Here is a 55,399-nt window from a genome sequence, read left to right on the forward strand (position 1 = left end):
CCCCGCCGCGCGGGCGCCTCCTCGTCCCCTCTCTCCCCCCGGCCCCCAACCCCCGGGCCCCCCCCGCGGGGCCCCCCCCCGCCCGCCCCGGGGGGGGGGCGCCCCTGCGTGCGTGGTGCGTCGTATACGAAAAGCGGGTCAGCGCATCTTTCCGCCGCGCGGCATCCGCATGCCCTTGGGCATCGGACCCTTCGGCAGGGGCATGTTGCTCATGAGATCGCCCATGGCCCGCAGCTTGTCGTTGACCTGCGTGATCTGCGGACCGGCCAGTACGCGCGGCAGCTTGAGAAGCGTCGTACGGAGCTTCTTCAACGGGATCTCGCCCTCGCCGGTGCCCACGATGAAGTCGTGGACCGGGATGTCCGGCATGATCCGGGCCAGCTTCTTCTTCTCGGCGGCGAGCATCGGCTTCAGCCGGTTCGCGTTGCCCTCGGCGATCAGCACGACGCCGGCCTTGCCCACGGCCCGGTGGACGATGTCCTGGCTCCGGTTCATCGCGACGGCCGGGGTGGTCGTCCAGCCCCGTCCCACGTTGTCCAGTACGGCCGCGGCCGCGCCCGGCTGTCCCTCCATCTGCCCGAAGGCAGCCCGCTCGGCCCGTCGTCCGAAGACGATCGCCATCGCGAGGAACGCCACCAGAATGCCCAGGATGCCCAGGTAGACCGGGTGGTCGATCAGGAAGCCGATCGCAAGAAAGACACCGAAGGTGACGATTCCCACGCCCGCGACGATCAGACCGACCTTCGGGTCGGCCTTGCGCGTCATCTTGTACGTCAGGGCGATCTGCTTCAGTCGCCCGGGGTTCGCAGCAGTCTCTGCGTTTGACTTCCTCGCCATAGAGCGAAGTTTACGTGGCCTGCGGGGTCCGGGTGGCCGCGGCCTCGAGTACGTGCTCGGTTTCGACCCGGTCCTTGGCTCTGCGGCGGTCTTCGAGGACCGCGCTCCATGCGTTGCGGCGGGCGCCGCTCATGAGCAGCGACTCGAAGCCCCGGAAGGCGTCGGTGAACGACGGAATGGCAATGGCGCGTACGGGCGCGGCCTGCATGATGTCGATCCCTCTCACGGTGCTGGGCGGTTCGGGGACGGTCTGGGGCGCACGGTGGCGCGTGGCGGTGGTGTGCGCCGGTGTGCGCGGTGCGTGGAGCCATCGTCACTGACTGGTGTTACCAGGGCATGACCGGTCGGTCAAACGGTGATGAAACATTTACGCGGCCCGCCGGACTCTCGTTACAGAGAGCCTAGGGGCCGCGTCGATGCGGTGTTACCCGTTGGTAAGACTTTGTGCGTGAGTTCACATAGTCCGTGCGGTAGCGCGCGTCACACCGCGGCGCGCTTCTCCATCGCCTGCGTGTAGAGGCGGCCCGCACGGTACGAGGAGCGGACCAGCGGGCCCGACATCACACCGGAGAAGCCGATCTCCTCGGCCTCCTTCGCCAGCTCCACGAACTCGGCCGGCTTCACCCAGCGCTCGACGGGGTGGTGCCGCGGCGAGGGGCGCAGGTACTGGGTGATGGTGATGAGCTCGCAGCCGGCCTCGTGCAGCTCCTTCAGAGCCTGCGAGACCTCCTCGCGCTCCTCGCCCATGCCCAGGATCAGGTTCGACTTGGTGACCAGGCCGTAGGCGCGGGCCTGCCGGATCACGTCGAGCGAGCGCTCGTAGCGGAAGCCGGGCCGGATCCGCTTGAAGATCCGGGGCACCGTCTCCACGTTGTGCGCGAAGACCTCGGGGCGGGAGGCGAAGACCTCCTCCAGCAGCTCCGGGACCGCGTTGAAGTCGGGGGCGAGCAGCTCGACCTTGGTGTGGCCGGCCTCGCGGGCCGCCGTCTGCTCGTGGATCTGGCGCACGGTCTCCGCGTACAGCCAGGCACCGCCGTCGGCCAGGTCGTCGCGCGCGACGCCGGTGATGGTGGCGTAGTTCAGGTCCATCGTGACGACCGACTCGCCGACGCGGCGCGGCTCGTCCCGGTCCAGGGCCTCGGGCTTGCCCGTGTCGATCTGGCAGAAGTCGCAGCGCCGGGTGCACTGGTCGCCGCCGATGAGGAAGGTGGCCTCGCGGTCCTCCCAGCATTCGTAGATGTTGGGGCAACCGGCCTCCTGGCACACGGTGTGCAGTCCTTCGCCCTTCACCAGGGCCTGCATCTTCGTGTACTCGGGACCCATCTTCGCCCGGGTCTTGATCCACTCGGGCTTGCGCTCGATGGGCGTCTGGGCGTTACGGACCTCGAGGCGCAGCATCTTGCGTCCGTCGGGTGCGACTGCGGACACGACCGGCTCCCTGTGACTTCGATTCTTCGGCGCCCACCAGGGTACGCCCGTAATTTCATACGCTCTTACGTCGGCCAACCTGGCGGTGACCGGCCGCATTCCCCCGGCCGTCAGCCCGCGGCGGGCTCGATCTCCCGCGGCCGCGGTTCCGCCTGCTCCAGTACGTCCTTCAGGTGGCGTTCCGCGACCGGCAGCACGTCGGCGATGGTGATCTCGCGGCCCAGTTCGTACGAGAGCGAGGTCACACCGGCGTCCCGGATTCCGCACGGGATGATCCGGTCGAACCAGGTGCTGTCCGGGTTCACGTTGATCGCGAAGCCGTGCATCGTGACGCCCTTGGCCACGCGGATGCCGATCGCGGCCAGCTTGCGGTCCTCGCGGCGCTGTCCGGCGTTGGAGGGGGCGTACTCGGGGCCGTTCAGGCGCGCGTCGAACTCCTCGTCCGTCAGCCGCGGGTCGAGGTCGAGGGAGAGCCCGCCTATCTTCGGCCGGTTCTCGACGGGGTCCCCGAGGACCCAGACCCCCGAGCGGCCTTCGACGCGGGTGGTCTCCAGGCCGAACTCGGCGGCGGTGCGGATCAGCGCCTCCTCCAGCCGGCGGACGTGCGCGACGACGTCGACCGGGCGGGGCAGCTTCATGATCGGGTAGCCGACCAGCTGGCCCGGGCCGTGCCAGGTGATCTTGCCGCCGCGGTCCACGTCCACGACGGGGGTGCCGTCCAGCGGGCGCTCGCTCTCGGCGGTGCGCCGGCCGGCCGTGTACACGGGCCGGTGCTCCAGCAGGAGGCAGGTGTCGCCGATCTCGTCCGCGAAGCGCGCGGCGTGGACCCGCCGCTGCTCCTCCCAGGCCTGGGTGTACTCGACGTAGTCGGGTCCGAAGCCCAGACGGACAAACCCAAGCTCAGCCACCGCAGCGCCTCCTCGTTGAACCTGCCGTGTGCACGTATCGCACTCGCCAAGGGTACGGCGGCCGGATTCCGCCCCCTCAGTGGCCCGTCCACGAGGGGTCGCCGGGGCCGGTCGAGGGGCCGGCCGGGCTGGGCGGCCCGTCCTCCGGTCCCGGCGGCAGCGGCCTCGGCCGCCGGGAACGGCCCCGGGCCGCCGGCCGGTCCGGGTCCTCGTCGGCCGTCGGCAGCCGCCGGTGGCCCTCCGAGTGGTCGTTGACCCAGCCGCACACGCCGCACGCGTACCGCCCGTCCAGCCCCGCGATGTACGTGCCGCACCGCCGGCACTCGGCCTCGGTCAGCTCGGGCGCGGGCAGTCGTGCGGTGGCGTCGGCGGAGGGCTCCGCCCGGGTGGGCCTGCGGGTCATGCCGCGCAGCGTACGCGGACGGAGGGGGTCGGTCCGTAAAGCGCCCTACCGATTCTGCACACGATCGGATGAATGTGGGACAGAGGGGGCGGCATGAGCGGAGTTCGCCGCTACATTCACGCCGTTCACAGGGCCGGGACCCCGGTCCGTCACGTCAGGAAACCGTGGAGCCGATGACGGAACGACCTGCCCAGCGCGTCCCCAACCGGCAGCTCGCGGCGCTGATCGCGGAAGCCGGGTTCTCCAACGCCGGTCTGGCCCGGCGCGTCGACCAGCTCGGCCTGGAGCACGGTCTCGATCTGCGGTACGACAAGACCTCCGTGACCCGGTGGCTGCGCGGGCAGCAGCCGCGCGGGACCACCCCGGCGCTGATCGCCGAGGTGTTCACCCGCCGCCTGGGCCGCCGGCTCTCGGCGCAGGACCTGGGCCTGGACGCCTGCGCGCCCGTCTACGCCGGTCTGGAGTTCGCGGCCACCCCGGAGGAGGCCGTCGACATCGCCAGCGGGCTGTGGCGCAAGGACTCCGGCTCCCACGCCGAGCTGCGGAAGATCGCGTTCACCCCGGCCGGGCTGGTCGTGCCCAGCCGGGACTGGCTCATCGGGCGCGCCGACGAGCGCGTGGGCCGCGGTGCGGACCCGGCCGCCGCGGCCGCAGCGGCGGCGGCCCGCGTCCCGGTCCAGGGGCGCGGCTCCGTGCCCCGGCAGCGGCAGATCGACCGGGGGCCCGGCCAGCGGGTGACCGGCGGGGACATCGCGGCGCTGCGCTCGGTGAGCGAGCTGTTCCGGACCCTGGACCACACGTACGGCGGCGGCCACGCCCGGCAGGCCCTGGTGCGCTACCTGGAGCACGAGGCCGAGCCGATGCTGCGCGGCACGTACGGGGAGACCACCGGGCGCCGGCTCTTCTCGGCCGCGGCCGACCTGACCCGGCTCGCGGGCTGGACCTCGTACGACATCGCCGCGCACGGGCTCGCCCAGCGCTACTTCGTACAGGCCCTGCGCCTGGCGCAGGCCGCCGGGGACCGGCCGTACGGCTCGTACGTGCTGGTGACCATGAGCCGGCAGGCGGTCTACCTCGGCCACGGCCGGGAGGCGGTGCAGCTGGCCCGCGTCGCGCAGCAGGGCGTCGGCTCGGGGCCGCCGCCGGTGGTGCAGGCGCTGCTGCACTCGGCGGAGGCGCGCGGGCACGCGGTGCTGGGCGAGGTGCGGGCGGCGACGGCCTCGCTGGTGCGGGCCGAGCGGGCGCTGGGTGCGGCCCGGCCGGGGGACGACGTGCCGCACTGGGCGCGCTTGTTCGACGAGGGGCAGCTGGCGGACGAGTTCGGGCACTGCCACCGGGACCTGCAGCAGTACCGGGCCTCGGCGCAGCACGCGGAGCGGTCCCTGCAGCTGCGGGCGCCCGGGTTCGCGCGCTCGCGGCTGTTCTGCCGGGTGGTGCTGGCGACGGCGCGGCTGGGGCTGGGCGAGCTGGACCAGGCGTGCGCGCTGGGCGCGGAGGCGGCGCAGCAGGCGATGGAGATGCGGTCGGTGCGCGCGGTGGAGTACGTACGGGACTTCGAGCGGCGGCTGGAGCCGTACCGGGAGGCCTCGGCGGTGCGGACGTACCGGGACCGGGTGGCGGCGCTGTCGTAGGCCGTCCGGGTAAGGGCGGCGGCGGCGCTGTCGCAGGCTGTCGGGGCAAGGGCGTGGGCCCGGTTCCGCGGGGGAACCGGGCCCGGTCCGTGGTGGTTCTCAGGCCACCGCCCGGACGGCGGGCTCCGCGCTCGCCGGCAGCCGGATGCCGAAGTCGCGCAGTACGGCGGTGGCGGCGCGGCGGGCCGAGTGCAGCGCCCCTTGGACGGTGTTGGAGTCGCGGTGGTCGCCGCACACGTACAGCCCGGCCAGGACCCGGACCGGCCGGCGCAGGTCGTACGGCGGCGGCATCGCCGGTACGGCCTCCGGGGCGTGGTGGACGGCCAGCAGCTCCCAGTCGCGGGTGCCGGTCTCGTACAGCCGGGCCAGGCGCGAGGCGACCGTGCGGGCGGGCGGCGGCGGGCCGAGGACGGTCGTGGTGACCAGGCTCCGGCCGGCCGGGGCCCGCGTCGGGTCGACCGCGCTCATCACGGCGGTGTGCGCGACGGGCCAGCGCGGATCGCCGTCGAGCAGGAGCGAGCCGTCCCACGGAAGCGGGGCGGCGGTGGCGTGGTGGATGACGGTGACCTCGTGGAACGCCGGCACCCGCAGCCCGGGCAGCAGTTCGGCCGCGGCCCGCGCGCCGGTGGCCAGGACGGCGGAGCGGCAGCTGAAGTCGCCGTGCTCCTCGGTGGTGACCAGCTTGGTCGCCACCGACCGGACCCGGACCCCGGTGCGCACCGTGCCGGGCGGCAGGGTGGCGGCGAGGAGTTCGGGCAGCGTCGCGGCCCCGCCCTCGGGCACGGCGAGCCGGCCGCGGGCGAAGGTGCGCAGGGCCAGGTCGGCGACCCGGCTGGAGGTGGTGAGCTCCGGGTCGCGGAGCAGGGCGGTGAGCAGGGGGCGCAGGGTCGCGCCGAGGGCCCGGGAGCGCAGGGCGGCGAGCGCGGTGCGCTCGGGGCGGGCCAGTACGCGTTCCACCGGCAGGGCGGCGAGCCTGCCGAGGTAGGCGCTGAGCCGGGCCTGGTCGAACGATCCGCTGGCCAGCGCGCGGGCCGGGGTCAGCGCCCCGGCGCGCGACTGCCGGCCGTCGGTGTGAACGAGCACCCCCGGCGCGAAGGGTCGCAGGACCAGGCCGGCCAGGCCGGGGGTCCGGTCGAGCTCCGTGTACGAGGTGTTGAGCAGCTGTCCGATCCGGTCCAGGCGGAAGCCGTCGACGTGCTCGGTGGCCATCCGGCCGCCGGGATCGTCCGCGGCCTCCAGGACGGTGACCGTGACCCCTGCCGCGATCAGGTGGTGCGCCGCCGCGAGTCCTGAGACTCCGGCTCCTACGATGACGACGTCCGCGTGCTGTGCGGTGCGGTGCGAGCTGGTGAGCACGTGCCCCTCCCCGAGGTCGGCGCGGCTGTGTGGGAATCCTCCTTCCCCCAACGGGCTCCAGGGGAACCCTAGTTCAGTGGGCTATTACGGCCAACTCCGGTCGCACACCGGTCGCATCCGGGTCACAGGCGGTCGCACGGGGGCGGCGGGCGCCTCCGCGCACGCCGCGGACCGGGGCTATCGGGCCAGCGCGGCCCGGATCGACTCCTCGATCCCCGGGTGCCGGAAGGTGAAGCCGGACTCCAACAGCCGGGCGGGGCGCACCCTCTGACTGCCGAGCACGTCCCCGGCGAACTCCCCGAGTACGACGCGCAGGGCGGGGGCCGGTACCGCGCACAGCGTCGGCCGGTGCAGTACGCGGCCCATCGCGGCGGTGACCTCCCGGTTGGTCAGCGGCTCGGGGGCGGTCAAATTGAGGGGGCCGGACAGCCCGGGCGTGTCGATGGCGTGCCGCAGGGCGGCGATCTCGTCGTGCAGGGAGATGAACGACCAGTACTGGCGGCCGTCGCCGAGCCGGCCGCCGATCCCGGCCTTGAAGATCGGGAACAGCTTGCCCCAGGCCCCGCCCTCGGCGGCGACGACCAGTCCGGTCCGGGCGAAGACCGTCCGTACTCCGGCCCGCAGGGCGGGGGCCGCGGCCGCCTCCCACTCGACGCAGACCTCGGGCAGGAAGCCCTGCCCGGCGGGGGCGTGCTCGTCGACGGCGCGCTCGCCGGTGTCGCCGTAGTAGCCGACGGCGGTGCCGCAGACGAAGACGGCGGGCGGCGCGTCGAGCGCGGCGATCGCCCGGGCCATGGCCGCGGTCCCCTGCACCCGGCTGTCCCGGATCTCCTTCTTGTACGCGGCGGTCCACCGGTGTTCGCCGACCCCGGCCCCGGCGAGGTGGACGACGGCCCCGCAGCCGGCGAGCCCGGCGGGGTCCACGTATCCGCGCCGCGGATCCCACTGCGCCTCGTCGGGGGCGGAGGGCGTACGCCGTACGAACCGCACCACCTCGTGCCCGTCCGCCCGCAGGGACCGCACAAGGGCCTGCCCGATGAGCCCACTGGCCCCGGTGATCGCAATTCGCATGCCCTCATGATGCAGCTCCGCTCCCCGGCCCACCCGCCCCCGCCACGACGGCCCGCGGCGCGGCGCCGTCAGGAGGTCCCGAGCCAGGTTCCGACCGCGTACGTGACTCCCATCGCCAGGGCGCCGCCGATGACGTTGCGCAGGATCGCCCGGCCGGGAGGGGCGCCGCCCAGGCGGGCGCTGATCACCCCGCACAGCGTCAGCGCCGCCAGCACCGCCGCCACGGTCACCGGCACCCGCTCCGACGGCCCCGGCAGCGCGATCGCCAGCAGCGGCAGCAGCGCCCCCACCGTGAACGCGATCAGGCTCGCGAACGCCGCGTGCCAGGGGTTCACCAGCTCGTCGGGGTTGATCCCGAGCTCCACCCGCGCATGGGCCTTCAGCGCGTCCCGCTCCGTGAGCTGCACCGCCGCCTCCCGCGCGAGGTCCCGGTTCAGCCCTCTGGCCTCCAGCAGCTCCGTCAGTTCCGCCAGCTCCGCCTCCGGCTCCTCGGCCAGCTCCCGCCGCTCCGTCTCCAGCGCGGCCCGTTCGGAATCCCGCTGGGAGCTCACCGACACGTACTCCCCCGCCGCCATCGACAGCGACCCCGCCAGCAGTCCGGCCACCCCCGCGGCCAGGATCGACGCGCGCGAGGTGGTGGCCCCGGCCACGCCCACCACCAGCCCGGCGGTGGAGATGATCCCGTCGTTCGCGCCGAGCACCCCGGCCCGCAGCCAGTTCAGCCGCGAGCCGATCTCCGCGCTCTGCTCCGCCGTGCCGCCCGCTCCCGCCCCGCCGCCCGCATCCGCATCCGCATCCGTCACGGGACCACTGTCGGCGCCCGGGGCCCGCGGGGCCACCCGGCGGCCGGTCCGGCGTGCGCGCCCCCCGCCCGCGTACCAGGGTGGAGGGGTGAGACGCCGACGCGAGGAGCCCGGCTGGCTGCACGGCAAGCCGCCACCGCTCTGGGCCCGTATTGCCCCCGTGGTGGCGCTCGTGGTGCTGGTGCTCGTACAGCGCCTCACCCAGGGCGAGGCGGAGGTGGGCTTCTTCCTGGCCGGACTGCCTCCGGTGGCCGCCTTCGCCTACGGGGCCGCCGGCACCGCCGCCTTCGCCGGGATCGTGCTGGCGCTGCTCGGCATGCCGTGGGCCGGTACCGCGCACCCGCGGGGCGCCGATCTGGCCACGGTGGCCGCGATCGGGCTGCTGAGCGTGGTCATCGCCTGGGTCCGGCGGCGCCGCGACGCGCAGCTGGTGAGCGTGCGGACCGTCGCGGAGGCGGCCCAGCTGGCAGTGCTGCCGCCGGTACCGGAGCGGGTCGGTCCGGTGCGCTGCGCCGGGCTGTACCGGGCCGCCCAGCGCGGCACCCTGGTCGGCGGCGACCTGTACGACGTACGGGTCGGGCCGTACGGGGTGCGGGCGCTGGTCGGGGACGTGCAGGGGCACGGCCTGGCGGCGGTCGGCACGGTCGCCGCGCTGCTCGGGGCCTTCCGGGAGGGGGTGCTGGACGATCCGGAGCTGGTGGGGGTGGCGGCCCGGCTGGACCGCAGACTGCTGGCGGACACGGCGGACACGCCGGGCACGGTGGATACGGCGGGCGCGGCGGACACGGCGGATACGGCGGGCGCGGCGGACACGGCGTGCGCGGCCGACTCCGCGGACGGGTCGGGGGGGCAGCCGGAGCTCTTCGCGACGGCGCTGCTGCTGGAGTTCCCGCCCGGGCTGGACCTCGTACGGATCGTCTCGTGCGGGCATCCGCCGGCGCTGCTGCTCCGGGCTTCCACCGTCTCGGAGCCGACCGTGGAGCCGGGCCCTCCGCTGGGGCTCGGGCTGGCCGGACCTGACCTCGCGGTGGTGACCGACGTACCGCTGCTGCCGGGCGACCGCCTGCTGGCCTACACGGACGGGGTGACGGAGGCCCGGGACGCGGCGGGCGAGTTCTACCCCCTGGCGGCCCGGGTCCCGGCCCTGGAGCGGGACCCGGCGGGACTGGTCGAGGCGGTCTGGCAGGACCTGCTGGAATTCACCGGGGGCGGCCCCCGCGACGACGTGGCCCTCCTGGTCCTGTCCCTCCCGGACACTCCTTAGGCCGTGTCGTCACCGCGAGACGGGCGGGGCTTTGCGGACACCCTCGGCCCCCTCCCGCTCTCCCGGGCCGTCGGGCAGGGCGTTCGGGAACGCCCTGCCCGACCCGTGCGACCCCGCCGGGCGGGGCTCAGGCTCCGTTGCTGATGATGAAGGCGCGGACCATCTTGCACGTGACGTTCGACGGGCGGTGGATGCCCGTGCGGACCGCCATCGTGCGGATCTTCCGGTTGGTGGCGCGGCGGGCGTCGTACGTCCCCGAGTCGAGCAGGGATATCGCCAGCCGCATCGCCTTCAGGCGGCGGTTGTGGCTCTCGTACCACTCGCGGGGCAGGCCCGCCGGCAGCGGCTTCTTCTTGACGGGCTCGAGGGTCATGGCAGTGGCCATCTACAGCCTCCCAAACGGTAGTTGGCTTCCTGTCGTTCTCCCTCGATTTTACCGGGGACCACTGACAGAAGCCCTGGCCGGAAGGGCTGCGGCCTAGGCTGGGGGCCATGGAGATCTGGATCAATCCCGCATGCTCGAAGTGCCGCAGCGCGCTGACCCTGCTGGACGCGGAGGGCGCCGAGTACACGGTGCGCCGCTACCTGGAGGACGTGCCGTCCGAGGCCGAGATCCGCGAGGTCCTTGGCCGGCTCGGACTGGAGCCGTGGGACATCACGCGCACCTCGGACCCGCTCGCGAAGGAGACCGGCGTACGGGATCTGCCGCGCGAGGGGACGGACGAGGCGCGGGGCCGCTGGATCGCCCACCTCGCGGCGCACCCGAAGCTCATCCAGCGCCCGATCATCACGGCGGAGGACGGCACGGCGGTCGTCGGCCGCTCGGAGGAAGCGGTCCGCGAAGCCCTCTCCCGCCGCGCCTGACCGGGCCGCCCGCCCCCGTTCCTCATCTCGGCCTCACCCCCTCACCCCATATGGTGTGAAAACAGCCAAACGGGATTCACCACACCAGAAGGAACGCATCAGAGGGCCGCGATGACCGACGAGCAGACAAGGCAGAACGGGCAGGCCGGGCAGGCCGGGCAGGACCAGCGGGGCCCGCAGGACGCGCAGGACGCGCAGAACCCGCCGCAGCCCCCCGGGCCCCACCTGCCCGCGCCGCGCCGGGGTGCCGACTGGATGTTCGGCGGGGTCTACGGGACCGTGCTCGCGTCCGGCCTGCTGGCCGCGCTGGACCAGGCGGGCGGGGAGAACACGCCGTTCTACGACGCCAGCTGGGTCCTGGTCACCGCCTGCGCGGCCGCGCTCGCGCACGGGTACTCGCACAACATGTCCAGCCATCAGGCCGGCTCCGCCGCCCTCCGGTGGCGGGTGCTCTCGCGGGCGCTGTGGAACGAGTGGCCGATGATCGTGGCCACGCTGCCCACGGTCGTACTGCTGCTCATCGCCGGGCTCACCCACTGGGACTCCCACGCGGTGACCGCCGTGGGACTCGGCCTGAACACCGCGCTGCTGTTCGCGTGGGGCTCCTTCGTGGCGCTCCGCGTCGGCTACCGGCTCGGCCCGGCCCTGCTCATCGGCCTGGCGGACGCCACCATCGGCCTCGCCATCATCGTGGCCAACGCGGTCATCAAGTAGCCCCGCCGCAGCCCCGCGGCCCGCACCCCCGTGACCCGGAGCCCCAGGGCTCCCGGTCACGGGGGTCCCGCCCCGCTCACGACGGGAGCTGGGACTCCGCCTCCGCCAGGATTTCCGTCAGGCGGGCCGCGAACCGGGCGTCGCGGGGGTCCGGGACGCCGGTGCGGGCCGCGGTGATCAGGGCGTCGAGGGCGCGGCCGTACGCACCGGGCACATCGGTCCAGTTCGGCAGCGAGAAGACCCCCTCCGCCCCGCGCAGTTCCAGCCCCACCCCGGCCGCCGCCGTCGGCGCGCCCAGGCTGAGCACGGCCGTGCTGGCGGCGCCCGAGGCGTGGCGCAGGGCGAGCTGGACCACATCGGAGGGACCGCGGGTGGCACTGACGGACGTGACGTCGCCGAGGACCGGGATCAGGACGGACAGCGCGTGCGGGCCGACGTCCCACAGCCCGCCCTTGGCCTTGCGCCAGGGCGAGTCGGCGTACGCGCTGGGCGCGCCGTCGGGCGGGAACACGGCGCCGAGCCAGTGGGCGGCGGCCGTGAACCAGCCGGAGCGGCCGGCCTGCTCGGCGACCCAGCCGGCGGCCGGTTCGGCGAAGCGCAGGGTGAGGAAGACGACGGAGGCGACGCCGTGCCGGGCGGCGGCGTCCGCGACGGCGCGCGCGTCTTCGGCGGTCGTGGCGACGGGCTTGTCGAGCAGCAGTTGGCAGCCCGCGGCGGCGGCCCGCACGGCCAGCGGGGCCTGGACGTCGGGCGGCAGGGCGAAGGCCACGACGTCACAGTCGGCGAACAGCGCGTCGGGGTCTTCGTACACCTTCACGCCGAACGCGTCGGCCAGCTCGGCGGCGGCTTCGGGGCGTCGGCCCCACACTCCGGCGAACTCCGAGCCGGCGTGCGCGGCGAGGGCGGGGGCATGGGTGCGGTGGGCCCAGGGTCCGGTGCCCAGCAGGCCGACCCGGGGGCGGGCCGGCAGGCGGGGGGAGTCCGCAGGATCATCGGCCGAGGTCAAATCGTACGAAATGCTCACCCGCCCAGTCTGCCCCACTCGGACGGGTGTGCTGCCACCAACCCGCACAACCCGCTCGACCTGCGGTGTAAACCTCGGTAACACGGGGTTCACACACGGGCAACGGAAGAGAAATCGCGAGCGGGCACGCTGCGGACCACACCGCAACGCACCGCAGTACGACAAACGCGGCACGACGAACACAGCACCCGCAACGCAGCACCCGCAGAGTCTGCGCCGGAGCGACGCACCGAAGGATGGGGCCCGTGAGCTACAAGGCTGAGTACATCTGGATCGACGGCACCGAGCCGACGGCGAAGCTGCGCTCCAAGACGAAGATCCTGGCCGACGGCGAGGCGCTGTCGATCTGGGGCTTCGACGGATCGAGCACGAGCCAGGCCGAAGGCCACGCCTCCGACCGCGTGCTCCAGCCGGTGTTCTCCTGCCCGGACCCGATCCGCGGCGGCGACAACGTCCTCGTGCTCTGCGAGGTCATGAACATCGACATGACCCCGCACGAGTCGAACACCCGCGCCCTGCTGCGTCCGGTCGCCGAGCAGTTCGGTGACCAGGAGCCGATCTTCGGCATCGAGCAGGAGTACACCTTCTTCGACGGCATCCGGCCGCTCGGCTTCCCGGTGGGCGGCTTCCCGGCCGCGCAGGGCGGCTACTACTGCGGTGTCGGCGCCGACGAGATCTTCGGCCGCGAGATCGTCGAGAAGCACCTGGACCACTGTCTCGCGGCGGGTCTGGCCATCTCCGGCATCAACGCCGAGGTCATGCCCGGCCAGTGGGAGTTCCAGGTCGGCCCGGTCGGCCCGCTGGAGGTCTCGGACCAGCTGTGGATCGCGCGCTGGCTGCTGTACCGCACCGCCGAGGACTTCAACGTCTCCGCGACGCTGAACCCGAAGCCGGTGAAGGGCGACTGGAACGGCGCGGGCGCGCACACCAACTTCTCCACGAAGGCGATGCGCGAGGACTACCGCGCCATCATCACGGCGTGCGAGGCGCTGGGCGAGGGCTCGAAGCCGCTGGACCACGTCAAGAACTACGGCGCCGGCATCGACGAGCGCCTGACGGGCCTGCACGAGACCGCCCCGTGGAACGAGTTCAGCTACGGCGTCTCGGACCGCGGCGCCTCGGTCCGCATCCCGTGGCAGGTCGAGAAGGACGGCAAGGGCTACATCGAGGACCGCCGCCCGAACGCGAACGTGGACCCGTACGTGGTGACCCGCCTCATCGTCGACACCTGCTGCACGAGCCTGAAGAAGGAGGGCCTGGTCTGAGACCCGGCCCGCCCCGGTAACCGCGACGCACGACGCCCGCCGAGCCCCTGTGGCCCGGCGGGCGTCGTGCGTCGTGCGTCGCGTGCAGGGGTTACCGGAGGTCCATTGGAGGGCCCATGGCGGAATTTGAGATTCCGCTCCACTGGTTGAGACGGGGTGTGCCCCGGGCCCCCCGCATCTGCTTCAATGGCGCTCATGGCCAGCCACTCGCACACCTCGAACGGTCGCAGCGACCTCGAGCCGTTCTGGCCCTCCCGTCAGGATCACGACTTCGACCGGGTGTGTCGCCGCACGGAGAACGCGCCGGCCCTCTAAAGCCTTTCGGGATCCGCCAACAGAGCTCCCCGAGGCCTTCGGTCCGCGCGGTACGCGATGACGTACGTACGTCTCCTGCCGACCACTTCGCGTGAAAGAGCTGACCACTCATGTCTCACACCCGTTCGCTGACCTCTGCCGCCTCCGCTGCGACCGCGCCCCTCGCCTACCCGCCCAGTCCGCGCCACCGGCTGCGGGCCGTGGACCGCAACGAGGCCGCCCGCGTGGTCGACCTCCTGCCCCCCGGAGCCACCTGGCTGCCCGCGCCGCAGCACTCCCTGCCGACGCTGCCGGGCCAGCCGCCGATGGTCGGCTACCTGGTCCTCGTACCGGCCGGGTCGGACGACCTGCAGCCGCCGATCGCCTTCGCCCCGCAGTCCGTTCCCCAGCCCCCGGCGGCGACCGCAGCCGCGGGGGACGAGCTCGTCCGCATCGACGCCGCCCAGCGCACCGCCGAGGTCGACGGCCGGGTACTCGACCTGACGTACCTGGAGTTCGAGCTGCTGGCCCACCTCGTGGCGCACCCGCACCGGGTGCACAGCCGCGACCAGCTGGTGACCACGGTCTGGGGCTACGGCCACGTCGGTGACGGCCGGACCGTGGACGTCCACGTCGCCCGCCTGCGCCGCAAGCTGGGCGCGGCGCACCGCGGCGCGATCCAGACCGTGCGCCGCGTGGGCTACAAGTACGCGCCCTGAGCGGACGAGGGGGTGGGCCCGCACCCCTGCGCGGAGTACGGGCCCACCTGCCGCCGGGCTAGGCGGCGCGGCGTGCCGCGACCGCCCCCAGCAGCACGTCGATCGCCAGGAACGCGACCAGGCTGATGCCGAGCAGCGGTACGAACCACCCGACCACCGCGGTCACGGCGGCGAGCGGGAGCAGCATCGTCAGCGGCACCTTGCGCCAGGCTCCGCGCCGCTGCGCGCGGCCGGCCGACAGGGCGCGGTCCTTGGTGGGCCGGCGCAGCCACCACATCCGGTAGCCCCAGAACACCAGGAACATCACCGCGACCGCGAGCGCGCCGAGCGCGATCTGGTTGGCGAGGCCGAGGGTCTTCCCCATGTGCAGGTCGATGCCGAAGCGCGTCAGCTGCGCGAGGACCGGGTAGTCCGCGAAGCGCAGTTCGTCCATGATCCGGCCGTCGGCGGGGTCGACGGCGACCGAGTCGAGGTGGACCGGCAGCTGCTTGTCCTGCTCCTTGATCACGTAGCCGTTGCCCTTGGCGGGCAGGGTGACGCGGAGCTCGTGGGTGACCCCGGCGGCGCGGGCGGCGGCCACGGCCTTGTCGACGCCGATGTCCGCGGTGGCCGGGGTCGCGGGCATCTCCGTGCCGTCGGGCATGGTGTGCCCGGTGTGCCCGGCGTGCGCGCCGGAGCCGGCGTCCGAACCGGGGGCGAGGGCCGCGGACACCGAGGGGGTGGCGCCGCCGAGCCCGTCCTGGAGCTGCCCGATGTTCTCGCCCGCGTACTTCGACCAGGTCAGGCCGGTGGCGGAGAGCGCGACGAGTCCGGTGACGGCCCAGAGGCCGACGGCCCCGTGCCAGGACAGGGTCTTGCGGCGGCCGGCGGCGGCGCGGTCGGGCAGGACGAGCAGGGCCTTGCGGGAGCGGCGGCGGCCGATCCACAGGGCGAGGCCGCCGAGCGCGACGACCCAGAGCCAGCTCGCGGCGAGCTCGCTGTAGTTCCGGCCGAACTCGCCGAGCTGGAGGCTGGAGTGGAACTCGCTGAGCCAGGCGCGCAGCGGCAGCGCGTCGCCTTCGGTGGTCAGCGCTCCGTTGACGTGGGCCGTGTACGGATCCACGAACACGGTACGGGTCTGACCCTCCTCCAACCCCGGGAGCTCCATGATCACGTGGGTGGTCGCCTCGGGATCGGGCGCGGGCCACACGGCCACGACCGTGCCCTCCGGCACGGTGGCCCGGGCGGCCGTGAGCTGGGCGCTGAGCGGGACGGTGCTCTCGCCGACCCGGGCGACGGTCAGTTCGTCGGAGTAGAGGATCTTCTCGGCCTGCCAGGAGCCGGCGTAGAGCAGTCCGGTGGCGGCGGCGAGGAAAAGGAGCGGGGCTATCAGGATCCCGGCGTAGAAGTGCATGCGCAGGAGCAGCGGCCGCAGGGCGGCCCAGGCTCCGGGCTTCGAGGATGCGGCAGGCGTATCGGGGGTCGTGGCGGCGTCCGGGGTGCGGACGTCCTGAACCTCGTCAAGGGACATGTGGGTCCTAGGTGTTGGCGCGATGGCGAAGACGTGGGTGAAGTGGCCCCAGGTCTCGCCCCTCGGCCGACCGGTCAGACGGCGAGGGCGGTACGGCCGGGGGCCGTGGCGCGGGTGTGCGGCAGGCGGGGCGGCCCGCGGCGCACCTGGGCGTGGGCGGGCACCGCTCCGCGCAGCGTGCGCGGGGGTTCGTACGAGGGCCGGGGTGCGGGCGGCGCCGGTACGGGGGCCACCCGGGCCCGGAGCAGTGCGAACGCGCGGGCCAGCGGCCGGGCCGCCAGCAGCGCCGCGGCGCCGAGGACCGGGGCCAGCCGGAACACGGCGGCCTCGCCCCGGGCCAGCCAGGCGGCGCAGAACAGACCGGCGAGCACGTGGGCGGCGATCATGCCGAGTCCGCCGTGCCCGGCCATGCCGCTCATGCCGTCCATCGCGCCCATGTCGGCGAGGCCGTGCGCGTCCGCCATGCCGTCCATGGAATGCACGGCGCGCAAGCCGTCCGTGCCGCCCGGCACGGGGTGGTGCGCGGGCAGGGGCGTCGGGACCCGGTGGCCCGCGCCCCCCGCCTGGCTGCCCGAGAAGAGCAGGTGCAGTACGCCCTGCACGGCGAGCAGTGACGCGCTGATCCCGGCCGGCCCGCGGCGGCGCCCGGCGCCGAGCCAAGCGAGCCCGGCCGTCACCCCGAAAGCACCCAGAAGGCCTATCAGGGGAATATCCGCGCCAGAGATGTACGAATGCCCCACAGCACCCAATGCGGTGCACACCGCCGCGAACATCGCGGCCCGTGTGACGCGCAGCGGCGCGGGGGTTCCTGGCATGGCTGAAACATGCTCGCACGGGCCCCGGTTCCGCCAGTCCGAGGGTGGTGTCCGATCATGATCGGATGAAATCACTGCTCTGGCCGCCGCCGGCCCTCGGCGTGGTGTATGCGGGCGGGCTCCAGCTCGGGGCCTACGCCCTGGATCGACGGGGGCCGGCGGAGCGCGAGCGCGTGCTGCGCGGCTGCTCGACGAACGTCGACAATCTCGCGGCCGGCCGCTGGGACACCCTGCTGAGCAGCGCCTTCGTCGTCGAGGAGCCCATGCCGCTGCCGTACGCACTGCTGCTCGTCGCGGTCCTCGGGTACGCGGAGTACGCGTACGGGGCCTGGTGGGCGGCCGGGGTGTTCCTCTTCGGGCACGCCGCGGCGACGCTCCTCGTGTTCGGCGCCCTGCGCGGGACGGCCGACGCCCCGACCCGGCGGGCCCTGGACGTGGGCGCCAGCTACGGCTTCAACGCCGTACTCGGCGCGCTGACCTCCGCGCTGCCCCGCGGCCCGGTCCGCACGGCCACCCGGGTGGGGCTGCTGGCGCTCGCCGTAGGGCCGGTGCTGGGGCGGGACCGGAACTTCACGGACGCCGGGCACCTGGCCGCGCTGGGGCTCGGGGTCGGGCTGTCCTTCGCCTTCGATTACCTATCCGGGACAAAACACCCGAAAATCGGATGAACGAATATCCGCCGCACCCACCGCACCACCCACGCCGCACGCACACCGCTGGAGCCGCCACGATGACCACGACCACCCCCTCCACCACCGTCGCCAACCTCCGCGACCTCGGCGGCACCCCCCTCGCGGGCGGCCGCACCGTCCGGCCCGGCCTGGTCCTGCGCTCCGGCCAGCTGGACCGGCTCGACGTGGACGCCGACCCGGTGGTGGCCGCGCTGGGCCTGCGCACGGTCATCGACTTCCGCACCGACGCCGAGCGGGCCGACCACCCGGACCGGATACCGGAGGGCGCACGCCTCCTGGTCGAGGACGTCCTCGCCGACAAGATGAACTCCGGGAAGATGCCGGCCGCCACCCAGCTCAAGGACCTCCTGTCCGATCCGGCGATGGCCGAGGAGCACCTGGGCGGCGGCAAGGTGCAGGCGCTGTTCGCCGACACCTACCGGTCCTTCGTGTCCACCGCTTCCGCGCAGGCCGCGTACCGGACCCTGCTCACCGAGCTCGCGGACCCGCAGGCCGGCCCGCTGCTGTTCCACTGCACGGCCGGCAAGGACCGTACGGGCTGGGGCGCGACCGTCGTCCTGGCGCTGCTCGGCGCGGACGACGAGACCCTGATGGCCGAGTACCTGTCCGTCAATCCGGCGGTCAAGCAGGCGTTCGCGCCGATGATCGAGGGCTTCACCGTCGCCGGCGGCAACCCGGACATCGCGCTGGGCCTGATCGGCGTGTTCCCCGAGTACCTGCAGGCCGCGCTCGACGAGGTGGGCACGCGGTACGGCTCGATGGAGAAGTACGTGCGCGAGGGCCTCGGCGTCCCCGACGAGGCGGTCGAGGCACTCCGCACCCGCCTGACGGCCTGATCCCGGGCGGCCCGTTCCCCTTTCGGCTCAGCGGCTTTCCGCCCGAACGCGCAACCCGGGGACGGGTGACCATCCGACGATTCGCTCGTTCTGCTGAACGTGACTGCGCCGGACACCGCCACCCGCCCCCCGTCTCCCGTGCCGCCCGACGTCGAGCTGGCCGAGGCCGCCATCGTCGAGCACTACCCGCGGCTGGTGCGGCTCGCCTACCTGGTGCTGCCGCCCTCCCTCGGCCGCAACCGGCGGGTGCTCACCGCGCATTCGCTGGCCCAGCGGGCGCTCCCGCGCGGGCGGCGCGGCGCCGGTGCGGAGGCCGCCGCCGCGGCCGCCGTGCAGGGCGGGGTTCCGGGCCAGCGCGGGACCCCGGGCGCCGACTCGGGTTACGCGTACGTGCGGCTGAGGGTGTTGCGCGCGGCCCTGGAAGCCGGGATTCCGCTGACGTTCAGGGCGCTGCCCCGGCGGGCGCAACTGCCCCCGCTGCTCCCCCAGGTGTGGGGGCTGCGGCTGTTCCCGCGCTCCGGCGGGGCCGAGGAGCTGGCCCTGGACCAGTGGCTGGCCACCCTCGACGGCCCCGGCCGCGCGGCGTGCGTACTGCGCGCTCTGGAGCGGCTGCCGGAGCCGGAGGTGCTCCGGGTGCTCGCCGAGGCCGGGGTCGCGAACCCCGCCGTCGCGGTCGCGGAATCGGGGGATCCGGCCAACGACTCCCTGTTCGCGTCCCCCGAGTTCGATCCGTGCGCGCTCCAGGCGCGCCCCACCGACCTGCTGCGCCGGCGCCGGTTCGCCCGGGCCGGCCTGGCCGCCGCGGCCGCCCTCGCCGTGTGCGGGGCGCTGCTCGCTCTGCCCGGCGGCGGCTGGGGCGCGGACGGGGCCGCGGCTCCGCCGTACGCGCTCAACGAAGCGGCGCAGCAGGCCCTGGATCCGGGCAGGCTGGTCCGGGTCGCGCCCGCGGCCTGGCGCACGTCCTCCCGTACGGGCTTCTCCACCTGGCCCGCCCGCGGCGACCGCGCCGACGACGCCGAACTGCTGCGGCGGGCGCTGGCCGTGTGGGCCCGGCCCGGCTCGACCGTCGTCGCCTCGGCCACGCCCGGCACCCCGCCCGGGCCGCCGATGGGCCCGCCGCAGCTGCTGTTCGCGGGCACCGTCGACCAGGCGGTCGTGGTCCTGCTGTACGACGGCCTGCGCGTGGTCCGGTACGCCGAGCCCCGCACCGGGACCTCGGTCGCCGCGCTCGACTTCGCCCGGACCGACGCCGCCTCGGCGGAGAGTGCGACCGCGCTCGTACTGAGCCGGGTCGACGGCAACGTCCGCTACCTGACCGCGCCGTGGGTCACCGGGGTGGGGCTGCGGGACCTGCTCAAGCCCGGCGACGCCCCGGTGGCGCTGAAGCCGGGCCGGGACGGGGTCACCCCGCCGGTGGCGAGCCCGGCCCCGGCGGGCAACTGCACCGGCTGGAACGCCCTGGCCCTGACCGGCGGCGGCGCCACCCGGCTGGTCACCGACCTCGGCGAGCTGACCCCGGCCCGGCTGACCTCGGGCGCGCCGGGCTCGGAGCGCGACGTGGCGGAGGGGGCGGAGCTGGGCGACTGGTCGCGGATCGCGTGCCTGCTGCCGTCGGTCCGCTCGCACGGCGTCCGCAGCGTCAACGCCTGGACGTACGCGAAGCAGCCGCTGCCCGAGGGCGACGGCACGGCGACCTGGCTGTGCACCCGGGCCGAGACCTGGGCGGGTACGGAGGACCGGGTGCAGGCACAGTTCCTGGCCCCGGGCGCCCCGCTGGCGGCGCAGGCGGCGAAGGCGGAGGGCTCGCCCGCCTGCGGGACGCGGGAGCCGCGGGTGCTGGCGGGCGTGCTGTGGAAGTCGAAGGCCGGCCAGTGGTACGTACTGGCGGCGGGCAGCGCGCAGTTCGCCTCGCTGTCGGCGTCGGGCGGCGGGGTGAACGGGTCGGCGAACGGCAACCGGCTGGCGGTGAAGGCGCCGGCGGGCGCGCAGGTGGAGCTGGCGGGCAGGCTGACGGACGGCACGAAGGCGGGGGTGCTGCGGTAGTCCCGCGAGGACGTGGATGAATCTTCAACCGTAAGGGCCTCAACCATCAGGACTGGTCGGGGAGTTGGCGGGATCCGGACATGACGGCCGCATGCCACACATGGCATGATCGGATTCCGGTTACCACTCGGCACCCCACCCACACCCCCCTCACGTACTGAAGGTTCACCCACGTGCGCATGCTCGCCCGACGGCTCCTGCTCCCCGGCCTGACCACACTCGCGCTCACCGCCACCGGCTGCTCCTCGACCCCGCACACCGGGGCCGCCGACGCGGCCGCCCCCGCCACCCTCGCTCCCTCCGGCGACGGCACGTCGCAGCAGCTCGACGTGGCCGCGGCGCCGCAGGGGACTCCGACGCCGGCGGCCGTGGCCCGCGCCGGCGCGAAGGGCAGGACGGAGCAGTCCTCGTTCAAGGTCGCCTCGTACGACCAGGCGAGCGGACGGGCCGTCATAGCCAAGGCCCCGCAAGGGCCCGCACCCGGCAGGTCCACCACCCCCTCCGCCTCCGCCAAGCCCTCCGCGTCCGCCTCCGCCTCCCCGGCGGCGGACAAGCCCGTCGCCGTGGGCGACGTCATCGCCAGCGCACCGGCGCCCGGCGCCCCCAACGGCCTGCTCGCCAAGGTCACCGAGGTGGTCGGGAAGACCGACCGCGGCACCGAGGTCAAGACCGCCTCCACGACGCTGGCCTCCGTCCTGAACGACGACAAGGCCGACGGCAAGGTCCCCGTCGACCCGTCGTCGGTCACCGTCGAGCCCCTGATGAAGGGCGTCACCTTCTCCTGGGCCAAGAGCGGCGGCGTGAAGTTCGGCCCCGAGGGCGCGAAGCTGCCCCTTGGCAACCTGCGGCTCGACGTGAACGCCGCCGTCGACACCGCCCCGGACGCCCCCGCCTCGGCCGGCGCCTCGGTGTCCGGGTTCGTCCAGCTCGCCCCGCAGGTGGAGTTCTCGTACGACGGCAGCGGCGGCTCCGGCCCGCGCGGCGCCTTCCTCGGCATGAGCGGCGACTGGTCCTCGCAGTGGAAGCTCCAGGGCCGCGCCGCCGCGAGCACCGGAGCGCCCAAGCGGATCCCGTTCGCCAAGCTGCACAGCGCCCCGGTCATCCAGGTCGGCCCGGTGCCGGTCGTCGTCAACCTCGACATGACCTGCTACGTCCAGGTGGAGGCCGACGGCCGCGTCACCCTCGACGTCCAGCAGGACGTCAAGGGCGACTTCAAGGTCGGCGGCACGTACGCCCTGGGCAAGGGCTGGACGCCGGTCAGCCAGTCCAACGTCAAGAGCACGCCGGTCACGGCGACCGTCACCGCCTCCGGCAAGGTCAAGGGCGCGCTCGGCGCCGAGGCCTCCGTCGGCCTGTACGGGGCCGTCGGCGTCAGCGCGGACTTCGCCCCGTACCTGCGCGGCGAGGCCGACGCCAAGGCGAGCGCGTCCAGCGACGGCAAGACCTCCCTCAGCGGCTCGTGGGCGTTGTACGGCGGCTTCGACCTGAGCGGGAACCTGCACCTGCAGCTCTCCCTGTTCGGCACGCCGCTCTTCGAGCGCAAGATCCCGCTGGGCGCCCTCAACCGCGAGTGGGCCCTCGCGAGCGGCCACGCCGAGCGCTAGGTCGTGTCGTCCAAGTCCCGTCTGGCCGGCGGGGCCTGGCACGCACGCTCGCCGCGTTGTCGTCGGTCACCGACGCTCCGCGTCGATTCCCTCCTCCGCCTTGCGATCGCACGCACCAGACCCCGCCGGCCCCGCCCTTTCGCGCGGCCGACGCCACTTTGACGACACTCCCTAGCCCGCGCCCCAAGGCAGCAGACCCGAGTCCCCCGGGCGCACACCGCGTCCGGGGGACTCCTGCGTGAAGTGGTGGGCGCAGAGGGGTTTTCCTCTCCCCTACCCCTCAGTACATTGACGCCATGTCTAATACGCCGCACGCGCCCGCCCCCGTGGCGTCGGAGCACATCGAGCTCAAGGCGCGGAACGTGTCCTTCGGCTGGGAGGACACCCCGCTCCACTGGTTGCCCGGCGACCCGTTCGCCACCCACACCATCAACGTGCTGCACCTGCTGCTTCCCGCGGGCGAGCGCTGGTTCGTGCACGTCTACAAGCAGGTGCTCCCGTACATCAAGGACGAGCGACTGCGCGCGGACGTCGTCGGGTTCATCGGGCAGGAGACCATGCACGCCGCCGCCCACGACGACGTGCTCCCGCACCTCAAGCGGCTGGGCCTCGACCCGACGCCCTACACGGCGCAGGTGGACTGGCTCTTCGAGAAGCTGCTCGGCGACCGGACACTGCCTCCCGGCAAGGCCCGGCACTGGTGGCTCATGGAGCGGGTCGCGCTGATCGCGGCGATCGAGCACTACACGGCGTTCCTCGGGGACTGGGTGCTCAACGCGGACGAACTGGACCGCCGGGGCGCGGACCCGGTGATGCTGGACCTGCTGCGCTGGCACGGTGCGGAGGAGGTGGAGCACCGCTCGGTGGCCTTCGACCTCTTCATGCACGTGGACGGCGGCTACCACCGGCGGGCCCGCACCTGGGCCACCGCCTTCACGGCGCTCGTCTTCCTGTGGCAGCGGGGCGCCCGCTTCTTCATGGAGAACGACCCGGAGCTGCCCGCCGCCAAGGCCTCCCTCGGCCAGTTCCTCCGGGCGGGCCGGCAGGGCACGCTGCCCACGGCGGGCGCGATGCTCAAGTCGATCCCGACGTACCTGTCCCGGTCGTACCACCCGTCCCAGGAGGGCTCCACGGCCCAGGCCGTGGCCTACCTGGCCTCCTCCCCCGGCGCGAACGGCGGTGCCACCGCATGAGCCGCGCCCTGAAGCTGACGGCGGTGGCGGGCGCGGCGCTGCTGACCCGGCGCGCCCTGCGGGGGCGCATCGCCCGCTCCCCGCTGTGGCCCCTCCCGGCGCTGGAGACCCCGGTCTCCGGCCACTCCCCGCGGCGCTGGCTGCCCGCCCTGATCGTGTCCCGTACGGAGCCCGCGGACGGGGTGCTGATGCTGACCCTCGAATCCCCGGAGCTCCCGCCGTGGACCCCGGGCGCGCACGTGGACGTACAGCTCCCGTCGGGCCTGGTCCGCCAGTACAGCCTCTGCGGCGACCCGGCCGACGCGGGCCGCTACACGATCGCGATCCGGCTGATCGAGGACGGCCGCGGCGGCTCCCGGGAGGCGCACGCCCAGCTGGTGGAGGGAGCGGAGCTGCCCGTACGCCCGCCCCGCAACCGCTTCGAGCTGGTGCCGTCCTCCTCGTACGTCTTCGTCGCGGGCGGCATCGGCATCACTCCGATCCTCCCGATGCTGCGCGAGGCCACGGCGGCGGGCGCGGACTGGACCCTTCTGTACGGCGGCCGCTCGCGCTCCTCCATGCCGTTCACCGCCGAACTGGACGCGTACGGCTCGCGGGTCACCCTCACCCCGGAGGACGAGGCGGGCCTCCCCGACCTGGGCCCGCTCACCTCGGCGGCCCCCGGCACCCTCGTCTACTGCTGCGGACCGGCCCCCTTGATGAACGCGGTCCGGGAAGCGGTCCCGGCCACCACCCCGGTCCACCTCGAACGCTTCACGGCGACGACGCCCGCGACCGCGACCTCGCGCCCCTTCACGGTGGAACTCCACCGCTCGGGCCGCACGGTCGAGGTCGGGAGGGACGAATCCACCCTGGCCGCGGTCCGCCGGGAGCTGCCCGACACCCCGTACTCCTGCGAGCAGGGCTTCTGCGGCACCTGCCAACACCGCGTCCTCGCAGGCGGGGTCGACCACCGCGACACCCTCCTCACGGACCAGGAGCGCGAGGACTCGATGCTGCTCTGCGTGTCCCGCGCCCAGGACGACCGCCTGGTCCTCGACCTCTGAGCGTCGCCGCAGGCCCAGTAGGGTGTGGCGCATGACTACCGGGACGCGGCGCAGGATGGGTGTCGAGGAGCGGCGGCAGCAGCTGATCGGCGTGGCCCTGGAGCTGTTCAGCCTCAGGTCGCCCGACGACGTGTCGATCGACGAGATCGCGGCGGCCGCGGGGATATCGCGGCCGCTCGTCTACCACTACTTCCCTGGCAAGTTGAGCCTGTACGAGGCCGCTCTGCGGCGGGCCGCCGACGAGCTCGCGCAGCGCTTCGTCGAGCCCCGGGAGGGTCCGCTGGGGGCGCGGCTGCTGCGCGTCATGGGCCGGTATTTCGCGTTCGTCGACGACCACGGGCCCGGTTTCTCGGCGCTGATGCGCGGCGGCCCGGCCGTCGGCAGCAACCGGACCAACGCGATGATCGACGAGGTCCGGCAGGCCGCTTACGAGCAGATCGTGACGCACATCGGCATCGAGAACCCGCCCGCGCGGCTGGAACTCGTGGTGCGGTCCTGGGTGTCGCTGGCGGAGTCCACCGCGCTGATCTGGCTGGATGGGCGGAAGATCCCGCGGGCCGAGCTGGAGCTGCAGCTCGTGCACGACTTCGCCGCGCTGGCCGCCGTGAGCGCCGCGTACGACGCGGAGATGGCCGCCATCCTCGGCCGGATCCTTCGCGACGAGCCGGCCGACGGGCCGTTCGGGGAGCTGGTCGGGCGGCTCGTGGGGCTGGTGCCCCCGGCGGTGGAGGCCGCCGTTCCCGACCCCCGGTGATCATCCGCGTGATAATGCGCCCGTGATCATTAATGACGGGATCTTGTTCCGGCGTGCCGTGGAGAAGGACGCCGCCACGCTGGTGACCCTGTACGACCAGGCCGCCAGGTGGATGCGCAAGCACGGGATCGACCAGTGGAAGCCCGGGGACAAGGGCGCCGCGCACTTCCTGGCGAAGATGCGCGAGGGCGAGGTGTGGCTCGCCGGCGACGCCGACGGGCTGATCATCGGCGCGTACGAGCTGTGGTGGTCCGACGAGGAGGCCTGGGGCGTCCAGCCGCCGGTCGCCGGATACGTGCACCGGCTGATGGTGGACCGCGAAACCGCGCCCGCGGGCGCCGGACGGCGCATACTCGAACATGCCGAGCGCCGGATCGCCGGTTCCGGACTGCCGCGGGCGCGGCTCGACTGCGTCTCCACCAACCCCCGGCTGCTCACGTACTACCGGGGTGCGGGCTACCGGGTGGTCGGGGAGTTCCCCCACAAGGAGGGCAAGGACGGGAAGGTGTACGGGGTGATCCTGCTCGAGAAGCGGCTCGATCAGCTCACCGTCGTGTGAACACCGCGACCGTGCGCGGCGGCGTCGTGAACTCTCCCGTCTTCGCGTCGTACGTCGCCTGCTTGACCGCGGGGTCGGAGCCGGCCGCCTGGACCGGGTGCAGGGCGTAGGCGGTGCCCACGAGGGCCGGGACGCGCTGGGACCGGGCGGCGGGGGTGGCGTTGAAGACCACCACCAGGTCGCCGAGGGTCATCGTGATCACCCCCGGGGTCTCGTCCTTGCCGGAGAGCGGGAAGGCGAGCGCCGCCTGGACCGCCTCGGGGGTGGTGAGGGCGAAGGCCGGTTCCGTCGTACGGATCCGCAGCAGGTCGCGGTAGGCGGCGGACGCGCCCGTGATCTCGGCGCAGCCCGGTGCCTTGCCGCCGGCCAGCAGCGGCTTCGCGTACGGCCACTTGGAGCCGTTGTCGGCGGCGGGCGGCAGGCCGCGGCCGAAGCCGTTGCCCTCGCGGCAGTCCCAGTGGATGGCGTTGAACCAGTCGCCGCTGTCGTACGAATTGCGGTCGAGGGACTTCGAGCGCAGCAGGTCCGTACCCGCCTGGGACAGTGACGGGCCCTGCGAGAGGGTGCCGACGGCCATCGCCAGGACCTGCATCCGGGCCTGGTCCGCGGCCGAAGTGCCCGGCGCCAGCTTGTACGCCAGGGCGTCGGCCAGCGTCTCGTTGTCGTGGGCGTCGGCGTAGGCGAGGGCGTCGCCCGGAGCCGCCGCGTACCCGGCCGGGGAGCCGTTGTAGTCCACCTCGGCGCCCTTGGTGTGCCGGCCCGTGCTGTCCGTGAAGGCGTACGAGGCGAGGTTGCCGGACAGCCCGACCTTGATCAGGTCCTGGGCGTGCAGCAGCCTGGCCCGCTGCTCGTCCGCGGTGCCGTTGGCGGGCGAGGCGTTCGGGGCGGTGAACAGGCCGGAGGCGAAGCCCTGGACGCGCGGGTCCTCGTCGAAGGGGCCGCCGCCGCGGACCGCGTCGCGCGAGCGGTCCGAGAAGGTGGCGATGCCGGTGCCGGCCATGTTCTTCTGCGTGGCCTGGACGAAGCGGGCGTCGTCCGCGACCTCGCCGAAGTTCCAGCCCTCCCCGTACAGGATGATCTTCTTGCCGTCGACCCCGTCCTTGGTGACGGTCAGGGCGTCGAGTGCCTTGCGGACGGCGAGGATGTTCTCCTTCGGGTGGTGGCCCATCAGGTCGAAGCGGAAGCCGTCGACCTTGTACTCCTTCGCCCAGGTGACGATCGAGTCCACGACGAGCCGGCCCATCATGGCGTTCTCGGGAGCGGTGTTGGCGCAGCAGGTGGAGCTCGCGACCGAGCCGTCCGCCAGCAGCCGCTGGTAGTAGCCCGGCACGATCCGGTCGAGGACCGACTTGTCGGACTGGCCGGAAGCCACGGTGTGGTTGTAGACCACGTCCATGACGGTCCGCAGGCCGGCCCCGTTCAGCGACTGGACCATCCTGCGGAACTCGACCGTACGGGCCGTGCCGTTCGGGTCGCTCGCGTACGAGCCCTCCGGCACCGTGTAGTGCAGCGGGTCGTAGCCCCAGTTGTACGCGTCCTTCGCCGCCGCGGCGGCCACGCAGGCCTGCTGCTCGGGCGAGTCCGGCGCGTACACCTTCAGGTCGCAGGCGGGTTCGGTGCGGTCGGAGGCCTTCTCCGGGATCGTGCCGATGTCGAAGGCGGGCAGGAGGTGGACGTAGGAGGTGCCGGAGGCGGCGAGCGAGCGCAGGTGCTGCATGCCCGCCGAGCCGGTGTCCGTGAACGCCAGGTACTGGCCGGGGTGGGCGCTCGTGGGGTCCGCGACCGAGAAGTCGCGGATGTGGAGCTCCTGGATCTGGGCGGAGGTGAAGGGGACGGCCGCGGGCTTGTGCAGGCCGCGCCAGCCGGGCGGGGCCAGCTTCGGGTCGGCCAGGTCGACGGCCAGGCTGTACGTGGAGTCGGTGGTCAGGGCGGTGGAGTACGGGTCGGTGACGAGGTTGCGGACCATCCGGCGGGTGCTCGGGGCCCATACGGTCACGTCGTAGCGGTAGGGCTTGCCGGTCCAGCCGCGCTCGCCGCGCACCGACCAGACGCCGGTGGTGTCGTCGCGGCGCATGGGGACGGTGCGGCCGTCGAGTTCGAGGGCGACCTGGCGGGCGGTGGGGGCCCAGACGGAGAGGGTGGGACGGCCGTCCTTGAAGACCGGGCCGAGGGCGGCGGTGTTCGCGTACAGGTCGTCGAGCACGCCGGCGAGCTGGACGCCGGTCGCGGCGAGGACGGCGCCGTTGGCGGCCCGGGCGCTCGCGACGAGCTGGCCGCGCAGGGCGTCCCGTACGCGGTCCCGGTCGCGGGGGTCGACGGAGTAGGCGGCGTACGTCGCGAGGTGCGGGAACTTCTGCTTCTGGGCGGCGGTGAGCTCGGCCTTGGCCAGGCGCAGCCACTGGGCGCCGTCCGCGCGCAGGGCGCCGTTCTCCGCGGTGATCGTGCCCTCACGGGAGGCGAGGAGCTGGAGGGAGGCGGCGGTGGCGGGGGCGTTCCAGGCGAGGGTGGAGCGGTCGATCCAGACGGCCTCGGACTTGGTGAGGTCGAGGGCGGCGGAGGAGCCGGCGGGCTGCGGGAGGAGGTACGGGGCCCGGCCGCCCAGCATCCAGACCTCGTGGCCGGTGGCCGACAGGTCGAGGGACTGGTCGGTGGGCAGGTCCTTCTCGTCGCCCTTGTGGAGGATGTAGCTCAGGCTGGTCGCACCGGCCGCGAGCGGGACCTCGTACACGGCGCCGTAGGAGTCGGTGCGGGCGGGCATCAGCGGCCTCGACCAGTCGGTCGGGGTCGCGGCGCCGGTCCAGACGTGCAGGCCCCAGCCGTCGTAGGCGCCGTCGGGGCGCTGGTAGTGGAGGACGGCCTTGGCCTGGTCCTGGGGCGGGTAGGCGGGGCGGTCGGTGGTGGCCGCCTCCTTGCCCTGCTCCAGCCAGACCTCGCCGCTCTTCGTCACGTCGAGGGTGCGGTCGGTGGCGACGTCCTTGTTGCCGTCCTTGTCGATGACGAGGTAGCCGACGGAGGAGGCGCCGGGCTTGAGCTTGACGTAGGCGAAGGCCCCGTACGCGTCGCGGCCGGTGAAGTCGTGGCCGGCCGGCCAGGGAGTGGCCTCGCCGTCCGCCAGGTCGCCCCAGGCGTACAGCCGCCAGTTCGTGTAGTCGCCGTCGGGGCGGCGGTAGTGGACGACCGCGTAGTCGCGCTGGGTGGCGGTGGGGACCGGGGTGGGCGGGACCTGGCCGGAGACGGACTCGGCGAGGGCGCTCGCGGTGCGGCCGCTGGGGGCACCCCCAGCGGTAGCTGGGGAAGAATCGACGACGACGGCCTTGTAGCGCAGGGCGGTGCCGGCGGGCGCGGTGACGTGCTGGGTGACCTTGTACGGGGCGTGGTCGGCGGAGCCGAGGACCTGCCACGCGCCGGTGCCGGTCTGGGCGGCGAAGACGACCCGGTTCAGGCCGCCGCCGGTGACGTCGGCGGAGAGCTCGACGGTGCCGGTGGCGCCCGGAGCCGGGGCCTTGAGGGTCAGGGCGGGTTTGGTGGCGGGGGCGGCGAGGGGCGCGGCGCCCTGGAGGACCACCGAGCCGAGGGCGGGGACGGTGACGGTGAGCTTGCCGGCCGCGGAGGCGCGGAGCAGGGCGTTGCCGCCGTACAGGGTGCGGTACCGGGCGCCGGCCGGGGCGTCGAGCTCGACGGTCCGGGCTTCGGCGGCGTTGTTGGCGGCGACGAGGTACTCGGTGCGGGAGCGGGTGTCGGTGCGGGCGAAAGCGTAGACGGACCCGTCGGCGAAACGTTCACTCTGGACGCCGTCCCGCAGGGCCGGGTGGTCCTTCGTCAGCTTCGAGAGAGCACTGATCTGCTGGTAGAGCGGGTGTCCCGGATCGTAGGCATCGCTCGCGTGTGTGCGCACCGTTGCGAGCTGGTCGTCGTCCAGGTAGTCCGCGATCCGTGTCCCGAACAACGGCTGCCGGGCGTCCTTGTCACCGCCCGCGCCCGTGAAGCCCTGCTCGTCGCCCGAGTAGACCACCGGATTGCCCCGGGAGAAGAACATCAGCTCGTTGGCGAGCCGGTAGCGGTCCAGCAGCTCCTGCTCCCCCGCCCCCGGCCGGTCCTGCTTCAGGAAGCTCCCGAAACGGCCCATGTCGTGGTTGCCGAGGAAGGTGACCTGCTCGTACGCGTTCGCCTTGTCCGTCGTGTACCGGTAGTCGTCGGCCAGTACGGAGCCCAGCCGCGGGGCCGCCGCGCCCTGGGAGGCGTACGCCCGGATCGCGTCCTGGAGCGGGAAGTCGAGGGTGGCGTCGAGGCGGCCCTGCGTCACGTACGGGGAGGTGACGGCGGTGTCGGCGGAGTAGACCTCGCCGAACATGAAGAAGTTCTTCCGGCCGTGCTGGGCCGCGTACTTGTCGAGGGCGGTGGCCCACTGCGTCCAGAACCCGGTGTTGACGTGCTTGACCGTGTCGATGCGGAAGCCGTCGATCGAGAAGTCCCTGACCCACTTCTCGTAGATCTTCTCCATCCCGCTGACGACCTCGGGGCGTTCGGTCCACAGGTCGTCGAGCCCGAAGAAGTCGCCCTGGTCGGAGGACTCGCCGGCGAAGGTGGAGTCGCCCCGGTCGTGGTACATCGTCGGGTCGTTGAGCCAGGCGGGAGACTTCAGGTTCTTCTTCGCGTCGGGCACGAAGGGGGTCCGCGGGAAGGACTCGGCGTCGACGCGCGGGAACTTCCGCTTCCCGTCCGCGTAGTCGGAGTCCTCGAACGGCACCCCGTCCTTCGTCAGATAGGGGAAGGCCCCCTTGGAGAGATAGGAGTAGGACTGCTCCCGGTAGTCGACGACGTCGGCGGTGTGGTTGGTGATGACGTCGAAGAAGACCTTCATCCCCTTCGCGTGCGCCTTGTCGATCAGCCGTTCCAGGTCGGCGTTGGTGCCGAAGTGGGGGTCGACCTGTGTGAAGTCGGTGATCCAGTACCCGTGGTAGCCGGCGGAGACGTCGGCCCCCTTCCCCTGCACCGGCTGGTTCTTGAAGATCGGCGCCATCCAGATGGCGGTGGTCCCGAGCCCCTTGATGTAGTCGAGCCGGTCGGTCAGACCCTTGAGGTCGCCGCCCTGGTAGAAGCCCTTGTCCGTCGGGTCCAGCCCGGTCTCCAGCCGGCTGCCGGTCAGGCCGCCGGCGTCATTGCGCGGATCGCCGTTCGCGAACCGGTCCGGGAGGACGAAGTAGAACTGCTCCCGGGTCAGACCGTGCCGCGCGGGCTCGGCGGCCAGTTTCGCGTCCGAGGGCGGGGCTGGCGGCGCGGCGGCCACGGCCGGGAGGGCGGGCAGGAGCGTCACGGCCAGGGCGGCGGCGAGCACTCCTGCGGCGGGGCGTATCAAGGCGGATCTCCTTGGTTACGTGTCGCGTGGATGAGGGCCGCCCGGCGGATGGCGGGGTCTGTGGACGCCGGGCGGCCCTGGTCGGTGGGGTTGCGTGGGGGGCGTGGGGGTGTGTGGGGGTCAGTTGCGCCAGGTGTCGTTCAGGACGGCCTTTCCGCTCGCCGGGACGGTCGCGGTGCGGTTGGCGCCGCTCTCCCAGGTGACGTTCCCGGCGGCGTCCTTGCGCACGTACTTGTACGAGAACGCGGTCCCGGCCGGGAGGGAGACGTCCAGCTTCCAGACGGGGTAGGCCGCCGGGTCGAGCTTGAGGGCGCTGCCGGTGTTCCAGCCGCCGAGCTCGGCACGGTCGCCGGTGACGTAGATGTTCTGCCCGGGGGCGGTGGTGGCGTTGACGGCGAACGAGGCGCCCGCGGCCACCGGGGGTGGCGTGGTCCCACCGCCGGTGCACGTACGGGCGTTGGCGTGCAGGGCCAGGGCGGTACCGGCCCCGAGCGTGGCGGTGAACTGCCCGGCGGAGTTCACGCTGACGGTCCGACCGCTCTGGACGTCGCAGTAGTCGCCGGCCGGGAGCGAGCTCTGGAAGGTCCGGGTGAGGGCCGCGCCCTCGTGGTTGATGGCGACGTACGCCTTGGCCCCGCGCCCGAAGGCGATCTGGTCGGCGCCGTTGTCCCACCAGTTGGTGACGGCCTGGCCGCGGGCGGCGTTGCGGAAGCCGACCATGGAGGAGATCTCCCGCCAGGCGTGCTGGCACTTCCACCCGTCGCTGTAACAGGCTCCGACCGAGCCGCCGTTCGGCGGACCGGCGTCCTTGTCGGTCCACTCGTACCCGGAGTGCACGTCGGGGGATCCGTACGGCCACGCCAGCATGAAGACGCCGGCGAGGGTGTAGGCGGAGCCGTCCTTGTAGTTGAGGGTGTCGCCACCGCGCTCGGTGTCGTGGTTGTCGACGAAGACGGCGGACTGCCCGCTCGGCATGTACCCCCAGGCCTCGCCGAAGTTCTTGAGGTAGGCGAGGTTCTCGTTCTGGAAGACCCGCTTGAGGTCCCGGGCGTAGCGGAACTCCTGCACGTCGCCGTTGCCGAGGTACTCGGAGGGCGAGACGGCCTCGCCGGCTCCGTATATCGCCTCCTGCTTCCAGTAGACGGAAGGATTCGTCAGCCGGGACTTGATGTTGGCGAGGTCGGCGGCGGGCATGTGCTTGGCGGCGTCGATCCGGAAGCCGTCGACGCCCAGGGACAGCAGATCGTTCAGGTACCCGGCGATGCGCCCGCGTACGTAGTCCTCGCCGGTGTCGAGATCGGCGAGCTGTACGAGCTCGCAGTTCTGGATGTCGGCCCGGTCCTGGTAGTTGGAGATGGTCGCCCGGCAGTCGTCCATGTCGGAACCCGAATAGACCCCGGGGTACCCGTACTTCGTGTACGAGGATCCCCCGGTCCCCACACCGTCGCCGGCGGCCATGTGGTTGATCACGGAGTCGGCGACGACCTTCACCCCGGCGGCGTGACAGGTGTCGGCCATGGCCTTGAACGCGGCGCGGTCGCCGAGCCGACCGGCGATCTTGTAGCTGACGGGCTGGTACGAGGTCCACCACTGGGGGCCCTGGATGTGTTCCTGGGGCGGCGAGACCTGGACGTACCCGTATCCGGCGGGCCCGAGCGAATCGGTGCAGGCCTTGGCGACGGACTCGAAGCGCCACTCGAAGAGGACGGCGGTGACGTCCTTGTCGCCGGGCGCCGCGGCGGCGGCCTGCGGCGCCGGACCGGTGAGGAGGGCGCCGGCGGCAAGCGCGGTCGAGGTGAAAAGAGTTGCAGCTCTGACGGCTCTGGCAGGCATGCGGGGGGCCTCCTGGCGGGAGAGGTGGGGATTGCAGAGACCGTAGGGGCCAGGTAAGAGCGCTGCAAGAGTTTGCGCAAGAGATTGCAGAATTGTTTCCGGGGCGTGTCCTGCCGGACGGGCGTGCCACGCAGGCCCGTTGACGCCGCCGCGCGCCCGCGAGCCGACCGGGGAAGCGGTCACGGCCCGGTCGTGAGCCGACCGGCCGCTGGTGGCATGCTCCCGTGCGTGATCGGTGAACAGAGCGACGGCTGGTCGTTCGCGGCGGCGCGGGTGGCGGCCCGGTTCGGGGCCTGCGAGGTGAGGGGCGCTCCCGGGGTCGAGCACGCGGGTGGCGGGCGCGGGACGCTCTGCGGGATGGCGGCCCGCTGCCTCACCTGCCATCTCCACCCTTTCGAGCCCGACGCCCTGCGGTCATGCCGGCGGTGTCGCCAGGCGGCGAAGGACGCCCCGACGGAGCCGTGCGTCCGGGAACGCCTTCACGAGCGGGTCGAGGCCGCGGCTGCGGGACGGATCCGCGGGGAGTTGCTCGCCGCCCTTCGCAGGGGTGCGGCGGTCCGGTCGTGGATCAACGGCCCTTCCGCGGACCTGGCGGGGTTCCACGCCCGGCTCGACGAGCTGACCGACGGCGCCGGGCCCGCCGCCAAGGCGTTCGCGGCCGCCGCGACCGCCGGACTGGCCGTCGTCGAGGATGGCCGGTGACGGTTCCTCGTCGTCCTGCCGGGCCCCGGTGACGGCGTCCGCCCGGTCGTCGCTCGCGGGCCGCACAACCCGTGAGCGACCGGGGGGCGCGAAACGGGGCGCAGAGTGTCGAAACGATACAGCTGCGGGCATTGGAGTGAACGCCCGTTCCCAGTGGCGCTCACGGACGGTTGGACCGGCCGACGCGCGGACCGAACAGCGCGTCCTTCCGATGATCCTTAGGGGAGTCATGCGCATTCGTTCCGCTGTCACCGCGTCCGTCCTGGCTGCAGGCATCCTGCTCGGCGGCGCCGGCGCCGCCCTGGCCGACGGAGTCGACATCGACTACTTCGGCGGCGGCCGTGCGGCCAAGTCGTCGAACTGCTCCACGTTCGCCGCGGTGCCGCACAACCTGCCCGCGTTCGCCGGCCCGGTCTACAACTCGTCCTGCGAGAAGAGCAGCGAGAAGGAGTGGCTGAAGGGCCACCACCTCGGCGCCTGATCCCGCGGCCCGAACCGCAGGGGCGGCCAGACGGTGACGTCGGCCGCCCCTGCGGCGTGCCGGGGGCGGGATCTAGTCCTGCGGGACCTGGGCCGTCGAGCCCCTCACCACCAGCTCCGGCTGGAAGACGTACTCCGTGCGCTGGACCGGGGTGCCGGCCACCGCCTCCAGGAGGGCTCCCACCGCCGCCGTGGCCATGGCGCGGACCGGTTGGCGGATCGTCGTCAGCGGCGGGTCCGTGAAGGCGATCAGGGGGGAGTCGTCGAAGCCGACGACCGACACGTCCTCCGGGACGCGCAGGCCGCGCTCCCTCGCCGCGCGGATCACGCCGAGCGCCATGGGGTCGCTGCCGCACACGATGCCCGTGCAGCCGCGGTCCAGCAGGGCTCCGCCCGCCGCGTGACCGCCCTCCACCGTGAACAGCGTCCGCTGGATCCGGCCCTCCTCCTCCGCCTCCGGCACCGCCGCCTTGAACCCCGCCTCCTTGCGCGCCGACGGGACGTACCGCGTCGGTCCTATGGCCAGGCCGATCCGCCGGTGGCCCAGGTCCGCGAGGTGGCGTACCGCCATGTCCGCGGCCGCCCGGTCGTCCGGCGAGATGAAGGGGGCGTTGACGTGCTCGTTGAAGCCGTTGATCAGGACGAAGGGGATCCCCCGCGACGACAGGCGCTGGTAGCGGGACGGGTCCAGCGAGGAGTCCGCGTGCAGGCCCGACAGGAAGACGATCCCCGTGACCCCCCGCTCCTCCAGCTGCTCCACCAGCTCGTCCTCGGTGGCCCCGCCCGGCGTCTGCGTGCACAGCACCGGCGTGTACCCGTGACCGGCCAGCGCCTGCTCGATGACCTGCGCGAACGCCGGGAAGATGGGGTTCGTGAGCTCCGGGATCAGCAGCCCCACCAGGCCGTTGCTGCGGCGCTTGAGCCGTACGGGGCGCTCGTAGCCCAGCAGGTCCATGGCGGCCAGCACCCGGTGCCGGGTGCCGGCCGCCACGCCCGCCTTGCCGTTGAGCACACGGCTGACCGTCGCCTCGCTGACCTGGGCCTGCGCGGCGATGTCCGTCAGCCGGAGCGGGGAGGTCACCCCTGCCACCACACCGCCGTGTCGGCCCCGAGGACCCCGGGGTCCGTCACATCGCCGCTCGCCAGCAGCACCGTCCCCGGGGCGGGCATGCGTACCGGCTCCTGCGTCGTGTTGACCGTGCAGACGAAGTCCCCGCGCCGGAACGCCAGCACGCCCTGCGGCGCCTCCAGCCACTCCACCGCGTCGCCCGCGCCCAGGTCGCCGCGCTCCCGGCGGATCCGCAGCGCCTCCCGGTACAGCTCCAGGGTGGAGGCCGGGTCGCCCGTCTGGGCCTCGACGCTCAGCCCGGCCCACTCGGCCGGCTGCGGCAGCCAGCTGCCACCCTCGCCGAAGCCGTACGGGGCCTGGTCGCCCGACCACGGGATCGGCACGCGGCAGCCGTCGCGGAGTCCGTCCTGGCCGTTCGCCTTGAAGAAGGAGGGGTCCTGGCGCACCTCGTCAGGGAGGTCCACGACCTCGGGCAGGCCGAGCTCCTCGCCCTGGTAGACGTACGCGGACCCGGGCAGGGCCAGCATCAGCAGCGCGGCGGCGCGGGCCCGCTCCAGGCTGCCGAAGCGGGTGCGGTGGCGCACCACGTCGTGGTTGGACAGCACCCACGTCGTCGGCGCCCCGACAGGACGCATCGAGTCGAGCGACTCGTCGATGGTGGCGCGCAGCGCCTCCGCGTCCCAGCCGGTGTTCAGGTAGTGGAAGTTGAACGCCTGGTGCAGCTCGTCGGGGCGCAGGTAGAGGGCCGTGCGGTCCGCGCTGGGGGTCCAGGCCTCGGCGACGCCGATGCGGTCGCCCGCGTACTCGTCGAGCACCTTCCTCCACGAGCGGTAGATCTCGTGGACCCCGTCCTGGTCGAAGAAGGGGAGCACCTGGTTGCCGAGCAGCTTGAGCTGCTCGTCGCGCCCGAGGTCGGGCAGGCCGGGGGCCTTGACCAGGCCGTGGGCGACGTCGATGCGGAAGCCGTCGGCGCCGCGGTCGAGCCAGAACCGCAGGATGGAGCGGAACTCGTCCTGGACGGCGGGGTGCTCCCAGTTGAAGTCGGGCTGCTCGGGGGCGAAGAGGTGCAGGTACCACTCGCCGTCGGCCACCCGGGTCCACGCCGGACCGCCGAAGATCGACTCCCAGTCGTTGGGCGGCAGCTCCCCGTTGTCCCCCTGTCCCGGCCGGAAGTGGAAGCGCTCGCGCAGCGGGGTGCCGGGTCCTTCCCGAAGCGCCTGCTTGAACCATTCGTGCTGGTCGGAGCAGTGGTTCGGGACGAGGTCCACGATGATGCGCAGGCCCAGTTCGTGGGCTTCGCGGATCACGGCGTCGGCGTCGTGCAGGCTGCCGAACATGGGGTCGATGGCCCGGTAGTCGGCGACGTCGTAGCCGGCGTCGGCCTGCGGGGAGGCGTAGAAGGGGCTGAGCCAGACGGCGTCGACGCCCAGCTCCTTGAGGTAGGGCAGACGGCTGCGGATGCCTTCGAGGTCCCCCATGCCGTCCCCGTTGGAGTCGGCGAAGCTGCGCGGATAGACCTGGTAGATCACCGCTTCTCTCCACCAGCCGGGCCGAGTGCCGGTGGTGGTGGGAAGGCCACTGTCCGAAGTCAGTGCGTCGGCGAGGTGCTGGGTCATGTCGTCCTTGGAGAGATCGGGCCGGGGGTGAGAGGGGGCAGGCAGGGTGGTCGGCCCTGGATCGCGAGAGGGGTGTCAGCCCTTGGTCGCGCCTGCCGTCATCCCGGCGACGAGGTGACGCTGGGCGAAGAGGAAGAAGATGGCCGCCGGGATGGCGATGAGGACCGAGGCGGCGCTCATCGCACCCCAGTTGGAGGTGTACTGCGTGACGAAGGTCTGCAGGCCCCCGGCGAGGGTGAGGTGTTCGTCGCCGACCATGAAGGCGGAGGCGTACGCGACCTCGCCCCAGGCGGTGATGAACGAGTAGAAGCCGGTGACGGCGAGGCCGGGCTTGGCCAGCGGCAGGATCAGGCGCCAGAAGGTGCCGAAGGGGTTGAGTCCGTCCACGCGGCCGGATTCGTCGATCTCGACCGGGATGGTGTCGAAGAAGCCCTTCATCATCCAGGCGCAGAACGGCACGGCGATGGTGAGGTACGTGATGATCAGCCCGAGCGGCTGGTTGAGCAGTCCCAGCTGTCCCATGAGGTTGTAGAGCGGGACGATCAGGATGGCCATGGGGAACATCTGCGTGATGAGCAGGGTCCACATCAGCGGCTTCATGCCGGGGAACTTGAACCGGCTGACGGCGTACCCGGTCGTGGCGGCGATGAACACACCGAGGACGGTGGTGATGCCGGCGACGAGCACGGAGTTGCCGAACCAGGTGAAGAAGGAGGTCGACTCCACCAGGTAGCGGTAGTTCTCGAGGGTCGGTTCCTTCACGAAGTCCGTGGAGATGGCGTGCTTCGCGGGCTTGATGGAGGTCAGCAGGACCCACAGCACCGGGAAGACGGCGATCACGGACGCGACGATCAGGGTGACGTGCAGTCCTGCGGAGGCGAGCGGGGAGCGCTGGCCCCTCTTGCGCCCGCCCGGCTTGCTTGCGCCCGGCTTGCTCGCGCCTTGCTCGCTCGCGCCCTGCTTGATCGCGGAAACGTCGGTCGTCGTCATGGTCACCACACCTCTCCCTGCTTGCGCAGCGAGCGCCGGTAGACCAGCGCGAAGATCATGAGCAGGGCGAGGATGAGTACGCCCCACGTGGCGGAGCCCGCGAAATCGCGCGGGCTGGACACGAAGGCCTCCCGGAACGCCTGGGTCACCAGGATCTCGGTGGAGTCGCCCGGTCCGCCCCGCGTCAGCAGGAAGATCACCGGGAACATGTTGAAGGTCCAGATGGTGGAGAGCAGGATCACCGTCATGCTCACCGACCGCAGCCCGGGCAGGGTGATGTGCCGGAACCGCTGCCAGGCCGTGGCCCCGTCCATCTCGGCGGCCTCGTACAGCTCACCGGGGATCGACTGCAGCCCGCCGAGCAGGGCGACCATCATGAAGGGGACGCCGAGCCAGACGTTGACGGCGACGACCGAGAACTTCGCCCACGTCGGGTCGTCGAGCCACGGGACCGCCGAAATGCCGCCCCCGTCGAGGATCTTGTTCAGGATGCCGCTGTCGCGGTTGAACAGGAACCGCCAGGCGAAGACGGAGACGAAGCCGGGAACGGCCCAGGGCAGGATGAGCGCCATCCGGTAGGCGGCGCGGCCCCGGAAGTCCCGGTTGAGCATGTTGGCGAGGGCCAGTCCGAGCGTGAAGGTGATCGACACGCACAGGACGGTCCAGGTGACGGTCCACACCAGCCGCTGCAGGAACACCGGGTCGGCCAGGACGTCCGCGTAGTTGTCGAGGCCGACGAACTTGTACGTGGCCTCGATGTGGTTGGCGCCGATGGTACGGGCGACATTGCGCTCGTTGGCGTCGGTCATCGACAGGTAGGCGCCGCGGAAGAGCGGCCAGCCGATGATGACGGCGAGGACGAGCACCACCGGGGCGACCATGGCCCAGGCGTACCAGTGGGTGGCGAGGGCACGCCTCAGTCCGCCCCTGGTCCCGCCGGGGGCCTTGCTGTCAGTCCTGCGGCTCCGGCCGCGGGCGGCGACGGTGTCTACTCCGTCGCTGCCCGCGGCCTTCACCACCGACTGGCTGGTGTCAGCAGCCATCGTCTTGTTACTTCCAGCCCTTGAGGATCTTGCGGAACTCGACGCCGGCCGCCTTGGCCGCGTCCTCCGGGCTCGACGCCCCGGTGACCGCCTTGGTGTATTCGACCTTCAGCGGCTCGAAGAGGGAGCCGTTCTCCGGGATCCAGGCGCGCTCGACGGCCTTGTCCACGGCCGGCTTGAAGAACTGGACCATCTCGCTGGACTTGACGTCAGGCTGCTCGTACGCGGCGGTCCGGGTCGGGAGCAGGCTGAGGTCCTTGGTGGACTGCACCTGCACGTCCTGCGAGGTCATGTACTCGACGAAGGCGTGCGCGGCGGCGCGGTTCTTGGAGCCGGCGTAGACGGCGAGGTCGTGGCCGCCCTGCGGGGCGCCGGCCTTGACGGAGCCGGCCGGAACGGCGGCGACGCCGAGGTTGGCCTTGTCCTTGAACTGGTCGCCGGCGTAGGTGTCGGCGACGGCCCACGGACCGTTGATCATCATCGCGGCTTCGCCGGTCTTGAAGGCGGTCTGCATGTTGACGTAGCCGTCGGTCGCGTTGGTGATCGCCGCGCCGGAGGAGACCAGGTCACGGGCGGTCTTGAACGCGTTGACGCCGGCCGGGTTGTCGACGGTGACCGTCTTGTTCTTCGCGTCGACCAGGTCGCCGCCCTCGCCGTAGATGAAGGGCAGGAACCAGTACGAGTCGTCGCCGCGCAGGTAGAGGCCGGCCTTGCCGGTCTTCGCCTTGATGGCGGCGGCGGCGGTCTTCAGCTCCTCCAGGGACTTGGGGGGCTGGACGCCGGCGTCCGCGAGCATCTTCTTGTTGTAGAAGAGGCCGAGGGTGTCGATGACCTGCGGGACGGCGTAGGTCTTGCCCTCGAACTTGCCGCTGGCCGCGGCCTGGGGCAGGAACTCGGCGTCGACCTTCTTCGCCGTCTCGGCCGGGACCTCGTCGAGGTAGCCGAGCGAGGCGAAGTCCGCGACCCAGCCGACGTCGGCACGGATCACGTCAGGGGCTTCGGAACCGCTGCTGAAGGCGTTCTTGACCTTGTTCTGCGCGTCGCCGTACGGGACGTTGACGTACTTGACGCTGACCTTCGGGTGCTTCGCGGTGAACGCCTCGGCGATCTTCTGGAAGCTGGCCTTCTCGGCGTCGTTCGAGGTGTCCCACCACGTGACCGTGCCGGAAAGCTCGCCGCCTGCCTTGGTCTCGCCGGCCGCGCCCTTGTCGTCCCCACCGCAAGCCGTTGCCGCGAGCGCCAGGGTCGCGACCAGCGCGGTGGCCGCTATGCCACGCCGCATATGAACTCCTTCGATGATCCCGGCCGCGCCCTCGCGGTCCCGAGTTGCAGGGAACGTAACAAGCCTGAAAGCCGTCCGAAAGAGCTTGCGGCAATTTTCTGCAAGCTGGGCCGATCGTTACATCCGTGTGTCCTGACGGTTGCCGCCGCTTGCTGGTTGTTCGAACTTCCTTCGGGTCATCAGGCCCGCAACCAGGGGGCATGTGCGCGCGTTGACCCCTATATGACCCATGAGCTGACCGCCTCCCGGCTTGCAAGCGCTTCCAGCAAGGTCACCGCAAGCGGCGGCTGGTGGCGCGATGCCGTCATCTATCAGGTGTACGTACGGTCCTTCGCGGACAGTGACGGCGACGGCATCGGAGACCTCCAGGGGGTGCGCACGCGCCTGCCCCACCTGGCCCGGCTCGGGGTCGACGCCGTGTGGCTCACCCCCTTCTACGTCTCCCCGCAGGCCGACGGCGGCTACGACGTCGCCGACTACCGGGCCGTCGACCCCCTCTTCGGGGACCTCTCCGACGCCGACGAGCTCGTCCGGGCCGCCCACGCGCTCGGCCTGCGGGTCATCGTGGACGTCGTGCCCAACCACACCTCCGAGCGGCACGCCTGGTTCCGCGAGGCCCTCGCCCACCCCGCGGCCGAGGCCCGGGCCCGCTACCACTTCCGGCCCGGCCGCGGCCCCGGCGGGGAGCGCCCGCCCAACGACTGGGAGTCCGTCTTCGGCGGCCCCGCCTGGACCCGGACCCCCGACGGCGCCTGGTACCTGCACCTCTTCGCACCCGAGCAGCCCGACCTGAACTGGGAGCACCCCGAGGTCGCGGAGGAGTTCGCCTCCGTCCTGAGCTTCTGGCTCGACCTCGGCGTCGACGGGTTCCGCATCGACGTCGCGCACGGCATGGTCAAGGCCCCCGGCCTGCCCGACATCGGCCGCGGCGCCCAGGCCACCCTGATCGGGACCGAGCCGCTCCCCTTCTTCGACCAGGACGGGGTCCATGCGATCCACCGCTCCTGGCGGCGGCTCCTCGACTCCTACGAGGGCCCGCGCATCGGCGTCGCCGAGGCCTGGGCGCCGACCTCCGAGCGGCTCGCCCTGTACGTCCGCCCCGACGAGCTGCACCAGGCCTTCAACTTCCGCTTCCTGAACTGCCCGTGGGACACCCGCGCGATGCGGACCGTCATCGACGAGTCCCTGGCCGCCACCGCCTCCGTCGGAGCCCCCACCACCTGGGTGCTGTCCAACCACGACGTCGTGCGCCATGTCACGCGGTACGGGGGCGGCGCCCAGGGCCTGGCCCGCGCCCGGGCCGCCGCGCTGCTGATGCTCGCCCTGCCCGGGTCCGCGTACCTCTACCAGGGCGAGGAGCTCGGCCTGCCCGAGGTCGCCGACCTGCCCGACGCCGTGCGCCAGGACCCCGCCTTCCTGCGCTCCGCCGGGCAGGACGGGCTGCGCGACGGCTGCCGGATCCCGCTGCCCTGGTCCGGCGAGCGGCCCCCGTACGGATTCGGGCCGGCCGGCAGCTGGCTCCCGCAGCCCGCCGACTGGGCCCCGCTCAGCGTCGCCGCCCAGACCGGCGACCCCCACTCCACCCTGGAGCTGTACCGCGCCGCCCTGGAGCTGCGCCGCGCCCTGCCCGGGCTCGGCTCCCCCGACGCGGGCCCCCTGACCTGGCTGCCCGCGCCCGAGGGCGTGCTCCTCTTCACCCGGCCCGGGTTCGCCTGCACCCTCAACAGCCGCTCCGAGCCGCTCGAACTGGCCTCGCCGGGGCGCCCCGTACTCTCCAGCGCACCGGTGGAGACGGACGGCCGGACCGTACTGCTGCCGGCCGATGCGTGCACGTGGTGGGCACTGTGAGCCCGGGACCGGTACAGTCCAATCCCGTGACCGCACGGCTAGCCGACATCGCAGCCCAGGCGGGGGTCAGCGAAGCCACAGTCAGCCGCGTGCTCAACGGCAAGCCCGGTGTGGCCGCGGGCACCCGTGAATCGGTGCTGGCCGCACTCGATGTCCTCGGCTACGAGCGCCCGGTGCGGCTGCGCCAGCGCAGCGCGGGACTCGTCGGCCTGATAACCCCCGAGCTGGACAACCCCATCTTCCCGGCGCTCGCGCAGGTCATCGGCCAGGCGCTGACCCGGCAGGGGTACACCCCGGTGCTGGCCACGCAGACGCCCGGCGGGTCCACCGAGGACGAGCTCACCGAGATGCTGGTCGACCGCGGGGTCTCCGGCATCATCTTCGTCTCCGGGCTGCACGCCGACACCACGGCCGACATGGGCCGCTACGACCAACTCCGCGGGCAGGGCGTCCCGTACGTCCTCATCAACGGGTTCTCCGACAAGGTGCAGGCCCCCTTCGTCTCCCCCGACGACCGCGCCGCGATGCAGCTCGCCGTGACCCACCTGACCGCGCTCGGGCACACCCGGATCGGACTCGCGGTCGGACCCAAGCGGTTCGTGCCCGTACTGCGCAAGATCGAGGGCTTCCGGCTCGGGATGAAGGAGCGGCTCGGCCTCGACGAGGCCGAGGTCGAGGAACTCGTCCAGCACTCGCTGTACACGCTGGAGGGCGGGCAGGCAGCGGCGGCCGCGCTCATCGCGCGCGGCTGCACCGCCATCGTGTGCGCCAGCGACATGATGGCGCTCGGGGCGATCCGGGCGGCCCGGCAGCAGGGGCTGCGCGTGCCGCAGGACGTCTCCGTCGTCGGCTTCGACGACTCCCCGCTCATAGCGTTCACCGACCCGCCGCTCACCACCATCCGGCAGCCGGTGCAGGCCATGGGGCAGGCCGCGGTCCGCACCCTCCTGGAGGAGATCGGCGGTACGCCGGCCCCGCACAGCGAGTTCGTCTTCCTGCCCGAGCTGGTGGTCCGCGGGTCCACCGCCTCCGGTCCGCAGCAACGTAGGGGACCGTCTACTCCCCAGGGCTGAGCCGCTGCGCAGGAGACCGTCCCGAGGGATGATCGAAGGCGAGTAGGCATCTGGCAGACTCTTTCCCCATGGGTGAATCGAGCGTGAAGACACTGGAAACCCGGACGGAAGTCTCGTCACCCCTCGTGACCGAGAGTGATGCCCGTCCGGGGACTCAGCGCGCTCTCCTGTCCCGGTTGCGCGCCCCGCGCCGGCCGCGGATCTGGTTCGAGATCCTGCTCATCGGGGTCAGTTACTGGACCTACTCGCTCATCCGCAACGCGGTGCCGGAACAGAAGGCGGACGCCCTCGCGAACGCCGACTGGCTGTGGGACCTCGAACGCACCCTCGGCATCGCGGTGGAGCAGTCGGTCAACCACGCCGTCAACTCGGTGACGTGGCTGATCGTCGGCATGAACTACTACTACGCCACGCTCCACTTCGTCGTGACCATCGGCGTCCTGGTGTGGATCTACCGTTTCCATCCGGGGCGCTACGCCGCCACGCGGATGGTCCTCTTCGCCACCACGGGCGTGGCCCTGCTCGGCTACTACTTCTTCCCGCTCGCGCCGCCGCGGCTGATGAACGGGCAGAGCTTCGTGGACACCGTGCTGGTCCACCACACCTGGGGCTCGATGGCCTCCGGCAACCTCAAGCACATGTCGAACCAGTACGCGGCCATGCCCTCGATGCACATAGGGTGGTCGCTCTGGTGCGGACTGACGATCTTCGCGGTCGCCTCCGCCCCGTGGGCCCGGATCCTGGGCCTGCTCTACCCGGTGGCCACCCTCGTGGTCATCGTGGCCACCGCCAACCACTTCTGGCTGGACGCCGCGGGCGGCATGCTCTGCCTCGCGTTCGGCTACACGGTCTCGCGCGGCTGGTACGGCTCGCTGCCGCACCGGCTGCCGCGCGAGCCCGAGGAGACGGGACCGCATCCGGCGACGTCGGCCTTGCTGAACCGGTTCCGCAAGGCCTAGAACCCGCCGTTCAGACCTCCCCGTACGTGATCCGTCCGCCCGACATCGTGAGCCGGATCGGGGCCTGCGCCAGCTCGTCCGGGGCGGTGTCCACGGGGTCGAGGGCGAAGGCCGTCAGATCCGCCCGGAAGCCGGCCGCGATCCGGCCGCCCACCCGCTGCTCCCCCGCCGCGAGCGCCGCGTGCGAGGTCATGCCCTCCAGCGCCATCAGCCCGGTCAGGGCGGCCCCCGCTGCGGCCGCGCCCAGCGGGCTGCGGGCGACGGCCAGCACCCGGCGGGCGTCGTGGTGCGCGATGGGCCAGTCCGAGCCAAGGGCCAGCACGGCCCCCGCGTCGCGCAGGTCCCGGCAGCGCCAGGCCCGGGCCGCCCGGTCCGGGCCCAGCCGCTTCGACCACTCGTCGCTGTGGTCGGCCCGGGTGTACGCGGTGTGCGGCGGCTGCATCGAGGCGATCACCCCGAGCTCCGCGAACCGCTTCAGCTGGTCGTCGGGGACGGTCTCGATGTGCTCGATCCGGTGCCGCATCCGGGCCTGGGGGCCCAGCGAGGCCACCGTGTCGAGGACGTGGCGGACCGCCGCGTCGCCGATGGCGTGGGTCGCGGTGCGCACCCCGGCCGCGTCGAGGGTCCGTACGGCCGCCGAGTAGGCCTCGGGATCGGGCCAGAAGGCGTCGGTGCCCCGGCCGTGGCAGTCGGCGTGCTCCAGCCAGGCGGTGCCGCCCTCGACGGTGCCGTCCATGAAGAACTTGACGCCGCCGACCTGCCAGTGGCGGCCGCGCACGCCCTGGAGTCCGATCAGCTCCGCCAGCTCCTCGGGTGTGGCGCCCGGCATGCACCAGGGCGCCAGCTTCAGCCGCAGCGGCAGGTCGCCGTCGTACTCGACGCCCGCCAGCAGGGCCGGTACGTCACCGTCGCCGAGGTCCATGACATGGGCCCCGGTGAGGCCGGTGGCGGCCATCTCGCCGAGCAGCGCGGTGAGCCGGGTGCGCCGCTCGGCGGCCGAGGGCTTCGGGGCGAGGGCGCCGACCAGGGACATCGCCGCGTGCTCGACGAGGTGGCCGGTCGGGCGGCCGTCCGGACCGCAGACGATCTCCGAGCGCTGGTCGAACGTGCGCGGGCCGGTGATGCCCGCGGCGTCCAGGGCCGAGCCGGAGGCGAGGGCGGAGTGGCCGTCGTACAGGCGCAGGAAGGCGGGTGCGCCGGCCAGGGCCTCCTCGATCAGTGCCTTGTCCACGGGGCGGCCGCCGAAGGCGTTGTGGTCGAGGCCGTGGCCGAGGATCCAGCCGGCCGGGCGCGGGGCGGTGCGCAGGGCGGCCCGCAGCTGGTCGAGGTCGCGGACGGCCGAGAGGTCGGTCCCGGTGGCCATCTCGATGCCCCAGACGGGGTGGCTGTGGGCGTCGGTCAGGCCGGGGGTGAGGGTGGCGCCGCCGAGGTCGACCACCTCGGTGGCGGGGCCGCGCCAGTCGCGTACGTCGGCCTCGTCGCCGACGGCGAGGATCTCGTCGCCGCGGACGGCTACCGCGCGGGCCTCGGGGCGGCCGGGGTCGAGGGTGCGGACGCGGGCTCCGGTGAGGACGGTGTCGGCAGCGGGCACGGCTCTTCTCCTTCGGGTACGTCGGTTGCGGGCTCGGCGGCGAACCGGGCGTAGGTCTCGGGGCGGCGGGTCTTCAGGCGCTGCGCGAGCGCCAGCCCGGCCAGGAACACGGCGGGGACGAGGGCGACGAGGACGGTGTTCACGGTGGTGGAGGCCATGGTGAACAGGCCCACCTTGGAGACGACCAGGCAGATCGCGACGGCCAGCAGCACGGCGGCGGCCACGGGCGCGACCACGGTCCGCCAGGGGCCTTCGGTGTGCGCGGTGCGCCGGAAGTAGACGGGTACGGCGATCGCGGCGAGCAGCATCAGCGCCATGAGCCCGATCATGCCGGGCGTGTTCACCCAGAGCAGCAGCTGCTGGTACGGATCGGCACCGGCCAGCGCGAAGGCGAGCACGATGACGGCGCCGAGGGAGGTCTGGGCGAGCCCGGCGAGGTACGGGGAGCGGTGGCGCGGGTGGACCCGGCCGAGGGCCGCGGGCAGTACGCCCTCCTCGGCGAGGGCGAGCGCGTAGCGGTTGATGGCGTTGTGGAAGGCTAGGAGGGAGGCGATGACGCTGGTGACGATGAACAGGTGCATGAGGTCGGCCGCCCAGGGGCCGACGTACGTGGTGATCGCGGCGAAGAACAGGCCGCCGGGGTTCTCGGCGGCGGCCGCCACGACCTCCTCGGCGCCGAAGGCCTGGATGACGGTCCAGACGATGAAGGCGTAGAAGAGGCCGAGGAAGGCGACGGCGATGTAGGTGGCGCGCGGGATGGTCCGGTCGGGGTCGCGGGCCTCGCGGCGGTAGATGACGGTGGACTCGAAGCCGGTGAACGCGGCGAAGGCGAAGGCGAGCACGGCGGCGGTGCCGGGGACGAGGACCGCGCCGGGGGCGAAGGAGCCGGCGGAGAGTCCGTGGGCGCCGCCCTTGACGAGGACGCCTCCGGCGAGCAGGACGAGTATCCCGGTCTCGGCGACGAGCAGGACGCCGAGCACCTTGGCACCGAAGTCGATCGAGCGGAAGCCGCCGTACCAGATGAGGGCGAGGCCGGCGAGGGAGACGGGGAGCCAGGGGACGTCGAAGCCGCCGAGGGCGTGGGCGGTGTCGGCGGTGGTGGTGCCGAGGAGGCCGTAGACCCCGATCTCCATGCCGTTGTAGCCGACCAGGGCGAGCAGCGCCGCGCCGATGCCGACGCGCTTGCCCAGGCCCCGGGCGATGTACGCGTAGAAGGCTCCGCCGCTGCGGACGTGGCGGCTCATGGTGGTGAACCCGACGGCGAACACGGCGAGGGTGAGGCCGGCGAGGAGGTACCCGGCGGGGGCGCCGATCCCGCCGAGCAGGATGGCGACGGGGGCCACTCCGGCCATGACGGTGAGGGGGGCGGCGGCGGAGACGACGAAGAAGGAGATGTCGGCGGTGCCGAGCGCCGCGCGGCGCAGGGCGGGTCTGTCGGTCGGCGGTTCCGGCGTTTCGGGCATGCGGCAGTGCACCCTTCGGGGAGACCAAAACCTAAAGGCTTTAGGTTTGCGGCAATGTAGCCTCCGGTTTTGGCGTACGGGAAGACCTCACGGCGGGAGAAACCGATGGCACGGCCGCGCACCCCCCTCCTCGACAGGGAGCGGATCGCCGCGACCGCACTGCAACTCGTGGAGGAGCAGGGCGAGTTCAGCGTCCCGCAGATCGCCCGGGAGCTCGGCGTGCAGACCGGGTCGGTGTACCACCACGTGGACGGCCGGGCGGGGGTGGTGGAGCTGGTGCGGGAGCTCGTATGCGACCGGATCGCCGGCGAAACCCTGGACCTGGAGCCGTGGGACCGGGCCCTGGAGGCCTGGGCCCGCTCGTACCGGGCCGCCTTCGCGGCCTCGCCGCGGGCCATCCCGCTGCTCATGACCACGCCGGTGCGGGCCCCGCGGGTGCTGGCGCAGTACGAGCGGGCGGTCGGCATGCTGCTGGCGGCGGGGTTCACCCGCGACCGGGTGATGCCGCTGTTGACGGCACTGGAGAACCTGGTCCTCGGCTCGGCCCTGGACCTGACCGCCCCCGAGGCCATGTGGGAACCGTCGCCCGACACCCCGCTGCTCGCGGACGCCCTGGAGGCCGTGGGCCCGGGCCGCGCGGACGCCGCCTTCGATGTGGGCCTGGCCGCGTTCCTGGCGTACGCGCGCTCCCTGCGGGGCGAAGCGGGCTGAGGGATCGGCCGGTCAGCGGGTGCGCGCTGCGCGCGGGCCCAGCCATCGCTCCAGCACCCCGCGACGGGCCTCGGGCGAGGGTGCCGGCTCCGGTACGGGTGCCGCTGCCGGGCCGTCCGCGCTCGCGCCGATCTGTTCGAGGGCCTCGGTGAGGGTGCGGACGTAGGCCTCGTCGGCCAGGATCCGGACGTGCTCGTACGGGTGGTTCAGCCGCTCCTCCGCCCCCAGGATCCGGCGCAGCAGGGGCGCCGCGGCGGCGGCGGGCGCCCCGATCCCGCCGAGCCGGCGGACGGCCTCGCGGGTCGGCAGGGCGGGGTTCCCGGTCCAGTCCGGGTCCACCTCGGCCAGCAGCACCGCCACGGCGGGCTCCGCGTCCCCGGTGATCCGCGCGTACGCGTGGGCCGCGGCGACCCGGGTCCAGGCTCCGGGCGATTCCATCAGGCCGCGCACGGTGTCCGCGTGGGCGGCGGCCAGGGGACCCAGATCGGCGAGGAAGGGCAGGCCGTGGCTGGCGGTCCCGGTTCCGACGGCCGCACCGCACACGTCGAGGGCGAGGGTCGGGTCGCCTGTGGCCCTCCAGTGCGCCCAGGCGGCCAGCCGCGGATGGTGGCGGGCCGCCTTCGGGGCACGGCCGGTGGCGAAGTCGGCCAGCCGGTCGGCTGTTCCCGCAGCCGCCGGGCCGATCCGGCCCAGGGCGCGCAGGGCGCCGTAGGCGTAGGGGCCCTCCAGGTACGGGAGCACCTCGGGCACGGCGGGCGCGGCGGCCGGGCCCCAGAGCGCGAGGAGTTCGAGGGCGGCGGTGCTCGCGTGGTACTTCGCCGGATCGTGGCGCAGCACCGCCCGCATCGTCGGGAGCAGTTCCGCGACGGGCAGCGCGGCCAGGTGGGAGACCCAGGGGACGTGGAACGGGACCCGGTTGCCCTCCGCGATGCGCCGGAGGGCGGGCAGCGCGCGGAGGTCCCCCGTCCCGGCGAGGGCGACCGCGAGCTCCTCTACGTTCCCGAGCCGCGCGGCGAGGGCCCTGGCCAGCCGGTCGGCATGCCCGGAGACGGCGGGGCCGGCCTGCGCCACCGCCCTGGCCGCGTCCCAGCTGCTGCCCAGGGGGTTGCAGGCCGCCTTGACGGCGACTTCCCAGCACTCCGGATCCGGCCGCCGGTAGCGGATGACGGCCTTGACGGCCGAACCCGCACTTTCACGCGGCGGCGTAAGTGACGAACCCGTCCCAGGCGGCCGGGGCGACGGCCAGCCGGTCGCCGTCGGGCCGCTTGGAGTCCCGGACGAGGACGGTCCCGGGGGTACGGGCGACCTCGACGCAGTCGTTGCTGCTGCTCGCGCTGTAGCTGCTCTTGGTCCAGGCGACTTCGACGCAGTCGGGTCCGTCATTGGTGCTGTAGCTGCTCTTGACCCACGTCAGCGCGGAGAGCCCCTCGGCCGACTGCCTGATGCTCATGTCTCCCCCAGTGCCTTCTCAATGAACGTCAGAGATTCGCGAGGCGTCAGAGCCTGCGCTCGGATCATGCCATAGCGCATGTCCAGGACCTGGACCTCTTTGGGTTCAGTGATCAAGCGGCTGACCAGCTGAACTTCGTTGTGCCCAACCGTCGTTCCATCCTTGAGGCGCATGATCTTCAGTGATCCCGCGAGACCGGCGTGCTCCTCCACCGCAGTGGGCATCACCTGGATCTCCACGGTGCGCAACTGGCCGACCTCCAGAAGGTGCTCCAGTTGGCGGCGCAGCACCATTTTGCCCCCGACAGGCCGTCGGAGAACAGCCTCCTCCTGCACGACGGTCAGCAACGGGGCCGGATGTCGCCGGAGGATGTCGTGGCGCGCCACCCTCGCCGCCACCAGACGCTCGATCTGATCCTCCGAGTAGGCCGGACGCCTCACCGCGTAGAGGGCACGGATGTACTCCTCGGTCTGAAGCAAGCCCGGGACCACGCCGTTGTCGTAGGACCCGATCTCGACGGCCTCGGACTCCAACTTGGCCAGATCCCGGACCTTCTTGGGATAGCGGGCCTTTTCGACGTCCACCTTCATCGCGGCGATCTTCCCGCCCGCACCGAGAACCTCGTCCGCCTTGTCCAGGTACTCCGGACGCGGAATTCGGATGCCGCTTTCGATCTTGCGGGTCAGGTCCGCCCCGTAGCCCATCCGTTCAGCGAAAGCGGACCGGTCGAATCCGGCCGCCTCCCGCCACATTTTCAACTGGCGCCCCACCGCCGCGACGACCGCCCCGGATTCGTCCTCCGGATCGAGTGCCCAGCTCGACTCGTCGGTGCCCTCTGCGCTCACTGCCACCTCCGTTGGCCTGCAACTCCCGTCAGGCTACGCACGGATGGCCGCACAGAGGCGCGAGAACGGGAAAGTCCGATTTCGCCGGATCGAGGTTTCCACGGTCCGGTGTGGCGATAGCCGGTGACGCTCGACGCCTAAAGACAAACAACCGGGGGAAATGACCTCTCCTCACCTCCCCCTCCCCTCTCACTCGGACGGGTGAACCACCCCAACCCGGCTGGCGCATATGCCAATCCGTCGGGCACGCTAACCCCCGACAACCCCATAAACGCAATTCGGCCCTCGTACGGGACGCCAATCCCGCCCGAGGGCCTGACCAAGAGAAGGCATCTACCCTTCCATGGCTGACCAGCAGTTTAGCGCGCCCTCGCGCGCCTCGTCGGGCATCCGGCACATCAATCACGACCACCGCCGCGGCTACGTCAAGATCGGCAACCACCTCGCCCAGCACCGCGAGTTGAGCATGACGGCGATCGGTCTGGCCACGCACATCCAGTCCCTCCCGCCGGGCGCGAAGGTCACCATCAAGGCCCTCGCCGAACGCTTCCCCGAGGGCGAGGTCCGCATCGCCGCCACCCTGCGGGAGCTGGAGGAGCACGGCTACCTGGCCCGCTTCCAGGAGCGGCTGCCGACCGGGCGTGTCGTGTCCTGCACCGTCTCGTACAACAACCCGCCCGCGATGGCGGCAGCGGCTCGCGAGCGGCGCGCCGAGCCCATCGGAGCCGAGCGGAAGCCGGCTCCCGAGCCGGACCCCGAACCGGAGGCGGACCCGGACCCCGCCCCGGCCACCGTCCCCGAGGCCGAGCTCCAGGCCCGCGAGCTGCTGGCCCGGCTGCGGCTGCGCGATCCCCGGCTCGTGCTGTCCGAGCGGGACACCGTACGACTGGCGCCCGCCGCGGCGGTGTGGCTGGAGCGCGGGCTGACCCCGAGCGCCGTCGCCGACGCCCTGACGCGGTCGCTGCCCACGACGGCCATCCACTCCCCGGCCGCGCTGCTCGCCCACCGCCTGCGGGAACTGCTCCCGCCCCGGCTGCCCGACCCCGGCGCTGCACGCCCCGTACCGCCCGACCGGGAGATCCACCCGCTCCGCACCTGCGACGGCTGCGACCGCGCCTTCCGCTCCCCCGTCCCCGGCCGCTGCCGCGACTGCCCACCCGCGGACGCACGGGCGGCGTAGGGGATGGGCCCGGAGCCGAGTGGCGGGTCCCCGTCTGCGGGCGTGAACTGGAAGGGGAGGCACATGTAAGGACGTCACGGAGGAGAGTCATGCGTCACTCACCCCTGCTCGCGCTGACAGGACTTGCGCTCTCGGCCTCGCTCACCCTCGGACCGGCCGCCGTCGCCGCGCAACCCCCGTCCGGCCGGGTCTCCGTCGCACCGACCGCGACCCTCTGCAGGCTGGACGGCACGGTCTGGGACTACTCCACGGGGCACGTCTCCACGGACCAGAAGGCCCGCGCCCGCTGCGAGGGGCTCAGGCAGGGCGAAGCCCGCGGCGCGGACGACGGACGGCAGTGCCGTCCGAAGAACTACCCGCTGTGGGTGCCCAACCCGAACGATGTGTCGAGCGCCAAGCAGAGCGGGTTCAAGAGCGGGTACGACAGGGCCTACCAGCGCGAATGGAACAACGCCAACTGCCAGAACCGGCCGCAGCCCGAGCCGTACTACCCGCCGGTGCACTAGACCCGGCTGGACCCGGGCCGAACTACGCCCCGTAGAACAGGTCGTCCACCACCGCCCGGGCGCGGCGGGTGATGCGGCGGTAGTCGTCGAGGAGTTCGCCGACCGTGCCCTCCGCGTAGCCCAGGTAGCGGCCCACGGCCGCCAGTTCGCGGGCCTCCGAGGGGAAGGTGTCCCCGGCGCGGCCGCGGACCAGCATCACCGCGTTGCGGACCCGGGTGGCGAGCACCCAGGCCTCGTCCAGGATCTGCGCCTCCTCGGCCGGGATCAGCCCGGCCGCGTGGGCGGCGGCCAGGGCCTCGCGGGTCCGGGTGGTGCGCAGGCCCGGCTCCGACCAGGCGTGCCGCATCTGGATCAGCTGGACGGTCCACTCGACGTCGCTGAGGCCGCCGCGGCCCAGCTTGGTGTGCAGGGTCGGGTCGGCGCCGCGCGGGAGGCGTTCGGACTCCATGCGGGCCTTCAGGCGGCGGATCTCCCGTACGGCGTCCTCGCCGAGGCCCTCCGCCGGGTAGCGCAGCGGGTCGATCAGCTCGATGAAGCGGGCACCCAGGTCGGCGTCCCCCGCGACCGGTTCGGCGCGCAGCAGGGCCTGGCTCTCCCAGGTCAGGGACCAGCGCCGGTAGTACGCGGCGTACGAGGACAGGGTCCGTACGAGCGGCCCGGAGCGGCCCTCGGGGCGCAGGTCGGCGTCGATGAGCAGCGGCGGGTCGGCGGTGGGGAGTTGGAGCAGCCTGCGCATCTCGGCGATGACGGTCTGGGCGGCCTTCGCGGCCTCCTGTTCGTCGACGCCCTCGCGGGGCTCGTGGACGAACAGGACGTCGGCGTCGGACCCGTAGCCCAGCTCGTGGCCGCCGAAGCGGCCGACGCCGATGATCGCGAAGCGGGTGGGCAGGGTCTCGCCCCAGTGGTGGCGGACGGCTGCGCGCAGGGCTCCGGCGACGGTGGTGGCGGTGAGGTCGGAGACGGCTCCGCCGACCCGGTCGACGAGGGCTCCGGTGTCCTCCTCGGCCGGGCGGTCCTCCGTACCGTACGAGCGGATGATGTCGGCGGCGGCCGTACGGAACAGCTCGCGGCGGCGGACCCCGCGGACGGCGGCGACCCCCGCCTCGGCGCTGTCGGCGCGTCCGACGGCGGCGAGCACCTCCTGCTCCAGGGCCTCGTGGGTACGGGGGGAGAGCCCGCCGGGGTCGCCGAGCAGGGCGACCGCTTCGGGGGCGCGCATCAGCAGGTCGGGGGCGAGCCGGCCGGCGGACAGGACGCGGGCCAGGTTCTCGGCGGCGGCACCCTCGTCGCGCAGGAGCCGCAGGTACCAGGGGGTCTTGCCGAGGGCGTCGGAGACCTTGCGGAAGTTCAGCAGGCCGGCGTCCGGGTCGGCGGAGTCGGCGAACCAGCCGAGCATGACCGGCAGCAGGGTGCGCTGGATGGCGGCCTTGCGGGTGACGCCGGAGGCGAGGGCTTCGAGGTGGCGCAGCGCCGAGGCCGGGTCGGCGTAGCCGAGGGCTTCGAGGCGCTGGCCGGCGGCGCGCGGGGAGAGGCGGGCCTCGCCGGGGGCCAGCTGGGCGACGGCGTCGAGCAGCGGCCGGTAGAAGAGCTTCTCGTGCAGGCGCCGGACCACGGAGGCGTGGCGGCGCCAGGCCTTGTTGAGCTCGACGACGGGTTCGGTGCGCAGGCCCAGCGAGCGGCCGAGGCGGCGCAGGTCGGCCTCGTCCTCGGGGACGAGGTGGGTGCGGCGCAGCCGGTGGAGCTGGATGCGGTGCTCCATGGCGCGCAGGAACCGGTACGCGTCGTTCAGCTGGGCGGCGTCGGTGCGGCCGACGTAACCGCCGGCGGCCAGGGCGTGCAGGGCGTCGAGGGTGCTGCCCGAGTGCAGGCCGGCGTCGCTGCGGCCGTGGACGAGCTGGAGCAGCTGGACGGCGAACTCGACGTCGCGCAGGCCGCCGGGGCCGAGCTTGAGCTCGCGGTCGACCTGGGCGGCGGGGATGTTGTCGACGACGCGGCGGCGCATCTTCTGGACGTCGGCGACGAAGTTCTCGCGCTCGGCGGCGTGCCAGACCAGCGGCGTTATGGCCTCGATGTACTGGGCGCCGAGGTCCGGGTCGCCGGCGACGGCCCGGGCCTTCAGGAGGGCCTGGAACTCCCAGGTCTTGGCCCAGCGCTGGTAGTAGGCGAGGTGGGAGGCGAGGGTGCGGACGAGGGGGCCGTTGCGGCCCTCGGGGCGCAGGTTGGCGTCGACGGGCCAGATCGTGCCCTCGATCGTGGTCTCGGAGCAGATCCGCATGAGGTGAGAGGCGAGGCGGGTGGCGGCCTGGACGGCCTTGCCCTCGTCGGCGCCGGGGGGTGCGTCCCCGACGAAGATGACGTCGACGTCCGAGACGTAATTGAGCTCGTTGCCGCCGCACTTGCCCATGGCGATGACGGCGAGCCGGCAGGCGGCGGCGTCCTCGGGGGCGGCGGCGGAGGCGATCCGCAGGGCGGCGCGGAGGGTGGCGGTCGCCAGGTCGGCGAGCTCGGCGGCGGTCTGGGCGACGTCGATGGTGCCGCAGACGTCGCGGGCGGCGATGGAGAGCAGGCAGCGGCGGTAGGCGACGCGCAGGGCGATGGGGTCGTGGGCCTGGGCGAGCCCCTGCTCGAACTCGGCGAGCCCGGGGTGCAGGTCGGCGGCCTCGTACGTCACGAGGGCGTGCCAGTCGCGGGGGTGGCGGGCGAGGTGGTCGGCGAGCGCCTCGGACGCGCCGAGCACGCCGAGGAGGCGGTCGCGCAGCGGCTTGGCGCTGACCAGGGTGTCGAGGAGTACGGGCCGCTCGTCCTCGCTCTGCGCCTCGGCGAGCCGGACGAGCCCGAGGAGGGCGAGGTCGGGATCGGCGGTGGCACCGAGGGCGTCGAGGAGCACCGGATCGGTGCGTACGGAGGCCAGCGCGTCGGAGTCGAGCAGCCTGGCCGCGGCCGAGGGGTCGGTGAAGCCGCTGCGCAGCAGCCGCATGAAGGTACTGCTCCTGCGTCCCGGGACTGTCATCCCGCCGCCTCCCGCGTACGTCGCCTTCGCCGCCACTGCCCGAGCGGGCCCGAGCGGGCCTGGGTGGAGCCTAGCCCGTGTCTTTCGGATCATGCCGGGCTCGCGGCGTCCGGCGGCCGATCCGGCCCGATCCGGCCCGATCCGGCCCGGCCCGATCCGCTCCGATCCGCTCCGGCCCGATCCGGTCCGGCCCGGCCCGGTCCGAAAGACATGGCCTGGCCGGAGCGGGCGTTCGACTGACCGGCTCGGCGTACACGTACCATGATCCCGATTTCGGATTGTCCACATATATTCGGACCCCATCGGTCCGCTCCCGCCCCGAAGGACCCCGATGCCCGAAGGCCCCCACACCCAGGGCCACACCCCCTGGCAGGGCCCCCCGTCGCCGGACCCCTGGCCGGGCGGCCCGGGCGGAGGCCCGGCGCAGCGTTGGCCGGGCGGCCCGGGCCCGTCGGCCCCGATGGGTGGCCCCGGTTGGGACCCTTCGCAGCATCCGTCGGCCGGACCGGCCGGACCAACGCCGGGCGGCCCGTCGCCGTACGCGCCGGCCCCGAGCGCAGCGGGGCTCAACGGGGCGCAGCCCTGGTCCGGCGGACCGGGCGGGGGTCCGGGCGGGGGTCCGGGGGCCCCGGCAGAGGGGCCGGTCGGACCGGCCGGGCATCCCGCGGCCCCGCCGGGTGCCGGGGCTTGGGACCCTTCGCAGCATCCGGCAGGCGCGCAGCCGCACGCGGCAGCGGGGTCCGGCTGGGATCCGTCACA

General features: G+C 73.0%; 47 protein-coding genes. 22 read left to right on the plus strand and 25 right to left on the minus strand.

Annotated elements, in window-relative coordinates; translation table 11 throughout:
- Positions 1 to 138: 138 nt before the first annotated feature.
- From ACFXGI_RS16210 to ACFXGI_RS16230, 5 genes are all read right to left on the minus strand, one after another.
- The gene (locus ACFXGI_RS16210) at positions 139 to 837 is read right to left on the minus strand and encodes a DUF4191 domain-containing protein (protein ID WP_384706430.1); all 699 of its coding nucleotides are present in this window, start codon (positions 835 to 837) and stop codon (positions 139 to 141) included.
- A gap of 10 nt (positions 838 to 847) precedes the next feature.
- Positions 848 to 1,045 carry a hypothetical protein gene (locus ACFXGI_RS16215; RefSeq protein WP_030863404.1) on the minus strand — a complete coding sequence of 66 codons (198 nt, stop codon included), beginning with the start codon at positions 1,043 to 1,045 and terminating at the stop codon, positions 848 to 850.
- Positions 1,046 to 1,317: 272 nt separating this feature from the next.
- Complete coding sequence (lipA, locus tag ACFXGI_RS16220; RefSeq protein WP_229340282.1) at positions 1,318 to 2,265, minus strand: lipoyl synthase; 948 nt, start codon at positions 2,263 to 2,265, stop codon at positions 1,318 to 1,320.
- Between the two features lie 110 nt (positions 2,266 to 2,375).
- Positions 2,376 to 3,173: a lipoyl(octanoyl) transferase LipB gene (gene lipB / locus ACFXGI_RS16225; RefSeq protein ID WP_384706432.1), complete on the minus strand. Its 798-nt coding sequence runs from the start codon at positions 3,171 to 3,173 to the stop codon at positions 2,376 to 2,378.
- A gap of 76 nt (positions 3,174 to 3,249) precedes the next feature.
- The gene (locus tag ACFXGI_RS16230) at positions 3,250 to 3,576 is read right to left on the minus strand and encodes a hypothetical protein (protein WP_384706434.1); all 327 of its coding nucleotides are present in this window, start codon (positions 3,574 to 3,576) and stop codon (positions 3,250 to 3,252) included.
- 173 nt (positions 3,577 to 3,749) lie between these two features.
- On the opposite strand from ACFXGI_RS16230, the gene ACFXGI_RS16235 reads away from it, so the two are divergent.
- Entirely contained in the window at positions 3,750 to 5,207 is a 1,458-nt protein-coding gene (locus tag ACFXGI_RS16235; RefSeq protein WP_384706436.1) for a regulator, read from the plus strand.
- A 99-nt stretch (positions 5,208 to 5,306) separates the two neighbouring features.
- Here the strand turns inward: ACFXGI_RS16235 and ACFXGI_RS16240 are convergent, their stop codons facing one another.
- The 3 genes from ACFXGI_RS16240 to ACFXGI_RS16250 form a co-directional block, all read right to left on the minus strand.
- The gene (locus tag ACFXGI_RS16240) at positions 5,307 to 6,563 is read right to left on the minus strand and encodes an FAD-dependent oxidoreductase (protein WP_363126228.1); all 1,257 of its coding nucleotides are present in this window, start codon (positions 6,561 to 6,563) and stop codon (positions 5,307 to 5,309) included.
- Between the two features lie 177 nt (positions 6,564 to 6,740).
- Positions 6,741 to 7,634, minus strand: coding sequence for a TIGR01777 family oxidoreductase (locus ACFXGI_RS16245; RefSeq protein ID WP_384706438.1), 894 nt, complete (start codon positions 7,632 to 7,634; stop codon positions 6,741 to 6,743).
- A gap of 68 nt (positions 7,635 to 7,702) precedes the next feature.
- On the minus strand, positions 7,703 to 8,368 hold the full coding sequence (locus tag ACFXGI_RS16250; RefSeq protein WP_384706517.1) for a VIT family protein: 666 nt from the start codon (positions 8,366 to 8,368) through the stop codon (positions 7,703 to 7,705).
- Positions 8,369 to 8,525: 157 nt separating this feature from the next.
- On the opposite strand from ACFXGI_RS16250, the gene ACFXGI_RS16255 reads away from it, so the two are divergent.
- Positions 8,526 to 9,701 carry a PP2C family protein-serine/threonine phosphatase gene (locus ACFXGI_RS16255; RefSeq protein ID WP_384706441.1) on the plus strand — a complete coding sequence of 392 codons (1,176 nt, stop codon included), beginning with the start codon at positions 8,526 to 8,528 and terminating at the stop codon, positions 9,699 to 9,701.
- A 127-nt stretch (positions 9,702 to 9,828) separates the two neighbouring features.
- On the opposite strand, the gene ACFXGI_RS16260 is transcribed toward ACFXGI_RS16255, so the two are convergent.
- Complete coding sequence (locus ACFXGI_RS16260; protein WP_030872068.1) at positions 9,829 to 10,086, minus strand: hypothetical protein; 258 nt, start codon at positions 10,084 to 10,086, stop codon at positions 9,829 to 9,831.
- Positions 10,087 to 10,193: 107 nt separating this feature from the next.
- Between ACFXGI_RS16260 and ACFXGI_RS16265 the strand changes: the two genes are divergently transcribed.
- Both ACFXGI_RS16265 and ACFXGI_RS16270 read left to right on the plus strand, forming a co-directional pair.
- On the plus strand, positions 10,194 to 10,565 hold the full coding sequence (locus ACFXGI_RS16265) for an ArsC/Spx/MgsR family protein (protein ID WP_384706443.1): 372 nt from the start codon (positions 10,194 to 10,196) through the stop codon (positions 10,563 to 10,565).
- A gap of 111 nt (positions 10,566 to 10,676) precedes the next feature.
- Positions 10,677 to 11,279, plus strand: a complete 603-nt coding sequence (locus ACFXGI_RS16270) for a hypothetical protein (protein WP_384706445.1) — start codon at positions 10,677 to 10,679, stop codon at positions 11,277 to 11,279.
- Positions 11,280 to 11,355: 76 nt separating this feature from the next.
- On the opposite strand, the gene ACFXGI_RS16275 is transcribed toward ACFXGI_RS16270, so the two are convergent.
- Complete coding sequence (locus ACFXGI_RS16275) at positions 11,356 to 12,297, minus strand: Gfo/Idh/MocA family protein (protein ID WP_384706519.1); 942 nt, start codon at positions 12,295 to 12,297, stop codon at positions 11,356 to 11,358.
- A gap of 251 nt (positions 12,298 to 12,548) precedes the next feature.
- Here ACFXGI_RS16275 and glnII point away from each other — a divergent pair, with 251 nt between their 5' ends.
- Complete coding sequence (gene glnII, locus ACFXGI_RS16280; RefSeq protein WP_384706447.1) at positions 12,549 to 13,568, plus strand: glutamine synthetase; 1,020 nt, start codon at positions 12,549 to 12,551, stop codon at positions 13,566 to 13,568.
- Between the two features lie 425 nt (positions 13,569 to 13,993).
- Positions 13,994 to 14,581, plus strand: coding sequence for a winged helix-turn-helix domain-containing protein (locus ACFXGI_RS16285; protein ID WP_384706449.1), 588 nt, complete (start codon positions 13,994 to 13,996; stop codon positions 14,579 to 14,581).
- A gap of 58 nt (positions 14,582 to 14,639) precedes the next feature.
- Here the strand turns inward: ACFXGI_RS16285 and ACFXGI_RS16290 are convergent, their stop codons facing one another.
- Positions 14,640 to 16,091, minus strand: coding sequence for a PepSY-associated TM helix domain-containing protein (locus ACFXGI_RS16290; RefSeq protein ID WP_384706451.1), 1,452 nt, complete (start codon positions 16,089 to 16,091; stop codon positions 14,640 to 14,642).
- A gap of 74 nt (positions 16,092 to 16,165) precedes the next feature.
- Positions 16,166 to 16,768 (minus strand): hypothetical protein, encoded by a 603-nt coding sequence (locus tag ACFXGI_RS16295; RefSeq protein WP_384706453.1) that lies wholly within the window; start codon positions 16,766 to 16,768, stop codon positions 16,166 to 16,168.
- A 203-nt stretch (positions 16,769 to 16,971) separates the two neighbouring features.
- Here ACFXGI_RS16295 and ACFXGI_RS16300 point away from each other — a divergent pair, with 203 nt between their 5' ends.
- The 8 genes from ACFXGI_RS16300 to ACFXGI_RS16335 all read left to right on the plus strand — a co-directional run bounded on the left by ACFXGI_RS16300 (position 16,972) and on the right by ACFXGI_RS16335 (position 25,633).
- Positions 16,972 to 17,574 (plus strand): rhomboid-like protein, encoded by a 603-nt coding sequence (locus ACFXGI_RS16300; protein WP_384706455.1) that lies wholly within the window; start codon positions 16,972 to 16,974, stop codon positions 17,572 to 17,574.
- Positions 17,575 to 17,636: 62 nt separating this feature from the next.
- Positions 17,637 to 18,434, plus strand: coding sequence for a tyrosine-protein phosphatase (locus ACFXGI_RS16305; protein ID WP_384706457.1), 798 nt, complete (start codon positions 17,637 to 17,639; stop codon positions 18,432 to 18,434).
- Between the two features lie 99 nt (positions 18,435 to 18,533).
- A complete protein-coding gene (locus ACFXGI_RS16310; RefSeq protein WP_384706459.1) occupies positions 18,534 to 20,477 on the plus strand; it encodes a hypothetical protein in 1,944 nt (647 codons plus the stop codon).
- Between the two features lie 173 nt (positions 20,478 to 20,650).
- Positions 20,651 to 22,081, plus strand: coding sequence for a hypothetical protein (locus ACFXGI_RS16315; protein ID WP_384706461.1), 1,431 nt, complete (start codon positions 20,651 to 20,653; stop codon positions 22,079 to 22,081).
- Between the two features lie 296 nt (positions 22,082 to 22,377).
- Positions 22,378 to 23,274: a metal-dependent hydrolase gene (locus ACFXGI_RS16320; RefSeq protein WP_384706462.1), complete on the plus strand. Its 897-nt coding sequence runs from the start codon at positions 22,378 to 22,380 to the stop codon at positions 23,272 to 23,274.
- Positions 23,271 to 24,320, plus strand: coding sequence for a PDR/VanB family oxidoreductase (locus tag ACFXGI_RS16325; protein ID WP_384706463.1), 1,050 nt, complete (start codon positions 23,271 to 23,273; stop codon positions 24,318 to 24,320). The genes ACFXGI_RS16320 and ACFXGI_RS16325 overlap by 4 nt, the downstream gene beginning before the upstream one ends.
- Before the next feature lie 31 nt (positions 24,321 to 24,351).
- Positions 24,352 to 25,074: a TetR/AcrR family transcriptional regulator gene (locus ACFXGI_RS16330; RefSeq protein WP_384706465.1), complete on the plus strand. Its 723-nt coding sequence runs from the start codon at positions 24,352 to 24,354 to the stop codon at positions 25,072 to 25,074.
- Between the two features lie 22 nt (positions 25,075 to 25,096).
- On the plus strand, positions 25,097 to 25,633 hold the full coding sequence (locus tag ACFXGI_RS16335; protein ID WP_384706467.1) for a GNAT family N-acetyltransferase: 537 nt from the start codon (positions 25,097 to 25,099) through the stop codon (positions 25,631 to 25,633).
- Here the strand turns inward: ACFXGI_RS16335 and pulA are convergent.
- Together pulA and ACFXGI_RS16345 are read right to left on the minus strand one after the other, a co-directional pair.
- Entirely contained in the window at positions 25,620 to 30,989 is a 5,370-nt protein-coding gene (gene pulA / locus ACFXGI_RS16340; RefSeq protein WP_384706469.1) for a pullulanase-type alpha-1,6-glucosidase, read from the minus strand. The genes ACFXGI_RS16335 and pulA overlap by 14 nt on opposite strands.
- Before the next feature lie 120 nt (positions 30,990 to 31,109).
- The gene (locus ACFXGI_RS16345) at positions 31,110 to 32,822 is read right to left on the minus strand and encodes a carbohydrate-binding module family 20 domain-containing protein (protein WP_384706471.1); all 1,713 of its coding nucleotides are present in this window, start codon (positions 32,820 to 32,822) and stop codon (positions 31,110 to 31,112) included.
- A 228-nt stretch (positions 32,823 to 33,050) separates the two neighbouring features.
- Here ACFXGI_RS16345 and ACFXGI_RS16350 point away from each other — a divergent pair, with 228 nt between their 5' ends.
- Together ACFXGI_RS16350 and ACFXGI_RS16355 are read left to right on the plus strand one after the other, a co-directional pair.
- Positions 33,051 to 33,524 (plus strand): hypothetical protein, encoded by a 474-nt coding sequence (locus ACFXGI_RS16350; protein ID WP_384706473.1) that lies wholly within the window; start codon positions 33,051 to 33,053, stop codon positions 33,522 to 33,524.
- A gap of 229 nt (positions 33,525 to 33,753) precedes the next feature.
- Positions 33,754 to 34,005 carry a hypothetical protein gene (locus ACFXGI_RS16355; protein ID WP_384706475.1) on the plus strand — a complete coding sequence of 84 codons (252 nt, stop codon included), beginning with the start codon at positions 33,754 to 33,756 and terminating at the stop codon, positions 34,003 to 34,005.
- Positions 34,006 to 34,077: 72 nt separating this feature from the next.
- On the opposite strand, the gene ACFXGI_RS16360 is transcribed toward ACFXGI_RS16355, so the two are convergent.
- The 5 genes from ACFXGI_RS16360 to ACFXGI_RS16380 form a co-directional block, all read right to left on the minus strand.
- Positions 34,078 to 35,094, minus strand: coding sequence for a LacI family DNA-binding transcriptional regulator (locus tag ACFXGI_RS16360; protein ID WP_384706477.1), 1,017 nt, complete (start codon positions 35,092 to 35,094; stop codon positions 34,078 to 34,080).
- Positions 35,082 to 36,689, minus strand: a complete 1,608-nt coding sequence (locus ACFXGI_RS16365) for a glycoside hydrolase family 13 protein (RefSeq protein ID WP_384706479.1) — start codon at positions 36,687 to 36,689, stop codon at positions 35,082 to 35,084. Before ACFXGI_RS16365 ends, ACFXGI_RS16360 begins: the two co-directional genes overlap by 13 nt.
- 75 nt (positions 36,690 to 36,764) lie before the next feature.
- The gene (locus ACFXGI_RS16370; protein WP_384706481.1) at positions 36,765 to 37,679 is read right to left on the minus strand and encodes a sugar ABC transporter permease; all 915 of its coding nucleotides are present in this window, start codon (positions 37,677 to 37,679) and stop codon (positions 36,765 to 36,767) included.
- A gap of 2 nt (positions 37,680 to 37,681) precedes the next feature.
- Positions 37,682 to 38,722, minus strand: coding sequence for a carbohydrate ABC transporter permease (locus tag ACFXGI_RS16375; RefSeq protein WP_384706483.1), 1,041 nt, complete (start codon positions 38,720 to 38,722; stop codon positions 37,682 to 37,684).
- 7 nt (positions 38,723 to 38,729) lie between these two features.
- Positions 38,730 to 40,004, minus strand: a complete 1,275-nt coding sequence (locus ACFXGI_RS16380; RefSeq protein ID WP_384706486.1) for an extracellular solute-binding protein — start codon at positions 40,002 to 40,004, stop codon at positions 38,730 to 38,732.
- 222 nt (positions 40,005 to 40,226) lie between these two features.
- Between ACFXGI_RS16380 and ACFXGI_RS16385 the strand changes: the two genes are divergently transcribed.
- The 3 genes from ACFXGI_RS16385 (at position 40,227) to ACFXGI_RS16395 (ending at position 43,884) form a co-directional block, all read left to right on the plus strand.
- Positions 40,227 to 41,852, plus strand: a complete 1,626-nt coding sequence (locus ACFXGI_RS16385) for an alpha-amylase family glycosyl hydrolase (protein WP_384706488.1) — start codon at positions 40,227 to 40,229, stop codon at positions 41,850 to 41,852.
- A 26-nt stretch (positions 41,853 to 41,878) separates the two neighbouring features.
- Positions 41,879 to 42,925 (plus strand): LacI family DNA-binding transcriptional regulator, encoded by a 1,047-nt coding sequence (locus ACFXGI_RS16390; protein ID WP_384706490.1) that lies wholly within the window; start codon positions 41,879 to 41,881, stop codon positions 42,923 to 42,925.
- Positions 42,926 to 42,993: 68 nt separating this feature from the next.
- Complete coding sequence (locus ACFXGI_RS16395; protein ID WP_384706492.1) at positions 42,994 to 43,884, plus strand: phosphatase PAP2 family protein; 891 nt, start codon at positions 42,994 to 42,996, stop codon at positions 43,882 to 43,884.
- 10 nt (positions 43,885 to 43,894) lie between these two features.
- Here the strand turns inward: ACFXGI_RS16395 and ACFXGI_RS16400 are convergent, their stop codons facing one another.
- On the minus strand, positions 43,895 to 45,475 hold the full coding sequence (locus ACFXGI_RS16400; RefSeq protein WP_384706494.1) for an amidohydrolase: 1,581 nt from the start codon (positions 45,473 to 45,475) through the stop codon (positions 43,895 to 43,897).
- The gene (locus ACFXGI_RS16405) at positions 45,397 to 46,938 is read right to left on the minus strand and encodes an APC family permease (protein ID WP_384706496.1); all 1,542 of its coding nucleotides are present in this window, start codon (positions 46,936 to 46,938) and stop codon (positions 45,397 to 45,399) included. The genes ACFXGI_RS16400 and ACFXGI_RS16405 overlap by 79 nt, the downstream gene beginning before the upstream one ends.
- A gap of 105 nt (positions 46,939 to 47,043) precedes the next feature.
- On the opposite strand from ACFXGI_RS16405, the gene ACFXGI_RS16410 reads away from it, so the two are divergent.
- Complete coding sequence (locus ACFXGI_RS16410; RefSeq protein WP_384706498.1) at positions 47,044 to 47,649, plus strand: TetR/AcrR family transcriptional regulator; 606 nt, start codon at positions 47,044 to 47,046, stop codon at positions 47,647 to 47,649.
- 12 nt (positions 47,650 to 47,661) lie between these two features.
- On the opposite strand, the gene ACFXGI_RS16415 is transcribed toward ACFXGI_RS16410, so the two are convergent.
- The 3 genes from ACFXGI_RS16415 to ACFXGI_RS16425 all read right to left on the minus strand — a co-directional run bounded on the left by ACFXGI_RS16415 (position 47,662) and on the right by ACFXGI_RS16425 (position 49,944).
- Positions 47,662 to 48,720, minus strand: a complete 1,059-nt coding sequence (locus ACFXGI_RS16415) for a hypothetical protein (protein WP_384706500.1) — start codon at positions 48,718 to 48,720, stop codon at positions 47,662 to 47,664.
- A gap of 121 nt (positions 48,721 to 48,841) precedes the next feature.
- A complete protein-coding gene (locus ACFXGI_RS16420) occupies positions 48,842 to 49,099 on the minus strand; it encodes a DUF397 domain-containing protein (protein WP_384706502.1) in 258 nt (85 codons plus the stop codon).
- On the minus strand, positions 49,096 to 49,944 hold the full coding sequence (locus tag ACFXGI_RS16425; RefSeq protein ID WP_384706504.1) for a helix-turn-helix domain-containing protein: 849 nt from the start codon (positions 49,942 to 49,944) through the stop codon (positions 49,096 to 49,098). Before ACFXGI_RS16425 ends, ACFXGI_RS16420 begins: the two co-directional genes overlap by 4 nt.
- 343 nt (positions 49,945 to 50,287) lie before the next feature.
- Here ACFXGI_RS16425 and ACFXGI_RS16430 point away from each other — a divergent pair, with 343 nt between their 5' ends.
- Together ACFXGI_RS16430 and ACFXGI_RS16435 are read left to right on the plus strand one after the other, a co-directional pair.
- Positions 50,288 to 51,124, plus strand: a complete 837-nt coding sequence (locus ACFXGI_RS16430) for a helix-turn-helix domain-containing protein (RefSeq protein WP_384706506.1) — start codon at positions 50,288 to 50,290, stop codon at positions 51,122 to 51,124.
- A gap of 89 nt (positions 51,125 to 51,213) precedes the next feature.
- Positions 51,214 to 51,630, plus strand: a complete 417-nt coding sequence (locus ACFXGI_RS16435) for a hypothetical protein (RefSeq protein WP_384706508.1) — start codon at positions 51,214 to 51,216, stop codon at positions 51,628 to 51,630.
- Positions 51,631 to 51,652: 22 nt separating this feature from the next.
- Here ACFXGI_RS16435 and ACFXGI_RS16440 read toward each other — a convergent pair whose 3' ends face one another.
- Positions 51,653 to 54,640: a bifunctional [glutamine synthetase] adenylyltransferase/[glutamine synthetase]-adenylyl-L-tyrosine phosphorylase gene (locus ACFXGI_RS16440; RefSeq protein ID WP_384706510.1), complete on the minus strand. Its 2,988-nt coding sequence runs from the start codon at positions 54,638 to 54,640 to the stop codon at positions 51,653 to 51,655.
- Between the last annotated feature and the right edge of the window lie 759 nt (positions 54,641 to 55,399).

This window comes from Streptomyces sp. NPDC059355, assembly GCF_042752335.1.
Taxonomy (GTDB): domain Bacteria; phylum Actinomycetota; class Actinomycetes; order Streptomycetales; family Streptomycetaceae; genus Streptomyces.

What these genes read in the sequence shown, in the direction of transcription:
- ACFXGI_RS16270 (WP_384706445.1), top strand. Translation starts at nt 10,677, where the DNA reads ATGACCGACGAGCAGACAAGGCAGAACGGGCAGGCCGGGCAGGCCGGG.
- ACFXGI_RS16405 (WP_384706496.1), bottom strand. Translation starts at nt 46,938, where the DNA reads ATGCCCGAAACGCCGGAACCGCCGACCGACAGACCCGCCCTGCGCCGC.
- ACFXGI_RS16365 (WP_384706479.1), bottom strand. Translation starts at nt 36,689, where the DNA reads ATGACCCAGCACCTCGCCGACGCACTGACTTCGGACAGTGGCCTTCCC.
- ACFXGI_RS16440 (WP_384706510.1), bottom strand. Translation starts at nt 54,640, where the DNA reads ATGACAGTCCCGGGACGCAGGAGCAGTACCTTCATGCGGCTGCTGCGC.
- ACFXGI_RS16375 (WP_384706483.1), bottom strand. Translation starts at nt 38,722, where the DNA reads ATGGCTGCTGACACCAGCCAGTCGGTGGTGAAGGCCGCGGGCAGCGAC.
- ACFXGI_RS16385 (WP_384706488.1), top strand. Translation starts at nt 40,227, where the DNA reads ATGACCCATGAGCTGACCGCCTCCCGGCTTGCAAGCGCTTCCAGCAAG.
- ACFXGI_RS16290 (WP_384706451.1), bottom strand. Translation starts at nt 16,091, where the DNA reads ATGTCCCTTGACGAGGTTCAGGACGTCCGCACCCCGGACGCCGCCACG.
- ACFXGI_RS16265 (WP_384706443.1), top strand. Translation starts at nt 10,194, where the DNA reads ATGGAGATCTGGATCAATCCCGCATGCTCGAAGTGCCGCAGCGCGCTG.
- ACFXGI_RS16245 (WP_384706438.1), bottom strand. Translation starts at nt 7,634, where the DNA reads ATGCGAATTGCGATCACCGGGGCCAGTGGGCTCATCGGGCAGGCCCTT.
- ACFXGI_RS16215 (WP_030863404.1), bottom strand. Translation starts at nt 1,045, where the DNA reads ATGCAGGCCGCGCCCGTACGCGCCATTGCCATTCCGTCGTTCACCGAC.
- ACFXGI_RS16260 (WP_030872068.1), bottom strand. Translation starts at nt 10,086, where the DNA reads ATGGCCACTGCCATGACCCTCGAGCCCGTCAAGAAGAAGCCGCTGCCG.
- ACFXGI_RS16285 (WP_384706449.1), top strand. Translation starts at nt 13,994, where the DNA reads ATGTCTCACACCCGTTCGCTGACCTCTGCCGCCTCCGCTGCGACCGCG.
- ACFXGI_RS16330 (WP_384706465.1), top strand. Translation starts at nt 24,352, where the DNA reads ATGACTACCGGGACGCGGCGCAGGATGGGTGTCGAGGAGCGGCGGCAG.
- ACFXGI_RS16410 (WP_384706498.1), top strand. Translation starts at nt 47,044, where the DNA reads ATGGCACGGCCGCGCACCCCCCTCCTCGACAGGGAGCGGATCGCCGCG.
- ACFXGI_RS16420 (WP_384706502.1), bottom strand. Translation starts at nt 49,099, where the DNA reads ATGAGCATCAGGCAGTCGGCCGAGGGGCTCTCCGCGCTGACGTGGGTC.
- ACFXGI_RS16370 (WP_384706481.1), bottom strand. Translation starts at nt 37,679, where the DNA reads ATGACGACGACCGACGTTTCCGCGATCAAGCAGGGCGCGAGCGAGCAA.
- ACFXGI_RS16355 (WP_384706475.1), top strand. Translation starts at nt 33,754, where the DNA reads ATGCGCATTCGTTCCGCTGTCACCGCGTCCGTCCTGGCTGCAGGCATC.
- ACFXGI_RS16210 (WP_384706430.1), bottom strand. Translation starts at nt 837, where the DNA reads ATGGCGAGGAAGTCAAACGCAGAGACTGCTGCGAACCCCGGGCGACTG.
- ACFXGI_RS16305 (WP_384706457.1), top strand. Translation starts at nt 17,637, where the DNA reads ATGACCACGACCACCCCCTCCACCACCGTCGCCAACCTCCGCGACCTC.
- ACFXGI_RS16395 (WP_384706492.1), top strand. Translation starts at nt 42,994, where the DNA reads ATGGGTGAATCGAGCGTGAAGACACTGGAAACCCGGACGGAAGTCTCG.
- ACFXGI_RS16230 (WP_384706434.1), bottom strand. Translation starts at nt 3,576, where the DNA reads ATGACCCGCAGGCCCACCCGGGCGGAGCCCTCCGCCGACGCCACCGCA.
- ACFXGI_RS16380 (WP_384706486.1), bottom strand. Translation starts at nt 40,004, where the DNA reads ATGCGGCGTGGCATAGCGGCCACCGCGCTGGTCGCGACCCTGGCGCTC.
- ACFXGI_RS16435 (WP_384706508.1), top strand. Translation starts at nt 51,214, where the DNA reads ATGCGTCACTCACCCCTGCTCGCGCTGACAGGACTTGCGCTCTCGGCC.
- ACFXGI_RS16300 (WP_384706455.1), top strand. Translation starts at nt 16,972, where the DNA reads ATGAAATCACTGCTCTGGCCGCCGCCGGCCCTCGGCGTGGTGTATGCG.
- ACFXGI_RS16345 (WP_384706471.1), bottom strand. Translation starts at nt 32,822, where the DNA reads ATGCCTGCCAGAGCCGTCAGAGCTGCAACTCTTTTCACCTCGACCGCG.
- ACFXGI_RS16430 (WP_384706506.1), top strand. Translation starts at nt 50,288, where the DNA reads ATGGCTGACCAGCAGTTTAGCGCGCCCTCGCGCGCCTCGTCGGGCATC.
- ACFXGI_RS16320 (WP_384706462.1), top strand. Translation starts at nt 22,378, where the DNA reads ATGTCTAATACGCCGCACGCGCCCGCCCCCGTGGCGTCGGAGCACATC.
- ACFXGI_RS16325 (WP_384706463.1), top strand. Translation starts at nt 23,271, where the DNA reads ATGAGCCGCGCCCTGAAGCTGACGGCGGTGGCGGGCGCGGCGCTGCTG.
- ACFXGI_RS16235 (WP_384706436.1), top strand. Translation starts at nt 3,750, where the DNA reads ATGACGGAACGACCTGCCCAGCGCGTCCCCAACCGGCAGCTCGCGGCG.